Raw genomic sequence first — 40,833 nt, forward strand, 5'->3', positions numbered from 1 at the left:
GGTGCGTCAGTCGGAGCGTTACGGTGTGCCCGCGCATTTGTTGTTGCATCGTGCGGGTCAGCGGAAGTTGATCGGTGGTCAGGAAGATCAACTGGTCGACATCGCCCTCGAAATCCAACGAGAACAACAATCCGCCAAGAATTGATTCATGCCGTGGAAGTACGCTCGAGCACACACTCGTCGACCACGTAGACAATAGAAAACGATCGCGCCCGAGGTCAGACCTTGTCGACCTCGGGTAGGCCCACGGAGAGTCTTGCGGCCGCTACGGCAGCTATCCGCACCTCGTCGCACGCAGGTTGCCGGATCACTCGCTACCCGGTATTCGTCGCGTGTACAGCTCGCGATGGGATGCTGCCCGAGCCGGATGCCCTTGCCCTGATCCTCCGATTCATTTCAAGTCGTCGGGCAGCAGGCGGAAGTGGGTGTGTTCGCGAGTAAGTGGGTGAATGGCTCGGAAGTCGCGGCGATCCAATGTCAGGATTATCTCGGTCTGATACTCGGCGGCCAAGCACACGTTGAACGCATCGGCCATGTCGAGATCCAAACCCCGGTAGCCATCTTTGACATGGCGGGCTGCCTTGATATGAGGCATGACATCGGCGAGCGTGAATCGTATCCGGTCGACCTGGTCGAAAATAAACGCCAGCACTGTATCTCGAGCCCTTGGTCCGAAGCGTGCTTTGGCGAGGTGATCGACCTCGGCGAGCACCAATGGCGAGACCACCACGAGGCTGGCGTCGCTGAGCACGGAGCGGCAGGCTTCCGATTCCGCGCCTTTGGCGAACGCCTCGATGATCCCCGACGTGTCACCGATCACTATCACCGGTAGCGAGTTCCTTCCGCGACCGCACGCGTCACCTCGTCGGCGACCGGGGCGTCGGTCTCGTCGAAGGTCGGGAACTCCATGTCATCGGCCCAGACGCGGGTACTCATCGCCGCGAGATGAATGCCGTGTCGAATGATCTCCGCTTCGGAGACGCCTCGCTTGGCCGCTGCTTCCTTGATCAAAGCCAAATCGGCGGGGTCGGCGTAGACGTTGGTCCGTTGAAGCGACATGTACCAATGTTAACACATGTACTACCATGTGTACCATCTTGTCCGTCCGCCGTGCCTGCGAGAATGAGCCCCTCGACCCCAGCGCAGAACTGAACCGCCGCCTCGCGTGAGCACTCCACCGGGATGGATCCGCGTTGGCGACATGTCTGGCGTATGTGTCGCAGCTGCGCTCTACGTCTGCGGCTCTACGTCTGCGCGGGAGCCTCGCGGTCGCGATGTCGTCCAAACGGGGCGAGTGCGAGAGAGGCTGACGTCACTGGGATTTCACCGTGGGGCGGACCACTGCTGGTAGACCGCCGATCACTCCGTCACGGTCGAGTTCGGCGATCTCGTCGGCGGTGTATCCCAGTGCGGTGAGCACTTCGGTGTTGTGTTGGCCCAGGAGGGGAGCGTGGGTGCGGTGGTATTGCTCCGGTCTGGTGGAGAAGCGGGCGGGGACGGTGCTGTGGTGGGCGGTGTCGAAGGCCGGGTGGGAGAGGGGTTCGAAGAAGCCTCTGGATCGGAGTTGGGGGAGGTCGACCTGATGGTGGGGCTGTAGGACCTCGGCTACGGGGACGCCTGCGTCCCAGAGGGTTCGGATGATGTCGGCGGGGGTGCGGTCGGCGCACCAGGCGGCGAGTTCGGTGTCGATGTCGTCGTGGCGGCGGCGTCGGCCCGCGGCGTCGGCTAGATCGGGGTCGTGGGCCCAATTCGGGTCGCCGAGGGCGGCGCGGAGGGCGGTCCATTGGTCGTCGGTGGCGACGGCTATGGCCACCCAGCGGTCGGGGCGCCCGAATTCATCCAGACCGGCTGCGCGGTAGAGGTTTTGGGGGGCGGCGGTGGGGCCTCGGTTGCCGTCGCGTTCGAGTTGGGCGCCGTAGGCGGAGTATTCGATGACTTGTTCGGCGGTGACGTTGAGGGCGGCTTCGACCATCGCCGCTTCGATCAGTACGCCGCGGCCGGTTTTGCGGCGGTGTTCCAGGGCGAGGAGTAGGGCGTTGAGGGCGTGTACGCCCGCGTTGGGGTCGCCGATGGAGTAGGGCTCGATGGGGTTCCGGTCGGTGTGGCCGGTGAGCCAGGTCAGGCCGGAGGTGTCTTCGATGACGTAGGCGAAGGCGGGGTTGTCGCGCCACGGGCCGTTGAGGCCGAATCCTGGCATGCGGACCATGATCGCGTCGGGGCGGATGGCTTCGACTTCGGAATGGCTCAGGCCGATTTGTTCGAGGACGCGCGGGGTGTAGTTCTCGACCACCACGTCGCAGGTGGCGACGAGTTTGTGCAGCAGGTCGCGGCCGCGTTCGTCGCGGAAGTCGACGGTGATGCTCTTCTTGTTGGTGTTGAGTCCGGAGAAGATCGGGGATTTCTCCCACCATTGGTCTTCGGAGGCGGGCACGCCCGCGATGAGGCGGGTGCCGTCGGGTCTGCCCGCGGATTCGACGTGGATGACTTCCGCGCCGAGCATGGCGAGGTAGTGGGTGCACGACGGTCCGGCCCAGAATGTCGTCATGTCGAGTACGCGTATGCCGCGGAACGGAAGTGGGTCCGGAACACCGGATTCAGAGCGCGGCGTAGCGGAAGGCGGTGCGGCGCGCAGTGTCTCGGTGTGTTCGCCGAGTCGCGGGGCGGGTTCGGGGGCGCGCAGCAGCGGTGGTTCGGTGCGGAAGGGGGCGCCGGGCTGGACGAATCCGTCGCGCGGGTTGGTGGTGAAGAAGTCGCGGTCGATGAAATGGTCCATGGTGGTGGCGTTGGCGCCGTTCACCACCGGGCCGTTCGGGATGCGGAAGGCGGAGGCGATGTCGCGGATCACGTCGACCGGTTGGTCGGCCAGCCAGGCGAAGATTTCCGGGGCTTTGTCGGTGGCGCGCTGCGTGATCGATGGCGCGATGCCTTCGTCGATCCATTCCGCGTGCCCCACCATCGCGCACAGGTCGAACCACTGTTGCGCGGTGCCGCAGCCGAGCGCGACCATGCCGTCGGCCGCGGTGGCGACGCCGGGCACGCTGAGCCGCCGTTCGGTGCGGAAAGGCCGGCCGAGCCCCTCGAAGAAGGACACGGGATAGTAGGTGAGCCCGAGGATTTGGGTTTCCAGGATCGCCAGGTCCACCAGTTCGCCCGCGCCGCTTCCCGCGGTGCGCAGTCGTGAGGTGAGGGTGGCGGCGCTGGCGTAGGCGCCCGCGAACCATTCGCCGATCCGGCCGCCGATGTGCACGGGCGCGCGGTCGGGGGCGCCGCGGCCGAGGCCGACGATGCCGCCGGACCAGGCTTGCAGGGTGAATTCGGTGGCGGCGCGTCCAGCCCACGGGCCTTCGAGGCCGAATGGTGTGATCGCGGTGACCACAAGATGGGGGTGGGTGCGGCGCAACGCGTCGGGGCGGTAGCGCGGGTCTTCGCTGAGTCGCGAATCCGGCGACCACACGGCGATATCGGCGGCCGCGAGCAGCGTGTCGAGCAGGTCGGCGTCGGCCGCGTCGGCGGGATCGACGACGACGCTCTGCTTCGAGCAGGCCAGGAAGGCGAACAGCGCGCCGTCGGCGTCGGGGGCGAGCCCGGCGCCGGAGGCCGTCCAGCGCCGCAGCGGATCACCTTCCGGCGCTTCGACTTTCACGACTTCCGCGCCGCCGTCGGCGAGCATCTTCGTGCAGTAGCCTCCGGCGATCCCGGAGGACAGGTCGATCACCGTGCAGCCGTGCAGCGGCAGCGCGGCCTGCGATCCCGCGCGCGGTTTTCCCGATACCATCTCGTCCCCGTTCGTCCGCTGTCAGCTCTGCTTCCGGCGACCGGACTTGCTCAACCGGAAATCGGGCGGGAATTTCGCGTCGTTGTCTTTCACGGCGTTGTTCAGGCCGTTGTCGAAAGCGTTCCCCAGGGTGAGTTCGTCGTCGTCGACGTGGATGCGACCGCCCATGGATTCGAAGAATCCGCTGAGCAGGCTGCCCATATATTCGCCCTGGTGCTGTTTCATGACCTCGAAGAAGATCTTCTGCATGAACACGGTGTCGGTGGGCCGGTTGCGCGCGCACGCCTCGGCGTATTTCTGGGTCTCGGCCTCGAGATCCTCGCGCGGGACCACCTTGTTCAGGAAGTTGCACTGGAACATTTCGTCGGCGGTGAAAGCCCTACCGGTGAAGACCATTTCCTGGAAGCGCCGCATGCCCATGGTCTGCGCCCAGGTCCACATGCGTGGTCCCCAGCCGTAGTAGCGGAAGGACGGGTGGCCGAAAAGGGCGTCGGTGGAGGAGATCACCAGGTCGGCGTCGGCGGCCTGGTAGAAATGCCAGCCGTAGCAGTAGCCTTTGGTCTCGACGATGCTGATCTTCTTGAATTCCTGCAGGCTGCGGCAGCCCGCTTGCGCGTTGGCATACCACTGGCTGATGGTGGCGCCGTGCCGGAAGGAATCCTTCGGCGGGTAGGTGACTTCGTCCTCGCCGATCTTGTATTCGGCCAGCCGCGGCCCTTGCGACGGCGAATTCTGGACCTCCATGAATTCGGGCAGGTCCGCGCCGCTGCCGAAATCGCTGCCCGCGCCGCGCACCACGAGCACTTTGACGTCGTCATCGACGCTCGCGCGGTGCAGTAGGTCTGCGTAGCGCAGGCGCGCGGCGATCGTGGGGGCGTTCAGGAATTCGGGCCGGTTGAAGGTGATCGTGGCGATCCGGGTTTCGCGGTTCTTCTCGTAGAGGATGATCTCCTCGGCCGATGGCTGTTCGGTTCCGGACATGGGGCGGGCTCCTTGGCCAGTTGTGCGATGGTGCGACGGCGCGGCGCCGTCCGGTCCGGTGCGGGAGATGAGAAAGGGGCGCGGACACAGCGAGAGTCGTTGTGTCCGCGCCCGATTCGTCAGTGCGGCCAGTGCGGCGCCGAGGTGAGGACTTCGTGTCCGTCGTCGGTGATCAGGACCGCGTCACGGCTGAACACCGCGCCGACGCCCTCTTCCCACACGTAGGCGGTGACGCCGAGCACCATGCCGGGCTCGAGTCGTTCCGCCGCCGCGGTTTCCGGCAGCAGCGGGGACACGACCGGCGGGTCGAAGCCCATGCCGAGGCCGCGAGCGACCGGCATCGGCGGCAGCGCCACACCGGAATTCTCGTAGGCGGCAAGCAGATCCGAAGTCGCCGCACCCGGCTTGCACGCGTCGACCAGTCGCGACCACAGTTCGTCGCGGCGGCGGTACACCGCGCGCGCGGCGTCGGTGCCTTCGCCGACCTGCCAGGTGCGTCCGACCTCGCCGATGTATCCGTCGCCGAGCACACCCGCGGAGAAGGCGACCAGATCACCGGACTGCGCGCGCCGATCCTCGCCCGCGCGCCGCCACGGATGCGTCCTCGAGGTCACCCACACCGAGTCCTGCGACGCGGGCGTGCTCACCCCGCCCGCGGCCATCGCCTCGAGCAGGATCCCGATCAGCGTCTGTTCGGGCACGCCCGGAGCCAGTCGCGCCACCGCGGCCGCGACACCGGCCTCGGCGATGCCGAGCGCACCGCGCAGCGTCGACACCTCTTCCGCCGTCTTGATCCGGCGGGCGGCGCGCATCGCGAGTTCGCCGTCGACGAATTCGGCGTTCGGGAACGCCAGCGGCAGCAGTTTCGCGAAGGTCGGCGACAGCGCGTCGGTGCCGACCCGCCGCGCGGTGCTCGCGCCCGCGATGGACTGGAGCGCGGCGATGGTGTTCATCGGATTCCACGCGATCCCGTAGAGGTTGTCGTGCGGAATGTCTTCCGGCACACCCTCGTCCCAGGTGCTGAGCAGGTGCACCGACCCGCTCTCGCGCACCACCGTGGCGACGGGCCCGAACGGGCGGGTGCCCGCCACCCACAGCTGCGGCGCGCCCGCGACGTAGCGGGCGTTGGCCTGGCGGCCGAGGACCAGGATGTCCAGATCATGGGCTTGCATCTGTGCCAGTGCGCGATCGCGCCGCCCATGCCGCAGGGCGCGATCGTCAGGCAGGATCTCAGTTCCCATAGGGCGCATAGGGGTAGTCGGTGAGGGCAGTCCAGCCCCCCTCGTTGATCACGATAATCTCCTCGCTGCGATATCCGCCGGTGCCGTCCTCCCAGACGACCGGCTCGAGAACCAGCACCATGCCGGGTTCGAAGACGAAGTTCTCGTCGTACTCGTCGCCGAGATCGGTTCCGATCATGGGCATTTCGGCCGCGCTGACGCCGATGCCGTGACCGAGGTAGAAGTGCGGCAGCCACGGCTTCGCGCCGCCGTTGGCCCGGATCGCGGCGCGGGTGAGGTCCGCGGCGGTGGCGCCCGCCTTCGCGACATCCAGTACGGCGGTGATGATTTCGCGCCACTGCTGGAACTGGTACTGCTGCCTGGCATTCGGCTTGTCGCCGACGATCCAGGTGCGGCCGAAGTCCGAGCAGTAGCCGCCGTAGGTGATGCTCACGTCGGTCCAGAGCACGTCACCGGTTTCGAGCTCGCGCTCGGTGGTGAGCAGCGGCAGGGCGAGGTCGCCGTGTGTCGTCCACACGCCCTCGGCCTTGGTGGACGGCATGACCTGCCAGATCGCGTCGAGCATATTGGCGGTCGCGCCCAGTTCGAAGGCCCGCCGCACGAAGCTCGCGGACAGGTCGATCTGCCTGCCGCCGGGCCGCAGACCGGCTTGCACGTCGCGCACGGCCTGTTCGGTGATGCGGTTGGCGATGCGCATGCACGCGATCTCGTCGGGGGTCTTGACCAGCTTCGCCGGGCCGACCACGGCCGCGGCGTCGGTGGGCGCGCCCGCGGGGAACAGCGCCGAGGCCGCGCGCAGCATGGCGCCGGTGCTCTCGTCCACCGCGACGGTCGATCCCGCCGGGATCAGTTCGGCCAGCTTGCGCGTGAAATCCCGGACGCCCTCGTCGAATTCGAGGTAGACGGGGCCGTGCAGGTGGTCGGCGGGCAGATCCGATTCGGTGGATGCGCCCTCGCGGAACGGCATGAACAGGTGTGGCCACGGATCACCGGCGACCACGACCGCGACCGGCCGCTCGACGTGGGAGAGCCCGGCGTCGTTGAGGGGCCAGCTGGCTCCGGTCGCGTAGGCGACGTTGCTGTTGTTCAGCAGGACCAGGGCGTCGACACCTTGGGCGGCCATGGCCGCCCGCAGGCGCGCCCCGGTCTCGCGCCGCATGCGGGCGCGGTCCGGGACCTCGGGGATGTCGAGGACCGACGTACCCGAGGGTGCTGTGGAAGTCATCGAAACGCTGTCTCCTTCTTCGGATACGGCACGGTCAGACGCCGAGGAAGTCCTTGATGTTGCCGCTCACGATCTTGGCGGCGTCGACGGGCCCGACGGCCTCGACGACGGTGGCCAGCGACTTCTCCGAGTAGCCGAAGGTGCTCTCGTTGTGCGGGTAGTCCGAGGACCACATGACGCGGTCGCGCCCGATCTGGTCGATCAGCGACAGCCCGAGCGGGTCGACCATGAACGAGGCGCGCATGTGGTTGTCCCAGTAGTAGCGGACGTCGTGCTCGACGGGGCGGTTGAGCATGTGCTGGAAGGATGCGAGCAGGTGCTCGGCGTCCTGGATGGCGGCCGGGACCCAGTTGATGCCGCCTTCGAACCAGCCGATCTGCAGGCCGGGGTGGCGGTCGAGGATCCCGCTGAAGATGTACTTGGAGAACACTTCTCGGAACGGCGCGACATTGTGCATCATGCCGACGATGACGCTGTTGAATTCGCACGGCGCCGACAGCGGCGATTCGCCGATGTGGTGCGAGACCGGGATACCCGACTCCTCGATGGCTTCCCAGACCGGGATCATCGCGGCACTGCCGTAGTCGATGACGTTGCCGTCGTCGTCCTTGCCCGCCGACAGCGGCAGCAGGAAGGTCTTGAGGCCGAGGGATTTCAGTTCGGTGAGGGTGCGCCGCGCGCCGTCGCCGTCCCACCAGTTGATGAGTCCGACGCCGTAGAACGCGCCGTCGGACTGCGCCTGCAATTCGGCGATGTAGGCGTTGTAGGTGCGGAAGCAGAGTTCGCGAATCGCCTTGTCCGGGTAGAAGAGCAGGGCGAGCAGTGCGTTGGGGAAGGCGAGTTCCTTGGCGATGCCGTCGGCGCGCAGGTCGGCGGTGCGGGCCGCGAGATTGTTGCTGCCCGATCCCTCCAGCGGGTCGTACTGCATCAGGACGTGGCTGAAATCGCCGGGCAGGAAGGACTTTCCCTTGCGGCCCATCTGGAAGGCGCCTTCCTCGTACCACACCCGTGGCGCCTTGTCCTTGAGGTCCTCGGGGAAGCGCTCGAAGAAGATGTCCTCCGCGAGGGAGATGTGGTTGTCGGCGGAGAACACTTCGGTGCCCGCGGGCAGGCCGAGTGTGCCTTCCGCTTGTCCGCGCCGGTCCTTGGGCGGCGCGAAGCCGCCGGGCGGGTACAACGAAGTGCTGCTGGTCGGGACCGACATTGTGACCCTCCATGGATCTGCGGTTGGGACTGTGCGTCACGTCAGCGCGGCACGAGTCCGCCCCGGCGCGCCCGTCCGCCGCGGCTGGTCGGTGCGCTCGGCCGCCGGGACGGCCTGCGCGGGGCGCCGGTTCCTACCCGTGCCGCGGCGGCGCACTCGGTGTTGCCGCCTCTGACACGGGAATGACATTACCACGTGTGGAGAGTCATAGTTACAGACTGTGTCGAATTTGCTGCGCAAATACCCCGATTATCAGCGAGAATGATGTTTCCGCTATGTGGAAACGCGTGCGGGTTTCGTTCTCCTCGTGGCTCGTATCGTGCTCGGAATCGGGCATTTGCCCATGCCGTTCCCTTCGGGTTCGGGCGGCGCGGTCGGCTGGATTCGGACGGTTTTCGTGAGACCCTTGTCACACGTTTCTAACCGACCTACTGTGTGTTCACTAGGTTTGAACGGAAATGGAGACCTCATGGCCGCTCGCACGCTCGACCCGCACGAAGTCGAACGGACCGCGCCGCACGCGTCGGGGGAGGCGATGCGGTATCAGCTCGACGTCGTCGCGCACAGTGTCATCGATGTGGTCGAACACGCGGGCGGATGGATCTTCGACCGCGCCGTCGCGGGCTGGGAGGTCACGGTCCTGGTCACCGGCAGGCCCGACCCGCGCCCGCTGCGCATCCTCGGCGCCGAAGTCCTCGATCTGGAAACCGTGCTCGCCGCGCGCGGCCAGGGTCGCCGTCCGCACGCGGTCGCCATCGCCGCCGACGTGTGCGAACGGAATTCACGCGCCCACGCCGGACTGCTGAGGGCGCTCGGCGACGGGAACGTCGAAGTGGTGGTGTGGGGCGAGAGCTGGATGTCGCCGCCGGAACACCAGGTCGATCCCGTTGTGCACCGTCTGAGCGTCGCGGCGCAGGCATTCAAGGCGCAGGCGCTCACGGCCGCCGCCGCGCCCGATCGGCCGGTCGGACGCAGTGAGATCTTCCGCACCGGCCTGTCGATGTTCCCGCCCGTCGCGGCGGATCTGGTCCCGGTCGCCTGACGCGAACCGCGCGGGCGTGGTGCACGGATCGTGCACCGCGCCCGTCAGCGGGTTTCTACCGGGCCGCCGCGATCAGTGGCGCGAGCGCAGGAACTGGGCGACGTCCTGGTGCGACATTCGCCGGGTCAGCAGGATCTGCGGCACCGGCTCGGTAAGGCGTAAGGCGATATCGCGGGCGCCGAGCACCAGTTGCGCTCCCGCGGAGCCGCGCATCGCGGGCGGGGCCCAGGACAGGATCACCGGTTCGATGATCCGGTCACCGTCGCTGTCGGCATAGCCGAAGTGGACCAGCACCCAGCACGCTTCGGCCTCGGGCAGGTCGTCGAGCAGGTCGTCGAAGGACGCGGCGACGCCGTCGTCCATGGGGGAGATCGTGTGCTCGTCCCGCAGTCGGAGCCGCACGTAGCGGTTCGGGACCCGATCCGCCAGAAAGTCGTCGAGTTCGCCGTGCGCCGAGTCGAGCGAGAGGTGCAATGTGAATCCTTCGATTACCGGTGGAAGTGCGCCGGAGCCCGCGCTGCGATGGTATCCGCGAAACCGGGCGCGCACCGATCGATCCGCGAGGCCGAGACGAGATCGATCCACCGACCCGCGAGCTACCGCGCCGCAGGCCCTTCATTCCGCCACCGAACCCGTGCCGTGCCGCGCCACCGAACCCGTGCCGTGCCGCGCCACCGAACCCGTGCCGCGCCGCGCCACCGAACCCGTGCCGCGCCGCGCCACCGAACCCGTGCCGCGCCGCGCCACCGAACCCGTGCCGCGCCGCGCCACCGAACCCATGCCGCGCCGCGCCACCGAACCCGTGCCGCGCCGTGCCACCGAACCCGCGTCGCGCCACCGAAATCTGCCACGTGGCCGTGCAGCCGTAACCCGCCTCGCAGTCGAACCTGTGTGACATAGCACCGCCCTACGGATCTGTGGGCGACCGACGCACAGTCACATCGGGTCCGACACGGCGACGTGGGTCGGGGCGCGATCACACCGTCGAGCGCACCGGCGGCAACAGCCCCTTGTCTCGGAATCTACGCAGGTAGCGGTCGACTACCGCACCGTCGACCGCCGCACATGTGATGCCCGTGCCGCGCAATGCCTCTCGGGTGCGGCTGTCATCGAGTACCAGGGCGCCGACGCCCGGTGCATTCGGGTCGGCGTAGTTGCCGACGAGCAGGGCCGCGCGGGTGAGGTCGTCGCCGGGTTCGGCGGCGCCGTCCACCAGTCGTTCGGCGAGGACCCGCTGCGCCTGTTCGGGGGTGACGGTGCGCAGCGGATATCCCTGCCGCACCAGCCCGTCGAGCAGTGCGGAGATCGGCGTCGGGGAGGGGGCTATCAGGTGGTATCGCTCGCCATGCGGGACGTCGCGGCAGATCAGGGCCGCGAGTGCGCTCGCGACGTAGTCCACCGGCGCCAGCGACACCGTCGCGTCGCCGACCTCGGGCGCGATGCCGAGCAGCGCGGCGGCGCGCACCATCGTCCACAGCGAATCGTCGGCGGGGATCGCACCGGTGTGCGCCGAGCCGCCGATCAGGCCAGGCCGGTACACCGCGATCGGCAGTCCGCGTTCCCCGGCGGCGAGCACCAGCTGTTCGGCGACCCACTTGCTCGCCACATACCCGTGCCGATTCACCCGTTCGGCGGTGATCACCGTCCGCTCGTCCACGTGACCGGCGCGGTCGACGCCGAGTACCGCGTCCAACGTCGACACCAGATGCACCGGAATCGCCCGCACCGCCGTCGCGAGGCGCAATACCTCGCGGGCGCCGCCCACATTGGCCGCGCGCAAGTGGCCGTAGGAAGCGAGATGGTTCACCGCCGCGCCGTTGTGCACGATCGCCGACAGGGTGCGAGCCAGTTCGTCGAAGGTCTCCTGCGTCATCCCGAGGCGCGGTTCGGCGAGGTCGCCGGGCACGACCGTCACCCGGTCCGGCAGGTCGTCGGAGGGCAGGTCGAAGCAGGCCATGGCGGCGCGTAGTCGGGCCAGACCGGCTGCCGGATCGGCTGCCCGGACCAGGCAGTGCACCGGCCGGGCGGTCCGGTCGAGCAGTTCGCGCAGTAGATGCGCGCCGAGGAATCCGGTCGCGCCGGTCACGAGGATCGGCCCTGCGGGATTCGCGGGCTCGTCCGGCACGCGCAGGTCATCGACGGGCGCCGCGTCGGCGCTCAACTGTTCGGCGAATCCGATCGGATCGGAGTCGAATTCGGCCGAGGCGAGGGCGCGCACCGTCGATGCCGCGAACAGCGCGCGCGGCTCAACGTGCAGACCCAGCCGCTCGGCCAGCGCGGTGCGCAGGGTGAACACCATCAGCGAGGTGCCGCCGAGTGCGAAGAAGTCGTCCTCGGGACCGACCGCGTCCACACCGAGTACCTCCGCGAAGACCGCGCCGATGGCGTGTTCGCGCGCGGTGGCGGCGACCGGCGGCGGGGTTCGGGTGATCTCCACCGCGAATGTCGGTTCAACGCTGCGGAATTCGTCCACGGGATCGGCGGCGGCGAGTTCGCCGAGCGTACCCACCTCGCGCTCGGGATCGGCGAGTGCGGCGGCGAGCACGGCGCGATATCCCGCGGCGAACTCTCGGATGTCGTCGACGCCGAATACCGCTGTGTCGTAACGGAATATCGCGCGCGGCGGATTCTCGCGCACGGTCAGCGCGAGGTCGAACTGTGCGGTGTCGCGGGGCAGATCGAGTATTTCGATCGCGAGTCCGTCCAGATCCGGCAGCCCGGCGGCGGGCAGGTTCTCGTAGGAGAACACGGTGCGCAGCAAGGGATGTCCGCCTTCGACGCGCGGCGCGTCGGCCGCTTCGACGATGCGGTCGAACGGCAACTCCGCGTTGTCGAAGGCATCGAGCGCGACGGCGCGCACCGCGGCGACGAGTTCGCCGAAGGTGCGGTCGTTTTCGACCCGTACCCGCAGCGGCACCGTGTTGACGAACATGCCGACCATCCGGTCCAGCGCCGGATGGCCGCGCCCGGCCACCGGCGTCCCGATCACCATGTCCGAGCGGCCGCCGAGTCGACGCAACAGCACCGCGTACGCCGCGAAGGCGACCATGAACGCGGTGCCGGAACCGCTGATCGGAGCGGGCAGATCTACGCCGATCGTGGCGGCGTGCGTACCGCGTTCGCCGGGCCGTTCGGGGTGCGCGGGCAGCGGCAGGCGGTCCGGCGCGTCCGCCAGCGTCGCGCGCCAATACGCCGACTGCGCGGCGGCCACCGAACCGGCCGCGTGCGCGTCGCCGAGCAGGGCGTGCTGCCACAGCGCGTAGTCGCGGTAGCGCACCGGCAGCGGTTCCCACTCCGGTTCCCGACCCGCGCGCGCCGCCAGGTAGGCGGTGCTCAGATCGGCGATCAACGGCCCGACCGACCAGCCGTCGGCGGCGATGTGGTGCACCACGAAGACCAGCACGTATTCGTCGTCGCCGGTGTGCAGCAGTCGCGCGCGCACCGGCGGATCCACCGCGACGTCGAAGGATCGGTTCGCGAAACGTCGCAGCGCGGCGTTCAATTCGCCCGCGACCGCGCGCGGTTCCAGGTCGAGCGCCGCGCGGGCCTGCTCGATGGTCAGCACCCGCTGCCGCGCGGAATTCCCGGCCTCCGGGTAGACGGTGCGCAGCGCCTCGTGCCGGGTCAGCACCGCCGACAGCGCGCCGTCGAGCGCGGCCGGGTCCAGGTCGCCGGTCAGGCGCACCGCGATCGGCAGATGGTAGGCGGCCGAATCGGGCAGCAGTTGGTTGAGCAGCCACAGTCGCAGTTGGGCCGGTGCGGGCGGCACCCGATCGGGCAGTTCGCCCGCGACCAAGGCGGGTCGGGCTTCGGCGGCGTGATCGGCGAGGGCCGCGGCGAGTTCGGCCACGGTCGGCGCGTCGAAGACCGCGCGGACCGGCACCCCGAGCCGGGCCGCGACCCTGGTCGCCGACAGCGACGTGCCGCCGAGCGCGAAGAAATCGTCGTCGGCGCCGATCGGTGACGCGGGTGCGAGCACTTCGGTCAGCACCTCGGCGACCCGTAGTTCGGCGGGCCCGTCCGGCGCGCGGAATTCGGTGCGGCCGAAGACCGGCACGGGTAGCAGGCGGGTGTCGAGCTTCCCGTTGGTGGTCAGCGGCAGCGTGGCGAGGATCTCGTAGGCGGCCGGGCGCAGATAGGAGGGCAGCCGACGAGCCAGCGCCGCACGCACCGCGCCGCGGTCGACCCGCGCGCCCGGTTCCGGCACCAGGTACGCCACCAGATGGGTTCCGGTGCGCTCGTCGGTATGCGCGGTGACCGCCGCGCGCGCGATACCGGTCAACGAGGTGAGCACCGTCTCGATCTCACCCGGTTCGATCCGATGGCCGCGCACCTTGATCTGGAGATCGCCGCGTCCGTGATACAGCAGCGCGGGCGCGTCGCCGACGGTGACGGTCACCAGGTCGCCGGTGCGGTAGAGCCGTCCGCCCGGCGGGCCGTACGGGTCGGCGACGAACCGGCCCGCGGTCAGCCCCGCGCGCCTGTGATAGCCGCGCGCCAACGCGGGACCCCCGATATACAGCTCGCCGAGCACGCCGGGCGGCGCCGCACGCAGCGCGGAATCGAGCACCACCGCGCGGAAACCGCGCAGCGGCGCGCCGATCGTCACCGGCCTGCCCGCGACGAGTTCGCCGATGGTGGCGATATCGGTGGCCTCGGTGGGACCGTAGCCGTTGCGCATGAGCCGTCCCGGCGCCCACGCGTCGACCAGATCGGCGCGGATCGCCTCGCCGCCGACGCCGAGCACCCGCAGGTCCGGCAGTTCCGCCGGATCGAGGGTCGCCAGCACCGCCGGGGTGATGATCGCGTTGGTGACCCGTTCCCGGCGCATCAACGCCGCCAGGTCCGCTCCCGCGACCGCGAAACGCGGCGCCACCACCAGCGTCGCCGAACCCGCAAGAGCGCAGAGCATTTCGCCGACCGCCATGTCGAAACCCGGTGAGGCGTGGTGCAGCGTGACCGCGCCAGGCCGCAGTTCGTAGCGGTCGCGGCGCTCGGCGGCCAAATTCGCCAGACCGCCGTGCGTGACCACGACGCCCTTGGGTCGGCCGGTCGAGCCGGAGGTGTAGATGAGGTAGGCCGGATGCTCGGCTGCCAGCGGTGCGCGGCGTTCGGCATCGGTGATCGGGCCACGCTCCCGATGGACGCCGTTCGCGAGGCCGTGTGATCGTGTGTCGTCGGGGGCCGAGTCGTGCCCCGGGTTGTCCCACGAACCGTCGACCCACATGCCGTGTGATCGTGGGCCGTTGGACAGCAGGCCATCGACCTGGATCGCCGCCGTGTCCACGGGCAGTCGGTGTGCGAATTCGGCGGTGGTGATGGCGTGGCGGGCGCCGCAGTCGGACAGGATGTATTCGATGCGTTCATCGGGGCTGCTCTGGTCGACCGGCACGAACGCCGCTCCCGCTTTCGCGACCGCCCACACCGCGGCCACCGATTCCGCCGAGCGTTCCAGCAGGGTCACCACCAGTGTCTCCGGTCCCGCGCCCGCCGCGATCAGCGCCCTGGCCAGCGCGTCGGTCCGCTCGTCGAATTCGCGGTAGCTCCACCGGCGTTGCCCGCACACCACCGCGACGGACTCCGGTGCGCGACGGACCGCGTCGGCGATGATCGCGGCCAGCGGGATCACGGGACCGGATTCGGGTCCGCGCCACGGTGCGAGCACGGTGCGTTCCGCCGTCGTGAGCGGGTCGAAGTCGGCGACGCGGGCGTCCGGGTCGCCGGTGAGGTGGGTGAGCAGACGCAGGAAGCGGGCGTGGTGGGCGGTGAGTTCGTCGCGGGTGTAGCGGTGCGGGTTGCCTTCGAATTCGACGCGGAGTCCGGCCTCGGAACCGGGATAGACATTGAGCGTGAGATCGGGCACGGGGCCGGTGCCGAGCAGATGCAGGGTGCCGCGCGCCGGTCCGAGCGCCATCGCGGACTGGAAGTTCATGATGTTGACGGCCGGACCGAAGTTCGCGCCGCCGTCGCGTCCCTGTCCGTCACGCAGCAGTCGGATCATGTCCTCGCCCCGGAAACGTTGATGTCGCAGCGCACCGCTCAGTTCCGCGCGCGCGGCGTCGACCAACTCCGCGAGGCGGGCCGATTCGGGTGCGCGCAGGCGCAGCGGCACCACATTGCTCACCGATCCCGCCGCGCGGCGCAGCACGGCGGTGGTGCGCGCGGCGACCGGAAGGCCGACGGTCACCTCGGGCGTGCCGTTGACGCTGGCGAGGTAGGCGCCGAATATCGCGACCAGTGCGGCGGCCGTCCCCGCGCCGTCGGACGCGGATTCCAGGGAGCGCGTGACCGCGGTATCGAGGTCGGCGCCCGCGACGACCGAGTGGGCGGCGGGGTCGCCGGGACGGGTGGACAGCGAGACCGGTTCGGGGAGTCCGGCGACGCGATCGGCCCAGTACGCGCGATCGGATTCGAAGCGGGTCGACTCGCGGTAGGCGCGGGCGGCGTCGAGTAGGGCTTGCGGGGTGGCGGTGAGGGGAGCGGGCGGCGGATCGCCCGCCAGCATGCGCGCGTAGATCTCCGCGTGTCTTCGGGCCACGTTCATGGCGCCGTAGCCGTCGAGCAGCAGGTGGTGGGCGCGGGTGTAGATCAGGTGCCGGTGCGGTCCGACGCGCAGGATCGTCGACCACATCGGCGGGTCGTGCAGGACGTCCACCGGTTTGCCCCGATCGGCGCGCATCCACGCGTGCGCGGCGGCGTGCGGATCGGGCTCGGAGCTCAGATCGAGGAAGTCGACTTCGTCGTACTGATCGAATTCGAGGCGTTGCCACGGTGTTCCCTCGTCGTCGCGGTCGAAGGCGAGGTAGGCGCCGAGTTCGCGGGCGGTGTGTCGGGCGGCTTCGGCGTACACCGTGCGATCCAGCGGTCCGGTCACATCCAGGTATTGGGTGATGGTCATCGGGATGTCCGCGCGGTACTGCTGTGCGAACCATATTTCGCGCTGTGCCGAGGTCAGTGGCCATTTCGCGGTGGGGTTCGCAGTCATAACACGTCCTCGAGATCCAAACTATGAGGTTAGGCTTTCCTACTTCACCATAGCCATGTTTGTCCGATTCCGGCGGTGTGGGGTCGGGTGGACGAACGGCGGGCGGGCACGCGCGAACTATGGTCGCGCTCCGTATGTTTCGCGCGACCGGAACTGCCTCGCGCGGCTCGGGGGGAAGCGCGGGAAAGGTAGCGCCCATCGTTGGGTGACCGGGATCACTCTTCGGACCGGTTTCGGCCCATCTGGGCTCGCTACCTGCGAGTTCCGACCTGTGCCATGGCACGCGGGCCGGAAAATAGCTCGATTCGTGTCGGTGGCGGGCGGAATACTCACCGGCGCCCGATGAGTTCGAGTAACCGACTCCGTCTCGATCACTGTGGCGCGAGCGGCGACCCGCATCTCGCACCGCTCGCCCCGAACGCACAGCCCCGCAACCACAGCCAAGTCCGACCGCCCCGGAGGTAAACCGATGTCCGTCCCCTCGTCCCCACCCGTCTCGGGCGGACGGACGCCGACCGTCATCAGACTGCTGGTGTTGGCGACGTTCGTGGTGATCCTGAACGAGACCATCATGCTCAACGCCATCCCGCGCCTGATGGAAGATCTCGAGGTCACCGAACGGGCCGCGCAGTGGGTCTCCACCGCCTTCATGCTCACCATGGCTGCGGTCATCCCGACCACCGGCTGGTTCCTGCAACGGGTCTCCACCAGAACCGCCTACGCCGTCGCGATGAGCGTGTTCCTGTTCGGCACCGCGCTCTCCGCGGTCGCCCCCTCCTTCGCGGTGCTGCTGGTCGGGCGCATCATCCAGGCGGGCGGCACCGCGGTCATGATGCCGCTGCTGATGACCACGCTGATGACGGTCGTCCCCGAACACGACCGCGGTCGCGTCATGGGCAATGTCACCCTCGCCATCTCCGTCGCGCCCGCCATGGGTCCGGTCATCTCCGGCGTGGTACTCCAGGTCGGTTCGTGGCGCTGGCTGTTCGTGCTGGTCCTGCCCATCGCGGGCGCGGTCACCTGGTTCGGCCTGCGCAGGCTGGAGAACATCGGCGAACCGCAGCCGAGCGCGATCGACGTGCTCAGCGTGGCGCTGGCGGCGGTCGGCTTCGGCAGCCTCGTGTTCGGGCTCAGTCGCTTCGAAGCGGGCAATGTCGCCGGTCCGGCGCTCACGGCGGCCCTCGGCGCGGCCCTGATCGCCGCCTTCGTGCTGCGCCAGATCCAGCTGCAGCGCAGCGGCACCCCGCTGCTCGACATGCGGGTCCTGCTGGCGGGCGTCTACACCAAATCGCTGGTCCTGATGTCGGTCGCGTTCATGGCGATGCTCGGCTCGATGATCCTGCTGCCGCTCTATCTGCAGAACCTGCGCGGCCTGAGCCCGCTGGCGACCGGACTGCTCGTCATGCCCGGCGGTCTGGCGATGGGTCTGCTCGGCCCGAGTATCGGTCGCCTGTTCGACCGGTTCGGCGGCCGCTGGCTGGTGATCCCCGGCTCGGTCGGCATCGCCCTCGCCCTCGGCGGATTCGCCCTGATCTCGATGGACATGCCGTACTGGCAGCTGCTGGTCCTGCACGTCGTGCTGATGGTGTCGCTGGCCGCCACCTTCACCCCGGTCTTCACCCTCGGCCTCGGCGCGCTGCCCCAGCACCTGTACTCCCACGGCAGCTCCATGCTCGGCACCCTCCAGCAGGTGGCCGCCGCATTCGGCACCGCGCTGGTGGTCACCGTGATGTCGACCCGCAGCACCGCCCTGATCGACGACGGCGTCGATGCCGTCACCGCCCACCTCGACGGCACCAAACTGGCCTTCCTGGTCTCCGCCGCTATGGCGCTGGTCGTGATCGTGCTGGCGATCCTGCTGCCGAGCCGGGCCGACGCGCCGCAAGAGACCGAGGACTCGGTCGACGCCGAGACCCTCGACCCGAAGGCCGACACCGCCGTGGAGTTGGTCAAGAGCTGACAGTTCCGACCGAGACCTCCTGACGTGCGGTGCGCGTCAGGAGGTCTCGCATTTGTCGGAGCCGTGCCCGTCGTCAGGGCAATGCGGCGACGGGCGCGGGTTCCGAGGTGAGGAATGCGGTCACGAAATCGGCTGCCACACCTTCGAACCCGGTGTAGTGCGCGTCGCGTTTGGCGCCGGATATCGCCTCGCCGACGAGCAGTTCGCCTTCCGGGGTGACGCTCTGCGGTCGCTCCTCGGCGTCGGGCAGCAGGCCGACCGTCGAGGAGCTGAAGCCGCAGTAGAAGGCGATGGAGTCGTTGAGCTGGTTGTCCAGCATCGCCTGCATGGCCTCGATCGCCGGATCGTCCGCGGTCGCGCCCGCCAGGCCGAGCCACAGGATGCGCTTGCCCGCGAGGCGCGGTGTGCTGCGACCGTAGGCGAATCCGTAGTTCCACACCCGGTCGATCCAGCCCTTGAGCAGCGCGGGCAGGCTCGCCCAATACACCGGGAAGACCACGACCACGCGTTCGGCGGCGAGCAGCCGATGCATGTGCGCGCCGACCTCGGTGGAGTAGACCTTCTCCCGATCGTTCCAATCCGGCTGATCCGCGACCGTCATGCGCGGATCGAAACCCTCGTCGTTCAGGTCGAGGACGTCGACCGTGTACCCCGCAGCCGCCATCTGCGCGACGGTTCGCCTGCCGATATGGGCGGTGAGCGAATCCGCGCGGTGATGCGCGACGACGACGAGCGCGGTGCGCGATGCGTTGCTGCCGTACTGCACTGGTATCTCCTGAGCTCGGTGATCTGGTACTTCGAGTACAGTCCGCACGACGTGGACGATCCATGGCAGAAAAGCTCCGATGCATAGGAGTTCGTCTACTGTGGGGGAGTGGACCCTTTGAGTTACGTCCTCAGCGGAATCCGCGCGGAGGGCTCGATGATCGGGCAGGCGGTGCTGCGAGCCCCGTGGGCGATCCGCTTCGTCGACCGCGCACCGCTGACCATGGTCACCGTGCTGCGCGGCGGCGGCACACTGGTACTGGACGGCGGCGTCGAACGCGCGGTGCGCGCAGGCGACACCGCGATCGTGCGCGGCCCGACCCCCTTCCGCCTGACCGACCGTCCCGATTCGCGAGTCCACCCGTCCGAGGAATACGAGATCGCGTGTTTCCTCGACGAATCCGAGTGCGCCGAAACCGAATCCAACGCCATCGGCCGCCACGACGGCCCGGTGGCCGCCACCACCCTCATCGTCGGCGCCTACCGAGCCTCCGGCCACCGCCACGAGCGACTGCTGCGCGCACTGCCCGCGCTCGCGGTGGTCAGCGAAGACGACGAGGCGTGCGCGTGGATGGGGGCCGCGGCGATGGAAGCGGGCGACCCGAGCGCAGGTTCCCAAGCGCTCCTGGATCGCCTGCTCGACTGGGGCCTGGTGTGCACGCTGCGCACCTGGTTCACGCGTGCGGGCACCGACGCACCCGCTTGGTTCCAGGGCCTGTCCGATCCCGTGGTCGCCCCCGCGCTGGAGGCCATCCACAGCCACGCCACCCGCACCTGGACCGTCGCCACCCTCGCCGAACGCGCGGGCGTCTCACGAGCCCTGTTCGCCAAACGCTTCACCGCTGTCATGGGCCGCCCACCCCTGACCTACCTCACCGAGATCCGCATGGACGAAGCCGCAGCCCTCCTCACCGACACCGACCTCACCATCGCCCACATAGCCAGAACCGTCGGCTACGCGGACGCTTTCGGCTTCAGCGCCGCCTTCAAACGCCACCGAGGCATGAGCCCCACCGCTTTCCGAGCCGCCGCCTGAACGCTGTGGCGCACCCCTTCGGTTCGTGCGCCATTCGATGACATCCGGCTGCACGGAGAACTCCGATCCATCTGACCGGCAAGGTATTTCGGCGGTGGCGCAGTCAACAGCGAACCGGCGAGGGCGGATTCGTCGCGGGGGTGGTGCGGTTGCGGGAGCGGAAGGTGGGGAGGCGGCGTTTCGGGGCGACGGGTGGCGTGAAGGCGGCGCTGCGGGGCAGGGGCATGGTCACGTCGAACATGGAGGCGGTGCGGAGTTCGGGGGGCGGGGTGGGGCGGGGGCGTTCGCGTCCGACGATGAGGACCGCGAGGACGATGGCGGTGGCGAAGGCGATGCGGTGGTTGCTCGCCGGGCTGTCCACGAGGTTCATGACGACGAATCCGGCGAGACCCGCGGCGGTGGCGGGAGCGGTGGGGGAATTGGCGCGGCTCGCGTCGAAGGCGCTCCAGATGCCGATGACGGTGATCGCGACGACCGCGCACATGCCGACGACGCCCGCTTCGATGGCGTAGTTCAGCCAGAGATTGTGGGCGTGCTGATAGGTTTCCGAACCGGTCGTCTGCTCGTTGAGGTGAGCGCCGGAACGGCCGGGGCCGACGCCGAGCGGGTGTTCTCCGGCGATGCGGACGCCCGCGACCCACACGTCCGCGCGCACACCGACCTTGCCCCTGGTCGCCAGCACGAACAGCGCCACCGCCATGACCACCGCCAACCCGATGCCGAGCGCCGAATACACCCGATTCACGGTGAGCGCCCGACCGGATTTCAACCGGTGGAATCCGGCGTGCACGACCAGGCCCGCGACGGCCGCGATGACGCCCGCGCGCGAACCGCTGAGAAACACCGCGACATATCCCATCACGATGAGCCCGCCGCCGAGCAGCCGCGCCGACACGTCGACGGTCACCGCGACGCCCGCCGCCGCGACCGGAAGCAGCAGCACCAGGAAAGCGGCGAGCAGATTGGGGTTGGAGAAGGTTCCGGTGGCGCGGATCATGGCGCCCGCGCCGCACACGTCGTCGGAGCCGTCGAGCGCGCCGCGACAGAATCCGGTGGGTGTGCCTTCCACGACCTGCTGGACGGCGACGCCCGCCGCGATACTCACGCACACGATCGCGAGCAGCACGATCGCGGGCCACGGGTCGGGTATCACCCGGCTCACCGCGACCGCCAGGTAGTAGATCGCGATCACGGTGACCAGCCCGCGCCAGGTCGCCCACTGCTGTCCCGCGAGATGGTTCGCGACCGCGGCGCACAGCAGCAGGGTCGCCAGCGGTATGTCGAGGTCGGTGCGCCACCGCGATTCCCCGGTGGCGAGCGCGGCGACGATGCCGATGAGGACGGTCAGCCGCGTCGGTGTCACGATCCAGAAGATCGGTTGTTCGGGAAGGATATTGACCGCGCAATTGAACGCGACGAGCGCGAGGCACAGCAGCGCCACCGCACGCGCCGCGACGACTCGCGTCGCGACGAGCGGTGGGCGCCCCGCCTCGGCGGCGGGCCCGAGGGGACTCACGGTTCAGATCTTTCACACCCGAATGTCCAATTCGCCGCTATTGCGTAATGAATCGGTAATGTGCGCGCGTCGGGCCGGGGCACGAAGTCAGGCGAAAGGCCAGCGGGTCAGGCGATCTCGGGCGCGGGCTTCGTAGGGGCGGGCGCCGAGGAGGCGGGCGCGCCGGACGGCGGCCGTGACGAGCGGTTCGGCGTCGGGGAGGCCGAGGATGCCCCGGGCTGTGCCGCGGTAGAGGCCGGAAGGGCCGAGGCAGACCAGGCCGGGCCACTGCACGATCAGGGTTTCGCCCCAGCCTTCGGTGAGCGGTTCCAGGGCGGCGGTGAGTTCGGTGACCAGGGCGCGATGGTGCGGGGCGTGCTGTCCGACGGTGAGCAGCGCCTCGATGAGGAGGGGGACGCGCACGACGACGCGGGGACCGTGCAGGCGCCCTGGCAGCGCGACGACGGTTTCGATGAGGTGCAGCGCGCGTTCGTGGTCGCCGGTTTCGGCGGCGGCCATGGCGACCACGATGCCGAAGTCCTCGTCGAAGTCCTCGGCCATGCGGTCGGCTTCGGCCAGCGCCTCGCCGAGGCGTCCGTCGTGCCACAGTTCGATGGAGCCGCTGGTGAGCAGGGAGGCGTCGGCGAGCAGCCGGGCGGGTCCGTCGACCGCGCCGAGATCTTCGGCGAAGCGGGTCATCAGCGCGTGCGAGCCCGCGTAGTCGCCGCGCAGCACCGCGAGCATCACCTGCCACCACAGTTGGGTGGCCGCGAGGTCGGTGCCGCCGTCGACGGCCAGGCGCGCGAATTCGGCGGACAGCCTGCGCACCAGGCGCAGGTCGCCCGACTCGAGCGCGCACACCCGGCGTAGGTGCACCGCGGCGGCCCTGGCCTCGCGGTCGTGACCGGCGAGCTCCTCGAGCTCTTCGGCGATCTTGTGGCGCGCGGCGACGGTCGTCGGATCCCAGGTGCACACGAATTCGGCGAGCAGCACCTGCGGCCAGGACGAGGAGCCGGGTGCGCTGCGCGAACGCGCCTCGGCCAGCGCGTCCAGATCGCCCGCGAGTCCGTGGACGGCGCGGTCGACGGCTTCCATCGCCTCGATCTCGGCGACCAGGTCGGTGTCGAGCTCGAGGCGGTTGGCCAGCGCCCGAGCGCGCAACCCGGACGAACCCGTCTGCACCACACCGTATCCGGAGAAATATCCGGCGACGCCGCGCGGTGCGGCGAGTAGTGCGGTTCGCGCGAGCCCGGCACGGTCGCCGCGCGCGTCGCACAGCAGGCCCGCGCGGTCGAAGTGGGCGGTGGCCGCTTCGTAGTGTCCGAGGCGGTGATGGGCCTGGCCTGCGAGTTGTTCGAGTTCGATCACGGCGGCCGTGTCACCCGGATCGGCATGGCGCAGTCCACGTTCCGCGAATTCGGCGCATTCGGTGGCCGCGCCGCGCCGTGCGGCATCTCGTGCGGCGGCGAGGCAAGCGTGCGCGGCGGCGTTGTCACGGGCGTCGAGTGCGGCTTCGCTGAGGTGCCGCGCTCGCTCGGTGACGGCGTCGGGTCGGTGTTCGGCGAGGGCGTCGGCTATTCGACTGTGCAGCAAAGATTTTCGCACCACGCCGATGCCTTCCAGGACAGCGGCGCGCACCAGGTCGTGGGTGAAGCCGAGCGTGGTGCGGGGATACCGGTCTCGAGCGCATCGCCGATCGAACGTTTCGCCGGACCGGGTTCGGTCGCTCTCGACCGTGATGACCTGCGCGGCGGCGAGTTCGCTTATCCGCGTGTCGAATCCGGGTGCGGTATCGGCCGCCGCGAGCAGGCCGATCGAAGTGCGCGCGCCGATTACGGCGAGCAGTTCGGCCGACTCCCGTGCTGCGGGGGATACCGCGGCCAGCTTCGCGGCGGTGATCTCACTCGCGGCGCCCGACACCGGGCGACCCGCGCGCGCCAGATCACACAGCTGCGTCGCCAGGAACGGACTGCCCGCGCTGCGCGCGACGATCGCCGCGCGCACCCGAGGATCGCCCGCCCCGAGTTCGGCCGCGACCAGCGCGCTGATCGCGGCCTCCGACAGCGGCGCCAGATCGAGGAAAACGGGCGTGCCCGCCGCGCGCAGCACCCGCAGCACCGCGTCCATCTCGGGTTCGGGCGGTTCGGGTCGCACGGTGATCAGCAGCAGCACCGGGTGCGCGCGCAGCACCCGCATGGCCGCCGAGATCATCCGCATCGAATCGATATCGGCCCACTGCGCGTCATCGAGCACGGCGACGACGTGTCCGGTTTCGCGGGCCACGTCGGCGAACAGCGCGGCGAGGGCGCGCGCGGTCGGCGGATGCGGCGCCGCGCGGCCGTCGAGCGCTGCTTTGTCGAGCCACGGCGTCAGCGTCGCCATGGCCGCTCCGACGCCGTTGACGCCCGCCGTGAAGTAGGCGTCGGCGTTGTGTCGGCGCACCGCGTCCTCGACGACCGCTGTCTTGCCGATGCCCGCCGCGCCGCGCACGGTCACCACGGTGAGTCCGCGCAGCGACCGGCGCCACGCGTGGTCGAGGGTCGCGGCGACCTCGTCGCGGCCGATCAGGTCAGGACCCGCGACGGGTGCGGGCGCTTCGGGCGGGTCGCGGATCTCGTTCTCCACCCGGACGGTGTCGGCGGTCGGGTCGAGCCCGAATTCCTCGCGCAGGTCGCGCCGCAGCCGGACCAGCACATCCAGCGCCTCCGAGACCCGGCCACCGTCGCGCAAGGCGAGCGCGAGCAGCCGGGCGGTGGATTCCCGGAGCGGGTGACGTTCGTACTCCTCGGTCAGCAGCGTCACCGCGGGACGCGCGCGACCGAGCACGAGTAGCCCCTCCGCGCACAGTTCCACCAGATCCGAACGCAGTTCGTCGAGGCGGGTGCGTTCGGGAGCGAGTTCGGTGATGTCGGCGACCTCGGCCAGCGGTTCGCCCCGCCACAGCCGCAACGCGCGGTCGAGCAGGTCGACGGCGCGTTCGAGATCGCCGTCGGCGTGCGCGGCCCGCGCGTCGCGCGACAACTCGTCGAGCAGGTCGAGGTCGGTGCCCGATCCGGCGCAGCGCAGCACGTATCCGTTCGCGACGGTGTCGATGCGCAGGTCGGGCAGCGGTTTCAGAATTCTGCGCAGACGCGAGACGTAACCCTGCAAGGTGACCAGCGCGCTGTCGGGCGGCGCACCGCGCCACAACAGTTCGCACAGGTAGCCCGCACTGCGCGCGGATCGCTCGGCGGCGAGAACGACCAGCAGTTCGGCGTGTTTGCGCGCCGCGATCTCGATGCGGACGCCGTCCGGCCCGCGCACCTCCAACGGCCCGAGCACCGCGATCGCGGGCCGGTCGTCGGCGGACCAGTCGGACACCAGCGTCACACCAGCGCCCTCGCCGACCCTTGGCTCATGACCAACACCGAAGCCCTCCTGCCGACAACCCTCCCGCCGACCGCCGCGAAACGGACCGGCAGTCCTTCCCGCGACAATGTACTTCGCCTGTGCGGCGCGGCGCTGGCGGTCGGCGGCGCCCTGTGCATAGCGGGCGGCACCCTGCACCCCATCGTCGCGGGCAAAGGCCATTCCGTCGAAGCGCTCACCAGCGCGGGCACCCCGATCGCGCAGACTCTGCTCGGACTCGGCACCGTCGCCCTGGTACTCGGCCTGCCCGGCATGTACGCGTGGATGCGCACGCGGCTCGGGTCGATCGGATTCCTGGGGGTGATCACCTATCTGGTCGGCAATATCGTCACCGCGGCCGGGCATCTCACCGTCGAACTCTTCGTCGCCTACCCCTTCGCGAACGACCCGGCCACCGCCCACCTGATCGCCGACAACGACAACATGATCGACACCACCGCCTTCGCCCTGTTCAACGCGATCGGCGGCGTGGTGATGCTGGCCGGTATGGGCCTACTCGGCGCGAGCATGCTGCGCAACGCCACCGTGCCGCGCTGGATCGCACTGCTCACCCTGTTCGGCATGGTCGGGTTCTTCCTCCCGATCCCCGCGACGGCGGGCATCTCCGGGTTCATCTACGAAGCCCCGCGCGGCATCGCGGTCGCGGCGATCGGCGTGCTGATGCTGCGCAGGCCGGGCGGATTGCGCCGGTGGGCGCGTGCCTGAATCCACACGGCCTCCCGGCGCTGGTTCGGGAGGCCGTGCACCCGGCGCGGCGCCGCGTCGGCATTCAGGTGCTCGCCACCAGGATCTGTTCGGACTCGGCGGGTTCGAGTCCGTCGGTGCGGTCGGCGAAGTAGCGTGCGGTGAGTTCGCGTGCCGAGAGATGGCGTGCGGTGGGGAAGCCCGCCGCTTCGGCCGCGGCCACGATCGTTTCGGGGGTGTAGAAGGTGATGAACGGGGTGCCCGTGGTGCGAGCACCGTCTTCGGCGAAGCGGCGCAGGCGCTGTTCGTCGGGGCCGACGAGTTCCAGCGGCAGCATGAAGGTGGTGACCAGGGCGGAGCCGGGCGCCAAGGTGGCGAGTCGGCGCAGAGTCGCGGTGTTGGCATCCTCGGTCAGGTACATGGTGACGCCCGCGGAGGCGACGAAGGCGGGGCGTTCGGGGTCGAACCCGGCGGCGACGAGCCGGTCCCACCACGAGTCGTGCTCGAAGTCGACCGGCACCGACCGCGCTCGGGGCGCGGCGTCGAATTCGAGCTCGTCGAGTCGGCGGCGTTTCCATTCCTGCGGTCCGGGGCGGTCGACCTCGTAGATCGTCAGCGTCGCGGCGAGATCGGGGCGGCGCTGGGCGAAGGTGTCGAGACCCGCCCCGAGGATCACGTACTGGTCGACACCGAGGGCCAGGTGTTCCACGAGCAGATCCTCGATGGCGCGGGCGCGGGCGACGATGCCCGCGCGCATCGGTCGCGTGAGGTTCGGGTCCATGTCGGGGCGCTGCCAGCGATCGTCTTCGGGGTCAAGCAGCTGGACGCCGATCTCGTCGGTGAAGACGGGCGGCGTCGCGTCGGCCCGCAGGTGCAGGGCGCGCCACAACGCCACCCTGGCGGCGGTGTCCTCCGGGGCGATGTCTTCGGGAGCGGCGGTGCGCACGGCGTTCACTCCTTTCCGGGGGCTTGCAGGATCCACGGCCGCCCGTCCGGATCGTTGACGGTCATCTCCTGCGTGCCGTAGTGGGTCTGTTCGAATTCACTGACGATGTCGACGCCGTCACCGGGGCGCCGCGCGGTGTCCTGCACCTTCAGCACCAGCCGCGTGCGGGGTTCGTGATCGGGCGGCACTTCGACCACGAAGACGTAGGGGCCCGCGCCGTTGCTGAATTGCCCTGAGTTGTGGTCGGTTTCGAAGTCGACGGTGAAGCCGAGTTCCCGCAGGAACCGGCCGGTGGCGCCCCAGTTGCGCGTCTCCAGGAATACCGCTTCGATGCCTTGGCTTGTCATCTCACTCCTTCTCCGGTGGATCGGTGTCGGCGAGGTAGGCGCGCAGCGCCGCGGCGACCAGCGCCGACAGCGACGTCCCCGACTCGATCGCCCGGTATTTGACCTGCTTGATCAACCCGATCGGCAGATAGACGTTGAACTGCTTCACTTCCTCGTCGCCCACCGTGCGATGCTAGCATGCTAGCAAGCTAGTGGACAGAGCGGAACGCGCGAGAATCACGCGGTTGTGCCAGACTCGGGCCCGTGTCCGAGGTCGACGATTTCCTGGCCGATGTGCTGCCCCGCCTGCATGCCGCCGAGACGGCACTGCATCGCGGCGATCCGGTTCCCCGCCAACGGTTGTGGTCGAACAGCGAGCCCGTCACCCTGTTCGGCGCGGAGGTCAATCGCAGCGGCCGTGCGGAATTGGAGTCGACCTTCGAATGGCTCGCGACCCGTTTCACCGACTGCGAATCCATCGACTACGAAGTCGTCGCGGCAGGCGTGAGCGGTGACCTCGCCTATCTCGTTGCCGTCGAACGGATCACAGCGACGGCGAACGGCACACCCACCTCCTACGCGCTGCGCTCGACCACGGTCTTCCGCCGCGAACAAGGCGAGTGGAGAGCGGTGCACCGACACGGCGATCCCTATCGAGACCCTGCGTAGTTCACGCCGCGCGCCAGGTTGCGCCTCGATTACGTGACCAGAGAGTGATCGCGCGCCTGCGGTTCGGAAGTTTCGGCCTGCGCGGCGAGTTCGTAGACCGCGTAGGCGGCGCGCAGCACCGGGTGGGCGACGTTCCGGACTCGGGTGCCGCCGGGCGTGGTGCCGTGTTCGGTGCCCGCGTGCGCGTGGCCGTGCACCGCGAGGTCGACGCGATGGTTGTCGACGGCTTCGCCGAGTAGGTAGCTGCCGAGGAAGGGATAGATCTCCGGCGGCTCACCGTGCAAGGTGTCGCTGACGGGGGAGTAGTGGGTCAGCGCGACCGTGAAATCGGTCTCGAGTTCGGCGAGCGCGCAGTCCAGCGACGCCGCGAGTTCGGCGCTGTGGCGCGCGAATTCGCGCATCAGAGGCTCGCCGAACGCGCTCGCGCATTTGCCCGCGAATCCGCCGCCGAACCCTTTGGTGCCCGCGATCCCGAGGCTGACGCCGTCGATGTCGAGACGCACCGAACTGCCTTCGAGCACGATGATGCCCGCCTCGGTGAGCAGCGCGGTGACCTCGGCCGCGACGTCGCTGTGATAGTCGTGATTACCGAGCACGGCGACCACGGGCACCCCGCAGTCGCCGAATTCGGCCGCGACGACGGCAGCTTCGACCGCCGTGCCGTGCCGGGTGAGGTCACCGGCGAGCAGCAGCACGTCGGCCAGCCCCGGCAACGCGGCAAGCGCCTCGCGCCAGCGGCCGCCGCAGTCCTGTCCCAGATGGATATCGCCTACCGCCGCGATGCGCATGGGTGCTCAACTCCTGTCGCGATCGTGCCCGCCCCGCAGGACGGAGATGTCCTCGGGATCGGGCGCGGTGAAACGTCCGATCCGTACCTCGTTGTGGATCTCGAGCCGCGGAAGCAGTTCCCGCACCACGGTTTCGAGCATTCGTCGACGATGGTCGGATTCGACTTCTCCATCGATGATGACGGTCGCGCCCCGGATCGTGACGTGGATTCCGAGTTCACAGGTGCGCGGATCCTCGGCCAGCGCCCTGCGCAGGTGCGCGACCGCGTACTGCGGAGGCTCCATCGTGCTCACTCCCTTTCTCGTGCGGCGGTGCGGTGACGATCCCGAGATCGACGAGCAGGCCGAAGAAGGCCCGCGCGTAGGGCGACCGGTCGGTCTGCGTGCGGACCGAGGCCCAATCCACCTGCTCGCGCAGATCACGCGCGATATGCAGCAGCGGCGCGAAGTCGAGCCGGTGCGGGTCGAAGACGAGCATCTTGTCCACCATCAGATCGGTGCCGCTCACCACCGGCGCCTTCGCCGGGCCGATGCGCATGACGGTGGCCCGATCCAGCAGTTCGTCGGTCACCGGGCGGTCGTTCGGGCGATGGATGACATCGATCAGCACGTCGCCCGCATAAACCTTGCGCAGCCAGTTCTCCGGCGGATCGCACACCCGCAGACCGGCCCGGGCCAGCGTGCGCACCGCCCGATCACAGTCGTCCGGCTTGACCAGCAGATCGACATCGTGCTGCGAGGCGGGCCCGCCGCGCGCGTACACCGCGCAGCCGCCCGCCACCGCGAAGCGGATATCCGAATCCGCCAGCGCGTTGACCGCCCGCGTGAGCGCGTGCAACAGATCATCGATGGTCGCGGTCACGCCGAACGCCTACCCGCGCAGCCCCCGCTCAATCACTCGCGTGCGCCGGTTCCTGGATGCCCTCACTGTCGGCGAATCCGGCCTCACGCGCGCTCACCAGGCCGAGGCGGGTCAGCGGACGGGGAACGAAAGCGGTGGTCAGATACCCGAGCGTGACCGCCCACCGATTGACTCCGCGCGGCAACGCGTAGGTGTGGTAGGCGCGGGTCACGGCCTTGGCGGGCAGCCCGGACAGGTGTTTGCCCAGCGGGTTGGCCACCGCGAAACCGGGACCGAGATCGACCACGAGACCCATGTCGCGGTGCCGGTACGGCGCGGCCCGTCCGATCCCGAAATCGGCGGCGACATTGCGCGCCAACGTCTTTCCCTGCCTGCTCGCGTGCTGGGCGGTGGGCGGGGTGATCGCGCCGTCGCCGCGCACCAGATCGGGTACAGCGGCCGCGTCACCGCCCGCCAGGATATCGGGGTGGCCCGGCGCCCGCAGGTATTCGTCGACCACAAGACGACCGCGTTCGAGATCGAATCCGAGGTCGTCGAGCAGCGGCGCACCGGTCACACCGGTCACCCAGGCCACCGTATGGGTTCCGACCCTCGCGCCGTCGGTGAGCACCACGTGATCGTCGGCGACCGAACGCAACGAAGTCTCCAGCCGGATATCGATGCCCCGCCCGCGCAGCACCTCGAGCGCCTTCTCGCCGAGCCGTTCGCCGACTTCCGGCATGACCTGCTTCGCGGTGTCGAGCAGCAGAAACCTGATCTCATCGCGTTCGATCCCGCGGCGGTCCGCGTAGGCGTCGGCCAACGCGCGCAACTGGGCGACGAGTTCGGTGCCCGCGTAGGAAGCCCCGACCACGACCACCGTGCGGCGCGCCCGACGCACCACCGGATCGGCTTCGTGTTCGGCGGACTCGAGCTGATGCAGGAGTTGTTCACGCAGGTACAGCGCCTCGGCGACGGTTTTGAGTCCGCGCGCGTGCTCGTGCAGCCCCGGCACGTCGAACAATCGCGTCACCGAACCGGGCGTCAGCACGAGTTTGTCCCAGCCGAGTTCGAGCGGTTCATGATTCTCCCGCGCGACGGTGACGGTGCGCGCTTCAGGATCGACAGCATCGACCCGGCCGACGATCAACCGCACCGAAGGCAGCGCGTCGGCCAGCGACACCGTGACGAACCGCGGGTCGATCGCCCCACCCGCCACATCGGGCAGCAGCGGCGTGTAGAGCATGTAGTCCTGCTTGTCGATCAGCACGATCTCGATGTCGCGCTCCCTGACCTCGAACAATCGCGCTAGCTTCTTCGCACACGCGAACCCAGCGAATCCGCCGCCGACGATCACCACCCGAGTCTTCTCGCTCGCCTCCAGCACGCCACTCTCCCTTCCCTGTTCTCACCGCGATTCCCGCAGACCCGCGCCCGAAACGCGTTGTCCCGGAGTTGCGCTTCCGAACCGGTATGTGTCCGAAGGGGGGATCGACCAATACGCCAACCTGTTACGACACCGAAAACTGCTGGTCATCGGCAGATAGGATGTCGTGACCGTTCTCGTCCTGCTACCACAGGTTTGCGCCCCGTCCGGGCACATCTCTACAGTCGAACGCGGGTACGCGTACCGGCGGCTCGCGGAGAGTTTTTCGATTTACTCATCCACAGTATCGGCGCCGCTCGTGTCAGCCGACTTCGTTATATTGCGACGTGGAAACCGGACTGACTCAGACAACAAGCGATCGAATAGCGAAATCAGACGTCACCCTTCGCCGCAGGCGAATTGCATTACCAACACGAGTTTTTCGCCGCGCGAGACTTCGTCGCGCTGACCGTCCGACAGTTTGGAGACATTGCGCAGCGCGTCGCCGCCCACCACGCGATCGACGCTGATGGAACATCCGTCTGAGTATTTGCCGAAGACGAGCCACTCGGCACCAGTCTGGCCATGTGGCCTGCCCATTACCTGAAACCCCGCGCCGGGAGCGATGATGTGATCCTGTGGCCGGTCGACCGCTGGGCCCAGGAAGACCTTCGTGACGACCAGGCGATCGAGATTCTCCTCGCTGGTCGAGATGGCTTCGAATCCGTTCGCTTCAGTCGCCATGGCATGTCGCATCGCCGGTAGCGGGTCCAACTTCGTATGGATCTTGCCCCAGATGATCAGACCGATGAAGACCACCGGCACGGCGGCGACGGCGGCGGCGATTCCGAATCCAGCGAATCCTCGAAATTTCCTACTCTGACGGTCTAGCGGCATGTGTAAGCTCCATCTATCAATTCGGCAGCTTTGGCGTAGGAGCCTTCGTTCATCTTGAGATAGTTCTTTACGTGAGGCCCTAGGTCTGCTTGGGCTAGATAGGTATTCATGGCACCTTCGGAGTTATATCCGGCAGCCATGAACTCGTTGGCGCTGTACTTTTCCTTCATACTGTCCGGGACGGACGGCCCGTACTGTTCCTGGATACGACTCAGACTGTATGCGGCGGCCTTGATTGCTACCGAGTCGTCGTACTGCACTCGCTCCCAGGGGGTCGAACCGAATTCATTCGGGTAGGCTGACTGCAATCTCTTTTAGGTGTCTTCTTTGATGTTGGTCAGCCCGAGTGACATCCCCGCGCCGGTCGAGCTGGTGGCCTCACGCACCGGGTTGAGAATTTCTCTCGTGGCGTCCCAGAATCCGCTTCCGGCTTGTTAGAGCGTGGTATCTGCCCTGTTTCCGCCTTCGTTGTACACGATCGCCAATACGAGCTTGGGGTCGACGCCCGCGGCGTTGCCGTACTTGACGGCGTCATCGATCCAGCCTTTGACGATGTCGTTGGACCCGCTGTAGTCACGTCGGCCTTCCGGATTGAGCTCACATTTCAGCGCCGAGGACTTCCAGGTAGCCCGGTTCACGAGTTCGTTGACGGGCGAGCACGCGATCTCTTGCAGCTTCGCCTTCAGCTGCGGAAGAGCATCAGCACCACTGAATTCGGCCTTTGCGAGCAGTGCGTAGAGCGGGTGAGTAGAGAGTGTGGAGGCAATTATCACGGCGCCGGAGGTCAGGCTCGATTCGTCAGGTTCTTCGGTGAAGGTGAGGGTGACAGCGGTGCTCGAGCTCGACGCAGATGCTCCGCTGTCGGAAAAGGCCGAGGCGGCGGTCGATACCAGGGTGGCACGCAAGTCGGCGAGCTCTGTGGCATGCGCGGCGGTCGCTGCGGCAAATCCCTTGGCTGCCTCAGCGGTCGACGTGGATGCACTACCGAGGACATTCAACATATCGACGACGTCGCTCTTCTCCGGCGCCGCCACGGTATCGAAGGAAGCGATGACCGACTCGACACGTCCATGTCCGCCTGTCCACGCGTCATGTTCACTGAACGCCTTCCATCCAGAGTTCGCTGCGTTCAGAGCATCGCTGTCGCCGGTCGGTACCGGTGCGTTGTTCTGTCGCAGAGCAGTGGTGAGGTTGTCACGCAATGTGTTCGGAGTCGTCAGCAGACCGCGATCTGAGGTCGTGTATGCGGCGGGCAGCGGATCGGGAATGTCGATGCTCTTGTCGTCCCAGGCCGGGCCTATACGCGGGGGTGGCATGGCGGGCTCGACACCCTTGTTGGTACTCGGGTTCGCATCGTAGTTCGCTTTCGCCCAGGTGTAACCAGCGAGGTTGAGCATGTCGCCCATGGTGAGAAGCGCGTTGCCGTAGGCGACGAGCACACCTTCGAGATCTGCGGCGACCGACGAGTACTTGGTGACCCACGCTGCGACAGCCGGATAGTTTCCCGCCATGCCATTGCTCGCGGCGAGGCCTGGATTCAGGCTGCCACGGACCGATTCTATGACCCTGCCGTACTCGTTGAAAACAGCTTTCGCGGCAGCGTAATACAGCTCGGGGTCGACGGTGATCGGAGACAATCCTGCTCCCTATTTACCGCGGAAGAGTCTGGTGTTCACAGCACCTGCATCGGTATACGAACTGTGCGCGGCCTCGGCGGCCGCACTCATGTCATGGATACCGTCCACGAATTCACGGGCGCTCACCGACCACTGTTGCTGCAGGCTTTCGTATGCCTGAGCAGCTACACCTTCCCAGCCTGTGCCTGTCAAAATAGCTGCTGCTCTATCGTCGATCTGGTCGATATGCTCTGCGACGAATCCGGCGAGGGCGGTCAGTCTCGCGACGATCTGCTCAACCCGATCGAGATCAACAGAAAATGAATCTGTCATGGTGGCTAGGGAAGATCGAGCCCGGCCAAATTGCCTGCGCCGGATTGATCGCGCTGTTCATAGGTCTGGGCGGTGACGCCGAGCTTTTCGGCCATGGTTGTCAAGGCCGTAAAGATCTGCTGCCCACCCGACTCGACCTCACTCCAGCCCTGGTTGAAGCCGTTCGCTGCCGAACCGATCCATCCGCTCGAAGTGAGCGCGGAGACATCTCGCCCGGCCGAGTCGAGCGCCGCCCGCAACGCATCAGCGATGCTGTACACATAGTTGCCCAGTGCGCGCACTTCGTCCGGGACGATCGACAGAGACTCACCGTGCTTCCCTGTCACCGTCGGCCCCCCACGAACCATCGACCCGAAGCCATGCACAGAGTACGGACGATATCGATTGACCGAATCAACTGCTGCACGGCTCTCCCCTTCGAAGTCGCCGCATTCCGTCAGCATCTCGACGTGTCGATCACACTACACGACGCGGGTGGCGACATGCTGCTCGTGCTGGACGATCCAGGGCGGCCGAACGCCTTCCATGGTCGACGTTCCTGTGCCGTAGAAGTCGTGTGCAGCGACGTCAGGTGTCTCAAGGGGCGTCACACGAGAGGAGGATGCGTTCGCCGACCACACGCAGCGACCTGCGGAGATGAGCAGCCGATCTCAGAGCGTGTCTCACGTCGTAGCGACCGGGCCTTCGCGAGTTTCCTTTAGCTGGTCAAAGCCGCTGCATCGCTGCGGCGTTCACGAACCGAGTTCGGCCCGCAACTGTGCGGCCAGTTCCGCTGCTTGCGCAGGCGACCACGGAATGACGCCGTTCTCCGCCATCAACGCATGGAACTGCTGACTTTCATACGGAGTGCCCGGAGGCAGGGGCGAGATATGCCAGTGGACATGAGCATTGCCCTGTTGGCTACCGAGCGACAGCAGATAGGTTCGCTCCGACGGCACAACGGCTTCGACAGCGCGAGCAACCCTGTGAACGACCGCCTGCAGCCGCAGATACCCATCCTGCTCGAAGTCGCGCACCACATGCTCGAGGTGCGGCTTCGGTGCTACCAGAACATGCCCGTACATCGTCGGATACCTGCCGAGGAACGCGATGTGCGCTCCGTCGTCGAGCAGGACCTCATGTTCGGACCCCGGCGCCCCGGCGACCAGATCACAGATGAAGCAGGACCCCGATCGCACCCGTTCTTCGTACTCCGTCAGATCGAACGGCACCCGTTTCCCGTGCACGTGATTGATCACTGCCTCCCAGTCGAGAGCGTGTCTCGTATCGTCGAAACTTGTTCGGTGTGAGTCGTAAGCGTCTGTGCTGCATTATGTCTGGTCGTGGTCGATGTTCTGTCGCAGCGTTTGGTACCGGATGGGTTGTGGGTGCCGGCCGAGCCGTTGTCGGCGAAGTTCGAGTCTCGTGCCCAGGGCGGCGGGACCGCGCCGGTCGATGAGCGTGTGGTCTTCACCGCGGTGGTATTCGTGCTGACCAGCGGCTGTGCGTGGCGGATGCTGCCGCCCTCGTTCCGGGTGACCGTCCCGACAGCGCACCGCCGGTTCACGGATGCGGCGTCGATACGAGCGAAAGAAGGGGACGCCATGACCGGTCCGAGTCCGGTCGACCGCGGCAAATCCGGTTCGAAACCGCACGTGCTGTCCGATCGCGCCGGAATCCGCTGGCCGTAGCGATTTCGGCGGCCGATACCAACGACGCCGAGGCGCTGCGGCCGCTGGTTCGAGCGATCCCGGCGGTGCGATCCCGACGTGGTCCCCGCAGACGTCGACCGGCGAAGTTGCACGCCGACAAGGCATATGACCGGCTACCACCGGCTCAACATCCGCTACGACCGCAAAGCCACACACTTCCTCGGCTTCCTCACCCTCGCCGCAGCCCTGACCGGCTACAAGAAACTCGCCAAAGCGAAACCAGCGACGTGAGACACGCTCTAAGCCTCGATCCGTGGACGGGGCTGTCGATGGTCTGTGGGCTTCGGGTGCGTGGTCCGGTGGCGTTGGTGAGGCCGAGATCGTCGATGTTGTCCGCGCCCGCGGACATTCCCGCGATCAGCGTGGCGAGCTTCGGTGCCGGGTGCGCTGATTCGGATGTGATCCGTGGAGAATCGACCACGACCTTCTCGGCGAACACTGCGTGAGGTCAGGTACCAAGAGAACTACCGCTGTTGTTCGGAGACGCGGTCGAGCGGTAGATGCGCTCGGGGTGTGCCGGAGACGGTGCGTTCCCGGAAACGGCGACGCCGTGAACCCCGGGTGATGTGGGGTCCACGGCGTGCGCGGTTTCGATCAGGCGTCCGGGCGCGGGACGTCGCCGCGCCAGGCGCCGGTTTCGTGGCGCTGGTCCTCGATGAATTCCTTGAACCGCTTCATATCCCCGTTGACGCGGTGCTTCAGCACGCCGAGTTTGTCGGCGGCGTTCTCCACGAAACCTTCCGGATCGACGTCCATCTGCGCGGTGACGCGGGTGTGGGTGTCGTCGAGGCGGTGGAAGGTGATCACGCCCGCGTGGCGCGGACCGCTGTCGGATTTCCAGGCGACCCGTTCGTCGGGGTGTTGTTCGGTGATGGTCGCGTCGAATTCGCGCGTCGCCGGGCCGACGTGGATACGCCAGTGCGTGTGTCGGTCGTCGAGTTGCCGCACGACTTCGACGCCTTCCATGAAGTGTGGGAAGGATTCGAACTGTGTCCACTGGTTGTAGGCGGTCCGTACCGGCACCTCGACATCGACGGTCGCGGCCAATGTGCTCACGTCATCTTCCTTTCGTGTGACGGTTGGGTGTCTTCATTCGCCTACCCGGTCATGTGGAGCCCAATCCGGAGCGGCCGAATCCGGCGCTGATTGGCGATCTGGTCCGGGGGTAGGCCCAGGTGGACACTGGAAGGGGTCACGATGACCGGAACACGCGAACTCGATGTGGTCGACATCCTGACCGCACAGCATCGCCAGATCAGAGCGCTGCTCGATCGGCTGCGCCTCGACGACCGCGACACCGAGCAGGTCTTCGACGATCTGGTGCGTCTGCTGACCGTGCACGAGACCGCCGAGGAGGAGGTCGTGCACCCGCTGGCCGGGCGGGCCCGCTTCGGCGCCGAACGGATCGTCGAGCCGCGGCTGGCGGAGGAGAGCGCCGCGAAGAAAGCGCTGTCGGAGCTGCGCGAACTCGGTGTGGGTCATCCGGAGTTCCCGGCGAAGCTCGCGGCGTTCCGCGACGCCGTCCTCACGCACGCCGAGCACGAGGAAGCCGAGGAGTTCGAGCTGCTGCGCCGCCAGTACTCGGCGCGTGAACTGCGGAACATGGGTCGGTCGGTGCGTCGGGCCGAAGCGCTCGCGCCGACTCGCCCGCATCCGGGTACCGGCGTGTCCGCACTGCCGAACCGGGTGCTCGGGCTCCCGCTCGCCGTGCTCGACCGGCTGCGTGACGTGCTGCGTGACCGCCGACATTGACCGATTCGATCCGTGCGGGTCGGGTACGCGCCCGAAGAACCAAATCGGCGGCGATCGGAGGACCATGGTCGAGCTCATCGGTGACGACAACGAAACGGCGACGGAACCCGCGGCCGTCGAACCGCGCGGATCACGTGTGCGTGACCTCGCGCGGTGGGTGCTGGCGGGCGGCATGATCTTCGCGGGCCTGAGTCACCTGTTCTGGGGGCGGGAGGAGTTCCGAGCCCAGGTGCCGGACTGGGTGCCGCTGGATACCGACGGGGTCGTAATGGCTTCCGGCGGTGTGGAATTGGCGCTCGGGGTGAACCTGGCCTTCGCGCCGCGCGACCGCACCGGGCAGCTGCTCGCCGCCTTCTTTGTCGCGGTGTTCCCCGGCAATCTGGCCCAGTATCGGCAGCGCCGCGACGGTTTCGGACTCGACACCGATCGGAAACGGTTCATCCGCTTGTTCTTTCAACCGTTGCTGGTGCTGTGGGCGCTGTGGTGCACTCGGTCCCCGCACCGCCGGTGAGCCGCGCGGGGGCTCGCGTCATTCGACGGTCAAGAAGTCCGAAACCGACCGGCGCGGAGTGGCCGGGTGAATCCGGTGGCCGCTGTCGGCGCCGATGCGGATCACCACCTGCGGAACGCCGGGGTGCGGGGCCAGTCCCGACATCACGCGGCGTGCCGCGGGCAGCTCGGTGAGGTGGGTCAGCGCGCAGCTCGCCTGCCCGGCGGCGGTGCATTCGAGCAGGACCGCCGAGAGCGCCTCGCCCGCGCGCAACCAGTGCTCGGGCGTGTCGCCGTCGGTGCCGAGGACGACGACCCGCGCGTGATCCTCGGCGCCCTGATCGCGCGGCGGATGGTCCACGGTGGGGAACGCACGCCCGATCGGGGCCCGATCGGCCTCGGACCGGGAAGTCAGCGCCTCCGGGGGCACACCCTCGGCGGGACGGAAATGACCCGTCCACCAATGTAATTCGGCTTGGTACTGCATGTCGTAGCGCTGCGCGGCCGCGGTGTGCTCGGAGGCGGTGACCACGCGCGGCCGCGCGGTCTCGTCCAGCACGTCCAACTCGACTTCGTGCGGGGACACCAGCAGACGCAACCGATGCGCCAGATCCGGCCAGCCCTCCGGTTCGCGCATCGGCAGCCGGGCGGTGTAGCGGCGGCTCATGGCTTCGGCGCGGGCGAGCACACCCGAGGGCGGATCCGGCCACGGACGGAATTCGACGGTCGCCAGCCACTCCGGGCGCGCCGGATCGGGCATGCGGATGACATCGGTGTGCCAGCCGGCCGCCCCGAACGCGGTGCGGACGTGATGCAGCATCGCACCGCAACTGATGACCAGCTGCCGACCGGACGGATCGGCCACCTCGAGTTGCCGCGAATCGTCGCGATAGAGCCGCAGGGTCCGCCCGTCCGACACCCACCGCCACGGTTGTGTGTTGTGCACCGAAGGGGCCCGGCTCGCCGCGCGCAACACCGCGCACACCGTCGACCGATCGGGCACAGTGGAAACATCGCCAATGGTCATACCCTGATTCTCCGCCTCCGGGGTGACCGATGGCTACGGTCCATCCGCCCGGCTGGAAGGGCCTTTGGTCCCGCGTGATCAGGCGACCAGTGCGAGGTCCGCGGGGGTTCGCACGCCTGCGGTTCGGCGTGAGCGCACCAGCAGGCGGGTGAGGGCTTCGGCGACCGGGCCGGGCTGTTCCATGATCACCGAGTGGCCCGCGCCATCGACAAGCACCAGGTCGGCGTAGTCGATGGAGGCGGCCATGGCGACCGAATGCGCGGGCGGGGTCATCAGGTCGGCGGAACCGCAGAGGATGACGGTCGGGATGCGGGACAGGAGGGTGAGGGCGTCGGTGCGGTCGTAGGTCATGAATTCGCTGAGGAAGCTCGCCATCGTCACGATCGGGGTTTCGTTGTGCATGGCGTTCGCCAGCGTGAGCACCCGGGGGTTGACGCGGCGGTCACCGAATTCCGCGGTGCGGATGATGGGCGCGAAGACTTTGCTCGCGACGAGTTTGGCTCGCTGCATGAGGCCGGGGGCGAAACGGACGGCGGCTTGGAAGGCCGACACCACCGGGTTGCGGAGCAGCCTGCCGAACCCGGCGTCGGCGAGTCCGTTCGCCGCGGTGGCGACCAGGGCGACGCCGACGATGCGGGCGCCGATCTCGTGTGGGTTGCGTGCGGCGTAGGTGAGTGCGGTCATGCCGCCCATCGAATGGCCGACCAGGACAACGGGGCCGGTGGGCGCGACCGCGTCGAGGACGTCGCGGAGGTCGTCGGCGAGTTGGTCGAGGGTGTAGGTGTGGCGGGTCGACCGGCCGGAGGAGCCGTGGCCGCGGTGGTCGTAGCCGACCACACGTGCGCCAGGGTAGCGGCGCAGGAGTTCGTCGCGCACGGAGGTCCAGGATTCCGAGCGCAGGCAGTGGCCGTGCAGCAGGACCACGGTGAGCTCGGCGTCGCGCGGGCCGTATTCGCGCACGGTCAGCGCGACGCCGTCGCCGGTGACGATCGCGGCACGTCGCGGCGCCGGTTGGGCGGTCGTGCGGTGGATCGACATGGTCTGCTCCGGTTCCGTGTGGTGGGTGTTCTCCACTCTGCGCTGTCGCGGGCGCGCGCATCAGGTCCCCGAGTGCTTGGTTCGCGGCACCGAGGGGGAAGGCGACCGCCACCAAGGTGGTTATCATCGACAGCGGATCCGCCCGTGTCGCGCGGGTCGCACGAGATCGGGGGACGGATTCATGGCCGAGGACGGGATGGCGCTCGCCGACCGCGCGCTACCGCTGCGGGGCGCCGTGAACGCCCGCGATCTGGGCGGGTTGCGCACCGAGGACGGGCGCCGGGTGCGCGCCATGCGGGTGCTGCGTTCGGACGGCCCGAACGAACTCGACGGCGACGATGTGACGTATCTGCTCGAGCACTGCCTGCTGCGGATGGTCCTCGACCTGCGCGCGCCGGGCGAGATCGACACCGACGGACGCGGCGGGTTGGCCGACCGCGTCGCGCTCTACCAGAACACCCACATCTTCGGCGCGGACCGCATCCGACTCGACCTGGCCCGCGTCGCTCCCACCGGCGGACTCCTCGACCGGTATATCGGTTACCTGGAGCACAGCGCGCACAATATCGTCGCCGCCCTCGACCTGCTGGCGAGCGCCGACAATCTGCCCGCGCTGGTGCACTGCGCAGCGGGCAAGGACCGCACCGGGGTGGTCGTCGCGATCCTGCTCGGCGTGCTCGGCGTCCGCGAGGACGACATCGTGGCCGACTACGCCGCCACCGGACCGAATGTCGAGGCGCTGTTGGCGCGGGCGCGACGAGCCGCCACCGCGCGCGCCGCGGGCATCGACATCGCCGAAATACCCGCGTGGGTCTTCGCCGCCGACGCCGCGACCATGCGCGGCCTCCTGGCGCACCTGTCGAAGGAATTCGGCGGCCCCGCCGCGTGGGCGACCCGCGCCGGATTGGAAGACGCCACTCGCCGCCGACTCGTCGACACCTTGCTCGAACCCGCACGGTAGCCGCCGATCATCGAGACCGACAAGAAGTCGGCAACCCGAGAAGCGTCCCCGTCCAAGCCCCACCCCCACCACAAGGGAGCGAGCCCGACGAGCGACGGTTCACGACCGTCCCGCACCACAGCGGTCAAACCCACCCCCGCAACATCCCCACCCACCCACCCAACCCCGCAACATCCCCCCCCAACCCAGCCCCGCCGGGAGCGAGCCCGACGAGCGACGGTTCGCGGCCGTCTCGCGTCCCAGCGTTCGAGACAATGCGACGCAGGAGCAAGTATCGAACGCTGGGACGCGA

37 protein-coding genes and 2 pseudogenes are annotated in these 40,833 nt (G+C 68.3%); 11 read left to right on the forward strand and 28 right to left on the reverse strand.

Annotated features, from left to right (window positions below):
- A pseudogene (locus tag IT779_RS36305) lies at positions 1-145 on the forward strand (4-hydroxy-2-oxovalerate aldolase); the annotation flags it as partial.
- A 246-nt stretch (positions 146-391) separates the two neighbouring features.
- Here IT779_RS36305 and IT779_RS36310 read toward each other — a convergent pair.
- The 7 genes from IT779_RS36310 to IT779_RS36340 all read right to left on the reverse strand — a co-directional run bounded on the left by IT779_RS36310 (position 392) and on the right by IT779_RS36340 (position 8,426).
- On the reverse strand, positions 392-826 hold the full coding sequence (locus tag IT779_RS36310; protein ID WP_196154040.1) for a PIN domain-containing protein: 435 nt from the start codon (positions 824-826) through the stop codon (positions 392-394).
- Entirely contained in the window at positions 823-1,059 is a 237-nt protein-coding gene (locus IT779_RS36315) for a ribbon-helix-helix domain-containing protein (protein WP_196154041.1), read from the reverse strand. Before IT779_RS36315 ends, IT779_RS36310 begins: the two co-directional genes overlap by 4 nt.
- 253 nt (positions 1,060-1,312) lie before the next feature.
- A complete protein-coding gene (locus IT779_RS36320) occupies positions 1,313-3,775 on the reverse strand; it encodes a CaiB/BaiF CoA-transferase family protein (protein WP_196154042.1) in 2,463 nt (820 codons plus the stop codon).
- Positions 3,776-3,796: 21 nt separating this feature from the next.
- Positions 3,797-4,756 (reverse strand): enoyl-CoA hydratase/isomerase family protein, encoded by a 960-nt coding sequence (locus IT779_RS36325; RefSeq protein ID WP_196154043.1) that lies wholly within the window; start codon positions 4,754-4,756, stop codon positions 3,797-3,799.
- 119 nt (positions 4,757-4,875) lie between these two features.
- Positions 4,876-5,997, reverse strand: coding sequence for a M24 family metallopeptidase (locus IT779_RS36330; RefSeq protein WP_196154044.1), 1,122 nt, complete (start codon positions 5,995-5,997; stop codon positions 4,876-4,878).
- Positions 5,987-7,222 (reverse strand): M24 family metallopeptidase, encoded by a 1,236-nt coding sequence (locus IT779_RS36335; protein WP_196154045.1) that lies wholly within the window; start codon positions 7,220-7,222, stop codon positions 5,987-5,989. The genes IT779_RS36330 and IT779_RS36335 overlap by 11 nt, the downstream gene beginning before the upstream one ends.
- A gap of 34 nt (positions 7,223-7,256) precedes the next feature.
- On the reverse strand, positions 7,257-8,426 hold the full coding sequence (locus tag IT779_RS36340) for an amidohydrolase family protein (protein WP_196154046.1): 1,170 nt from the start codon (positions 8,424-8,426) through the stop codon (positions 7,257-7,259).
- A 535-nt stretch (positions 8,427-8,961) separates the two neighbouring features.
- Here IT779_RS36340 and IT779_RS36345 point away from each other — a divergent pair.
- Positions 8,962-9,468 (forward strand): hypothetical protein, encoded by a 507-nt coding sequence (locus tag IT779_RS36345; protein ID WP_196154066.1) that lies wholly within the window; start codon positions 8,962-8,964, stop codon positions 9,466-9,468.
- Positions 9,469-9,540: 72 nt separating this feature from the next.
- Here IT779_RS36345 and IT779_RS36350 read toward each other — a convergent pair whose 3' ends face one another.
- From IT779_RS36350 to IT779_RS36360, 3 genes are all read right to left on the reverse strand, one after another.
- Positions 9,541-9,942: a hypothetical protein gene (locus tag IT779_RS36350; RefSeq protein ID WP_196154047.1), complete on the reverse strand. Its 402-nt coding sequence runs from the start codon at positions 9,940-9,942 to the stop codon at positions 9,541-9,543.
- 141 nt (positions 9,943-10,083) lie between these two features.
- A complete protein-coding gene (locus IT779_RS36355; RefSeq protein ID WP_196154048.1) occupies positions 10,084-10,287 on the reverse strand; it encodes a hypothetical protein in 204 nt (67 codons plus the stop codon).
- Positions 10,288-10,444: 157 nt separating this feature from the next.
- On the reverse strand, positions 10,445-16,453 hold the full coding sequence (locus IT779_RS36360; protein WP_196154049.1) for a non-ribosomal peptide synthetase: 6,009 nt from the start codon (positions 16,451-16,453) through the stop codon (positions 10,445-10,447).
- 469 nt (positions 16,454-16,922) lie between these two features.
- Here IT779_RS36360 and IT779_RS36365 point away from each other — a divergent pair, with 469 nt between their 5' ends.
- Positions 16,923-18,413: an MDR family MFS transporter gene (locus tag IT779_RS36365; RefSeq protein ID WP_196154050.1), complete on the forward strand. Its 1,491-nt coding sequence runs from the start codon at positions 16,923-16,925 to the stop codon at positions 18,411-18,413.
- A gap of 73 nt (positions 18,414-18,486) precedes the next feature.
- On the opposite strand, the gene IT779_RS36370 is transcribed toward IT779_RS36365, so the two are convergent.
- On the reverse strand, positions 18,487-19,179 hold the full coding sequence (locus IT779_RS36370; protein WP_332839124.1) for an NAD(P)H oxidoreductase: 693 nt from the start codon (positions 19,177-19,179) through the stop codon (positions 18,487-18,489).
- A 108-nt stretch (positions 19,180-19,287) separates the two neighbouring features.
- On the opposite strand from IT779_RS36370, the gene IT779_RS36375 reads away from it, so the two are divergent.
- Positions 19,288-20,214 (forward strand): AraC family transcriptional regulator, encoded by a 927-nt coding sequence (locus IT779_RS36375; RefSeq protein WP_332839125.1) that lies wholly within the window; start codon positions 19,288-19,290, stop codon positions 20,212-20,214.
- A gap of 103 nt (positions 20,215-20,317) precedes the next feature.
- Here IT779_RS36375 and IT779_RS38995 read toward each other — a convergent pair whose 3' ends face one another.
- Entirely contained in the window at positions 20,318-21,730 is a 1,413-nt protein-coding gene (locus IT779_RS38995) for an O-antigen ligase family protein (RefSeq protein ID WP_196154051.1), read from the reverse strand.
- A gap of 87 nt (positions 21,731-21,817) precedes the next feature.
- Positions 21,818-25,078, reverse strand: coding sequence for a BTAD domain-containing putative transcriptional regulator (locus IT779_RS36385; RefSeq protein WP_196154052.1), 3,261 nt, complete (start codon positions 25,076-25,078; stop codon positions 21,818-21,820).
- A gap of 27 nt (positions 25,079-25,105) precedes the next feature.
- On the opposite strand from IT779_RS36385, the gene IT779_RS36390 reads away from it, so the two are divergent.
- A complete protein-coding gene (locus IT779_RS36390) occupies positions 25,106-25,822 on the forward strand; it encodes a hypothetical protein (protein WP_196154053.1) in 717 nt (238 codons plus the stop codon).
- A 64-nt stretch (positions 25,823-25,886) separates the two neighbouring features.
- Here IT779_RS36390 and IT779_RS36395 read toward each other — a convergent pair whose 3' ends face one another.
- From IT779_RS36395 to IT779_RS36405, 3 genes are read right to left on the reverse strand one after another with little or no spacing between them, the layout of a single operon-like run.
- Positions 25,887-26,723 (reverse strand): class I SAM-dependent methyltransferase, encoded by an 837-nt coding sequence (locus IT779_RS36395; RefSeq protein WP_408637833.1) that lies wholly within the window; start codon positions 26,721-26,723, stop codon positions 25,887-25,889.
- A gap of 29 nt (positions 26,724-26,752) precedes the next feature.
- On the reverse strand, positions 26,753-27,094 hold the full coding sequence (locus IT779_RS36400) for a VOC family protein (protein ID WP_196154055.1): 342 nt from the start codon (positions 27,092-27,094) through the stop codon (positions 26,753-26,755).
- A gap of 1 nt (position 27,095) precedes the next feature.
- The gene (locus IT779_RS36405; RefSeq protein ID WP_196154056.1) at positions 27,096-27,257 is read right to left on the reverse strand and encodes a ribbon-helix-helix domain-containing protein; all 162 of its coding nucleotides are present in this window, start codon (positions 27,255-27,257) and stop codon (positions 27,096-27,098) included.
- A gap of 80 nt (positions 27,258-27,337) precedes the next feature.
- Here IT779_RS36405 and IT779_RS36410 point away from each other — a divergent pair, with 80 nt between their 5' ends.
- Positions 27,338-27,742 (forward strand): DUF4440 domain-containing protein, encoded by a 405-nt coding sequence (locus tag IT779_RS36410; protein ID WP_196154057.1) that lies wholly within the window; start codon positions 27,338-27,340, stop codon positions 27,740-27,742.
- Between the two features lie 29 nt (positions 27,743-27,771).
- On the opposite strand, the gene IT779_RS36415 is transcribed toward IT779_RS36410, so the two are convergent.
- The 9 genes from IT779_RS36415 to IT779_RS36450 all read right to left on the reverse strand — a co-directional run bounded on the left by IT779_RS36415 (position 27,772) and on the right by IT779_RS36450 (position 34,821).
- A complete protein-coding gene (locus IT779_RS36415; RefSeq protein WP_196154058.1) occupies positions 27,772-28,530 on the reverse strand; it encodes a metallophosphoesterase family protein in 759 nt (252 codons plus the stop codon).
- 6 nt (positions 28,531-28,536) lie between these two features.
- A complete protein-coding gene (locus IT779_RS38385) occupies positions 28,537-28,815 on the reverse strand; it encodes a BON domain-containing protein (RefSeq protein ID WP_232542430.1) in 279 nt (92 codons plus the stop codon).
- Positions 28,748-29,392 carry a nucleotidyltransferase family protein gene (locus IT779_RS36420; RefSeq protein ID WP_332839126.1) on the reverse strand — a complete coding sequence of 215 codons (645 nt, stop codon included), beginning with the start codon at positions 29,390-29,392 and terminating at the stop codon, positions 28,748-28,750. Before IT779_RS36420 ends, IT779_RS38385 begins: the two co-directional genes overlap by 68 nt.
- 28 nt (positions 29,393-29,420) lie before the next feature.
- Complete coding sequence (locus IT779_RS36425; protein WP_332839127.1) at positions 29,421-30,758, reverse strand: NAD(P)/FAD-dependent oxidoreductase; 1,338 nt, start codon at positions 30,756-30,758, stop codon at positions 29,421-29,423.
- Positions 30,759-31,136: 378 nt separating this feature from the next.
- A complete protein-coding gene (locus IT779_RS36430; protein WP_196154059.1) occupies positions 31,137-31,634 on the reverse strand; it encodes a hypothetical protein in 498 nt (165 codons plus the stop codon).
- 434 nt (positions 31,635-32,068) lie between these two features.
- Entirely contained in the window at positions 32,069-33,271 is a 1,203-nt protein-coding gene (locus tag IT779_RS36435; RefSeq protein WP_196154060.1) for a hypothetical protein, read from the reverse strand.
- A gap of 9 nt (positions 33,272-33,280) precedes the next feature.
- Positions 33,281-33,583, reverse strand: coding sequence for a WXG100 family type VII secretion target (locus IT779_RS36440; RefSeq protein ID WP_196154061.1), 303 nt, complete (start codon positions 33,581-33,583; stop codon positions 33,281-33,283).
- Between the two features lie 5 nt (positions 33,584-33,588).
- The gene (locus IT779_RS36445; protein ID WP_332839128.1) at positions 33,589-33,909 is read right to left on the reverse strand and encodes a WXG100 family type VII secretion target; all 321 of its coding nucleotides are present in this window, start codon (positions 33,907-33,909) and stop codon (positions 33,589-33,591) included.
- 405 nt (positions 33,910-34,314) lie between these two features.
- Complete coding sequence (locus IT779_RS36450; protein ID WP_198429322.1) at positions 34,315-34,821, reverse strand: HIT family protein; 507 nt, start codon at positions 34,819-34,821, stop codon at positions 34,315-34,317.
- A gap of 84 nt (positions 34,822-34,905) precedes the next feature.
- On the opposite strand from IT779_RS36450, the pseudogene IT779_RS37320 reads away from it, so the two are divergent.
- Positions 34,906-35,384: pseudogene (locus IT779_RS37320) on the forward strand (transposase); the annotation flags it as partial.
- The gene (locus IT779_RS38660) at positions 35,380-35,505 is read left to right on the forward strand and encodes a hypothetical protein (RefSeq protein ID WP_269781713.1); all 126 of its coding nucleotides are present in this window, start codon (positions 35,380-35,382) and stop codon (positions 35,503-35,505) included. The pseudogene IT779_RS37320 and the gene IT779_RS38660, both read left to right, overlap by 5 nt.
- A gap of 363 nt (positions 35,506-35,868) precedes the next feature.
- Here the strand turns inward: IT779_RS38660 and IT779_RS36460 are convergent, their stop codons facing one another.
- Positions 35,869-36,330, reverse strand: coding sequence for an SRPBCC family protein (locus tag IT779_RS36460; protein ID WP_196154062.1), 462 nt, complete (start codon positions 36,328-36,330; stop codon positions 35,869-35,871).
- 141 nt (positions 36,331-36,471) lie between these two features.
- Here IT779_RS36460 and IT779_RS36465 point away from each other — a divergent pair, with 141 nt between their 5' ends.
- Both IT779_RS36465 and IT779_RS36470 read left to right on the forward strand, forming a co-directional pair.
- Positions 36,472-37,026, forward strand: a complete 555-nt coding sequence (locus tag IT779_RS36465; protein ID WP_196154063.1) for a hemerythrin domain-containing protein — start codon at positions 36,472-36,474, stop codon at positions 37,024-37,026.
- A 64-nt stretch (positions 37,027-37,090) separates the two neighbouring features.
- Positions 37,091-37,537, forward strand: coding sequence for a DoxX family protein (locus tag IT779_RS36470; protein WP_408637832.1), 447 nt, complete (start codon positions 37,091-37,093; stop codon positions 37,535-37,537).
- An 18-nt stretch (positions 37,538-37,555) separates the two neighbouring features.
- Here the strand turns inward: IT779_RS36470 and IT779_RS36475 are convergent, their stop codons facing one another.
- Positions 37,556-38,542: an Acg family FMN-binding oxidoreductase gene (locus IT779_RS36475; protein WP_232542431.1), complete on the reverse strand. Its 987-nt coding sequence runs from the start codon at positions 38,540-38,542 to the stop codon at positions 37,556-37,558.
- A gap of 78 nt (positions 38,543-38,620) precedes the next feature.
- A complete protein-coding gene (locus tag IT779_RS36480) occupies positions 38,621-39,580 on the reverse strand; it encodes an alpha/beta fold hydrolase (RefSeq protein WP_196154064.1) in 960 nt (319 codons plus the stop codon).
- Between the two features lie 181 nt (positions 39,581-39,761).
- On the opposite strand from IT779_RS36480, the gene IT779_RS36485 reads away from it, so the two are divergent.
- Positions 39,762-40,541: a tyrosine-protein phosphatase gene (locus IT779_RS36485; protein WP_196154065.1), complete on the forward strand. Its 780-nt coding sequence runs from the start codon at positions 39,762-39,764 to the stop codon at positions 40,539-40,541.
- Positions 40,542-40,833 lie beyond the last annotated feature (292 nt).

This window comes from Nocardia bovistercoris, from assembly GCF_015674855.1.
GTDB lineage: Bacteria > Actinomycetota > Actinomycetes > Mycobacteriales > Mycobacteriaceae > Nocardia > Nocardia bovistercoris.

Coding starts and splice junctions, on each gene's coding strand:
- IT779_RS36315 (WP_196154041.1), bottom strand. CDS start 1,059: ATGTCGCTTCAACGGACCAACGTCTACGCCGACCCCGCCGATTTGGCT.
- IT779_RS36320 (WP_196154042.1), bottom strand. CDS start 3,775: ATGGTATCGGGAAAACCGCGCGCGGGATCGCAGGCCGCGCTGCCGCTG.
- IT779_RS36325 (WP_196154043.1), bottom strand. CDS start 4,756: ATGTCCGGAACCGAACAGCCATCGGCCGAGGAGATCATCCTCTACGAG.
- IT779_RS36330 (WP_196154044.1), bottom strand. CDS start 5,997: ATGGGAACTGAGATCCTGCCTGACGATCGCGCCCTGCGGCATGGGCGG.
- IT779_RS36335 (WP_196154045.1), bottom strand. CDS start 7,222: ATGACTTCCACAGCACCCTCGGGTACGTCGGTCCTCGACATCCCCGAG.
- IT779_RS36340 (WP_196154046.1), bottom strand. CDS start 8,426: ATGTCGGTCCCGACCAGCAGCACTTCGTTGTACCCGCCCGGCGGCTTC.
- IT779_RS36345 (WP_196154066.1), top strand. CDS start 8,962: ATGCGGTATCAGCTCGACGTCGTCGCGCACAGTGTCATCGATGTGGTC.
- IT779_RS36360 (WP_196154049.1), bottom strand. CDS start 16,453: ATGACTGCGAACCCCACCGCGAAATGGCCACTGACCTCGGCACAGCGC.
- IT779_RS36365 (WP_196154050.1), top strand. CDS start 16,923: ATGTCCGTCCCCTCGTCCCCACCCGTCTCGGGCGGACGGACGCCGACC.
- IT779_RS36390 (WP_196154053.1), top strand. CDS start 25,106: ATGACCAACACCGAAGCCCTCCTGCCGACAACCCTCCCGCCGACCGCC.
- IT779_RS36400 (WP_196154055.1), bottom strand. CDS start 27,094: ATGACAAGCCAAGGCATCGAAGCGGTATTCCTGGAGACGCGCAACTGG.
- IT779_RS36415 (WP_196154058.1), bottom strand. CDS start 28,530: ATGCGCATCGCGGCGGTAGGCGATATCCATCTGGGACAGGACTGCGGC.
- IT779_RS38385 (WP_232542430.1), bottom strand. CDS start 28,815: ATGGAGCCTCCGCAGTACGCGGTCGCGCACCTGCGCAGGGCGCTGGCC.
- IT779_RS36430 (WP_196154059.1), bottom strand. CDS start 31,634: ATGCCGCTAGACCGTCAGAGTAGGAAATTTCGAGGATTCGCTGGATTC.
- IT779_RS36440 (WP_196154061.1), bottom strand. CDS start 33,583: ATGACAGATTCATTTTCTGTTGATCTCGATCGGGTTGAGCAGATCGTC.
- IT779_RS38660 (WP_269781713.1), top strand. CDS start 35,380: ATGACCGGCTACCACCGGCTCAACATCCGCTACGACCGCAAAGCCACA.
- IT779_RS36465 (WP_196154063.1), top strand. CDS start 36,472: ATGACCGGAACACGCGAACTCGATGTGGTCGACATCCTGACCGCACAG.
- IT779_RS36470 (WP_408637832.1), top strand. CDS start 37,091: ATGGTCGAGCTCATCGGTGACGACAACGAAACGGCGACGGAACCCGCG.
- IT779_RS36475 (WP_232542431.1), bottom strand. CDS start 38,542: ATGACCATTGGCGATGTTTCCACTGTGCCCGATCGGTCGACGGTGTGC.
- IT779_RS36480 (WP_196154064.1), bottom strand. CDS start 39,580: ATGTCGATCCACCGCACGACCGCCCAACCGGCGCCGCGACGTGCCGCG.
- IT779_RS36485 (WP_196154065.1), top strand. CDS start 39,762: ATGGCCGAGGACGGGATGGCGCTCGCCGACCGCGCGCTACCGCTGCGG.